This window comes from Domibacillus tundrae (assembly GCF_000970675.1).
GTDB classification, from domain to species: domain Bacteria; phylum Bacillota; class Bacilli; order Bacillales; family Domibacillaceae; genus Domibacillus; species Domibacillus tundrae.
The window spans coordinates 111,391-168,179 of sequence record NZ_LAJA01000014.1 but is presented as its reverse complement, the minus strand read 5'-3'; the positions used below and the strand labels follow the sequence as shown (position 1 = coordinate 168,179).

Sequence of the window (56,789 nt, the reverse complement as noted above, 5' to 3'; positions counted from 1 at the left end):
GGGCGATGAGACGGATGTTGATGCTTCGAATTTGCTCTGCTACACGCAAATCAATTAGTTTCACAGTAGGATCCGTTTCGACATCGACAAGGACATACTGATAAATGCCGCCGCTTTCAAATGCATTTCCAGGCGCTTCTGCCATAAAGCGAGGAGATATTTTGTTGAAGTCAATTAGATACTTCTCATAAAGATCCGGATCGTCTTCTTTTGTTTTAATTGGCAAGATGCCGCCTTCTTCTGTCTGAAACTGATCGACAGCCGACTGAACCGACTGAAGCTGGTCTTCATATGGCTGTTCATTTTGGTTTAAATTTTCGTCTGGATATAGACAGCCGCTCAACATAAAAGAGAGCAGCGTAATGGAGAAAAGAAGCAAGCTTTTTCTCATATTCATTTTTTACTCATTCACCTCTTTGCTAGCGGGTCGGACCGCTTAATACTACATACACGACGATGAGTCCGCCGACAATCATGCATAAATAAGCAAACAGCGCCGTTAATCCCTTTAAAAGGCCGTTGCTAAATTTATAACGGCTTAAATAAATCGAGAAAATGGAGACAATCATCAGCCCCATTCCGGCAAATGAAATCCACATTTTCAGCATGGATGGTGACATGGTCATTCGTCCTTTCTGCTAGTCCTGCTTTGTATCCAAAATATCGATTAAGTCTTCGAGCTCATGTTTTTTCACACGGGCCATTAATTCGTCTACTGCTTTTTTCGGATCCTGCTGCTCAAATAAAACTTGATAAAGCGCATTTGTAATAGGCATTTGCACGTCGTATTTTTTCGAAAGCTGATGACCCGCTTTTGTTGTGCGGACGCCTTCTACAACCATGCCCATACTTTGGAGCACTTCGTCGAGCTTTTTCCCTTGACCCAGCATATTGCCAGCCCGCCAGTTTCTTGAGTGAACGCTTGTACACGTAACAATTAAGTCCCCAATACCGGCAAGACCTGAAAACGTAAGCGGATTGGCGCCCATTTTTGTTCCGAGACGGGCAATTTCTGCCAGGCCGCGCGTAATAAGCGCCGCTTTTGCATTATCACCGTAGCCGAGACCGTCGGAAATTCCGGCGGCCAGCGCAATAATATTTTTAAGCGCCCCGCCAATTTCTACCCCAATCATGTCTGGGTTTGTATACACACGAAAGTGCTGATTCATAAATAAATCCTGCGTTTTTTGTGCGGCTGCTGCTGATTTAGACGATACTGCGACCGTCGTTGGATGACGAAGGCTTACTTCCTCTGCATGAGACGGGCCGGACAGCACGACCACATTCTTTAGGACCCTTTCCGGCATTTCCTGCTCAATCATTTCGGAAATCCGCAGAAGCGAATCTGGCTCGATTCCTTTAGAAACATGAACGACTGTTAGAGGTACTTTAGCCGCTTCCACGACCTGCTGGGCGACTTCTCGGACCGCTTTTGTCGGTACGGCCATTATTACCGTTTCAACGTCCTCCAGCGCTTCAATGAGTGACGTTGTTCCTTTAATATGCTCAGACAAGGAAATATCCGGCAGATACCGGCTGTTTGTATGATAGGTGTTTAGTTCATCAATTCGCTCTTCATTTTTTGCCCATACATAAACGTCATGTCCGTTATCGGCAAGCACGAGCGCAAGGGCTGTTCCCCAGCTTCCCGCTCCAAGCACTGCGATTTTTTCTGTCATGTGAAACACAGCCTTTCCACCTTATTTTCTTGCACGCGCAATAATGTGAATCGGCGTCCCTTCAAACGCGAATGCATCCCGAATGCGGTTTTCAAGAAAGCGAAGATACGAAAAATGCATGAGTTCCGGTTCATTGACAAACACGACAAATGTCGGCGGCTTGACGGCTACTTGCGTCGCATAATAAACACGCAGGCGTCTTCCTTTGTCGGATGGCGCTGGATTCATCGCGACTGCATCTGTAATAACATCGTTTAAAACGCTGGATTGAACGCGCATCGAGTGACTTTCACTCGCCCGGTCAATGTACGGTATTAACGTATGAATACGTTTTTTCGTTAACGCAGATAGGAAAACGATTGGCGCGTAATCCAAAAATTGAAAATGGCTGCGAATGTTTTCTTCAAATTCACCCATCGTTTTTTCATCTTTTTCTACGGCATCCCATTTATTCACGACGATCACAACCGCTCGTCCTGCTTCATGGGCATAGCCGGCAATATGTTTGTCTTGTTCACGAATGCCTTCTTCTGCATCCAGAACGACTAAAACAACGTCAGAGCGTTCAATGGCTCTCATGGCACGAAGCACACTATATTTTTCGGTTGTTTCGTATACTTTTCCACGCTTGCGCATACCGGCTGTATCGATAATAACGTATTTTTGACCGTTATACGTATAAGGAGAATCAACTGCGTCGCGTGTCGTGCCGGCAATATCGCTGACAATAACACGATCTTCGCCAAGCAGCGCATTCGTTAATGATGATTTGCCTACGTTTGGACGGCCGATTAAAGAGAATTTAATCACATCATCCTCATATGGCTTGTCTTCACCTTTCGGGAAATGTGACACAACTTCATCTAACAGATCGCCGAGACCAATCCCATGTGAGCCTGAAATTGGATAAATTTCGCCAAAACCAAGCGAATAAAAGTCATAAATATCCGCCCGCATATCCGGGTTATCAATTTTATTGACGCCAAGGACGATGGGTTTTTTTGACCGGTACAAAATTTTTGCTACTTCTTCATCCGCTGATGTGACGCCCTCACGGCCATTCACGATAAAAATAATCACATCTGCTTCGTCAATCGCAATTTCTGCCTGTTGGCGAATTTGTTCTAAAAAAGGCTCGTCGCTTAAATCAATGCCGCCTGTATCAATTAAGTTGAATTCATGGGTCAGCCACTCACCTGCGCTGTAAATACGGTCCCGCGTTACACCCGGCACATCTTCGACAATTGAAATACGTTCGCCGGCAATCCGGTTAAAAATCGTTGATTTGCCAACATTTGGCCTTCCAACGATTGCAACAGTCCGTTTCATCATTACATCTTTCCCTTCAATGGTTCATCGATTTATACTCATTTGTTTTTATTTTGTTCAAAAGAAAACCCTTCTGCCACGAGAAGGGGTTCAATCAACATCTTATTTTATCACATTTCGATTATGAATCAAATGGCGCCGGTATTCGAACCGCAAATCGTTCTGGTTCAAGTCCTCGTATACGCAGCCACTGTTCCGTCTGGCCGAAAATTATGAGCGGTGCCCTGTGCAGCTGGTCAATCGATTTGGCTCCCAGGGCGCACATCATCATCCGCATTTCTGTCTTCATTTGATTAATATACTCAATAAGCGCCTCTTGTCCGCCGGTTAGCAAAATGTTCAGTAAAAAACCAGACAGCCCGGCTGCTGAAGCACCAAGTGCAAGTGACTTGACAACGTCTTCTGCATGCTGAAGGCCTCCTGATGCAATGACCGGTTTATTCGGTGCCCCGGAGACCGTTTCAACAATCGATACAGCAGTCGGAATGCCCCACTTATTAAAAAAAGACATGGAGCGCGCAGATCGTTCATTTTCAACAGCCGCAAAATTTGTACCGCCAAATCCGGCCGTATCAATGGCCGCTAACGGCAATTCATTTAGCAGCTGCGCCGTTTCACGGCTAATGCCAAAACCGGTTTCTTTTACAATCACCGGTACATCTACTCGATCACAAATCGCCGCAATTCGGTCAATGGCACCGCGAAAGTCACGATCTCCTTCGGGCATGGCCAGCTCTTGAATCACATTTAAATGAATTTGCAAACCATCTGCTTCAATCATGTCACATACTGCTTTCGCTTCATCTACTGTCGCTTCTGAGCCAATATTAGCCAGCAGCACACCACTTGGGTTAGCTTTTCGTGCTGCTTGAAATGTCAGACGTTCTTCCGGGTGGCGAAGTGCCGACATTTGAGAGCCGACCGCCATCGGAATATCACACACGGCCGCCACTTCTGCCAGTTGTGCATTAATATCTGCTGTTGTTTGTCCGCCCCCGCCTGTCATCGCATTCACAAAAATCGGCGAACTCCACTGAAGTCCGCCGATTTTGGTCGATAGCGATATATCTTTGACAGAGGAATCTGGGAGACTGCGATGAACGAATTGAATGTTATCCAACCCGGTTCCCCGGCTTTGTCCCGTCGACAACGCATAATGAATATGGTCGATCTTTCGTTCCACTCTGCTCAAGTTGTCATCACCGTCTTATTTCAAGTCTTTTAGCTGATCGCCTAAAATATCACCAATTTGGAAGCCAGAGCTTTCTTCCGGCATTTCATATGAATCAACCATTTCTTCCGGCTCGTGCTCTTCAAATGATTTCATGCTGAGCGATAAACGGTGTTCTTGTTCATTCGCATCAAGCACTTTTACTTTTACATGCTGTCCCTCTTCAAGCACTTCATGAGGTGTGCCAATATGACGATTGGAAATTTGAGAAATGTGAACCAGCCCTTCTACACCCGGGAACACTTCAACAAATGCACCGTATGAAACAAGGCGCTTCACCGTTCCTTCATGTTCAGATCCAATTGGCGCACGATCCGCAATATTTTCCCACGGTCCAGGCAATGTCTCTTTAATAGATAAAGAAATCCTTTCACTGTCACGGTCAATCGAAAGTACTTTCACTTTTACATCTTGACCCTCTGTCAATACATCCGATGGTTTTTCCACATGGTCATGTGAAAGCTGGGAAATATGAACAAGTCCGTCAACACCGCCGATGTCAACAAATGCACCGAAATCCGTCAGGCGCTGTACTTTTCCATCTATGACGTCTCCTGCTTGAATATCTTCAAGTACTTTTTGTTTATTTTCTGCTTTTTCAATATCTAAAACCGCCCGGTGTGATAAAATCAACCGGTTTTTATCTTGTTCAAGCTCGACAATTTTGAGCTTCATAACGCGACCTTTATAATCTTCAAAATCTTCAACGAAGTGATCTTCCACAAGTGAAGCCGGGATAAATCCGCGAATGCCAAGATCGACAACGAGACCGCCTTTAACAACTTCTTTAATCTCCGCTTCAAAAATGGTGCCTTCCTCAAAACGCTTTTGCATGTCATCCCAAGCGGTTTCTGCATCCGCTTTTCGTTTTGATAAAACGTATAGATCATCTTCTTCTTTTGTTACGAGCAGTTCAAGCTCGTCGCCTTCTTTGACGACGTCCGATGCTTTTTCTACGTGAAGGCTTGACAGTTCACTGATGGGAATAATGCCGTCTTTCTTGCTGTCCGGAATTTCCACCTGGACCTGCTTTTCTTCGACTTTCACGACCGTGGCGCGAACTTTATCACCAACGGTGTAGTTATTCACTTCTGCTTGGTTCATATCCTCTGTCATATGTAATCCTCCTCAATACAAAACTGCGTCAATTTTAAAAATTCTTACTTCTAACTTCTTACAAACGTGCGAATTTGTCAAGCCAGAAGCTCACGCGGAATGCTCTTTTATCAACTTTCCGATTGCCTGCATGATCGCTTCAGTTGCTTCCTCAGCAGATGCTTTCCGTTCACGCAGCGGATTCATGTCAATTGGCGGCCCATATACGACGCGCAGCTTTTTGCCGATTTTATATGGCCCGACGACCGCGCACGGCACAACTGCCGCATCGGTTCGGAGAGCAAAAAAGCCGGCACCCGCTAGTCCTTTTCCCAATTTCCCATCTTTAGACCGTGTTCCTTCTGGGAAAAGGCCGAGCACCTGTCCTTCTTTAAGCATTCTTAATCCATTGCGCAGCGCCTCCCGGTCGCTCATGCCCCGCTTGACGGGAAATGCGTTCAGCCCTCTCATTAATTTCCCCGTCCATTTTGTTTTAAACAGCTCTTCTTTTGCCATGAAACGAACCGGCCGATTCGCTGTGATGCCGACAACCGGCGGATCGAGGTTATTAATGTGATTCGCACAAAGAAGAACACCGCCTTCTTTTGGAAAATGCTCAAGACCCGTGACGTGAATACGGTAAGCGGGAGTTAAAATGGTTTTCACAGCTGTTTTTGCGATTGTATAAAAGGTTACCATTTGTTATTCCCCCGCTTTGGCTGCAGCCATAATCGCTGCAGCTACCTGTTCAATGGACATAAATGTCGTGTCAATTTCAATAGCATCCTCCGCTTTTTTCAGCGGCGATTCAACTCGCTCCGTGTCCATTTTGTCACGTGCAGCAATCTCTCTTTTTAAATTCTCCAAATCTGATGAAAATCCTTTTTTTGAATTTTCAGCATGACGCCGTTTTGCCCGTTCGTCTACACCCGCCAGTAAAAAAATCTTCACATCGGCTTTTGGAAGAACACTTGTGCCAATATCGCGTCCGTCCATGACCACGCCGCCTTTTGCAGCTAATTTCTGCTGGCGGATCGTCATATCACGGCGAACTTCGCTATGCCGGGCTACGGCTGAGACATTGTTCGTCACTTTGTCCGTCCGAATGGCTTCCGTTACGTCTGTTCCATCTACACGAACAATCTGTCCATCTTCTCCCTGCTCCAGGGAAATAACCGTATCCCTCAATAACTGACCAAGAGCTTTCCCGTCTTCTACATCTATGTTATTTTGAAGTGCTTTATACGTTATAGCCCTGTACATCGCGCCTGTATCAATATAAATAAAAGAAAGCCGTGCTGCCACAATTTTTGCAACTGTACTTTTTCCTGCAGCAGCAGGTCCATCAATGGCAATTTGCAATTGTTTACTCATCTCGTCACCTCATCCAAAAAGTCTTATTCATTTTATCATAGATTGTATTGGACACAAAAAAGAACCCAGACTTTGGGCTCTTTGTTATTCCACTCCTTTTTTGCGCAGCTGCAGCTGCTGTTCAAAGCAAAAACGCATGAGCATTTGCTGTTCCGCATAAACAAGATCTTTAAATTGAAAAGACCCAACACGCTGTCCGCTTTTTTTATCTTCATGAATTCGAATCAGCTCAGCCATTGCTTCAATATAACGGGGTTCTGCATGTTGCGACGGAATCACGCCATACACTTTTGCTTCTGTCCCTTCATCAGCATGAGCTGATTCGGGAAGTACAATTGCCATACCGCCCGCGCTTATGTCTTCCGTCACGGAAGAAAATGAAGGCATTCCATCAACCTCAACCGCCACATCGACCGCTTTTTGCACCCGGACAAATTTCCGGCGCTGTACGCGGACGTAATTGGCTAAACCAGGGTCATGCAGCACGAGCATCGGAATTTCCTTTTTGACGCGGCCGATCACTTCTGTATGGAAAAGGAAAATAGCCGATGAAGCAGCAGGGTCGATAAAACTAACTGCCAGCTGCATACCGTCCAGAAGAAAAACCGTCCGGTTCGTCTGTACACTAACCGGATAGTCAATAAATAGTTTTCCCTCTTCAATATCTACTACTTTGCATCGATATTCTTCTTTTTTGTCGTTTCCATCAAACGGCTCCATTGTAATTGTCCTACCGGGTTCAAGCATCCATATCACTCTCTTTTTCCTTAATACGCCTTATGGACTAAAGCGTTCACTGGAAAAAATTATAAAGGATTCACCAGCTGAATGCAATATCCCATTACAAGGCGTACCCGGCTTCAGCTTCTGACAGCTTTTCAATCCGCTCTTCCTTGCCGTTGTCTGCATTAATAAAGACGCGATACGAAGCCGTTCCGTTTTCCGCTAAAAATTCGTAACACAGTACATCTTTCATTTCATTATTCGTTACAATTGCCTTATGTGTTTCCATGACTGTAAGTTTTGGATGCAGTTCTTTTTTCGCTTGTTCCTCTGTTAAAGCAGGTTTAGGAATCGTCCGTTCCTTTTTGTTCTTCCAATAATTTTGTGCTTCAAGACCTGTAACTGCTCCTGTATCCAATGCTGTTTTAACCGTCACAGACTCCGGATAAATCAGTGTGTCATCTATTTTTTTCGTAAAGGTAAACACACCCGTATGGTCATATTGAGCGCTGTTTGTCTCCACCATGCCCTCAAATCCGTGCTTTTTCAAAAAAGCGGCTGCTTTTTCAGAAGCAGCGTGTAAGCTGATCCGGCTTTTTCCCGGTGTTGTGTTAACCGTAAAAGTTAACGGGTAGCCGCCTTTTTTCGTAATGTCCATTGTTGCTTCCTCACCGTTTTGCCCGGTGACAGACACGTTATAAAATGGAACTGCCGCTCCCTTTAAACTGCTTTCAACCGAGGTAACCTCCGCATCGACCTGAAAATAATCTTTTGCTTTTTCGGCTGCTTCTTTTTTCGTAATGGGGGGCCCTGTCAATTTTTTCAAGGCATCATCCGAAACGGATTTTTCTACTTGGGTTGCTCCAAAGGTATTTGTTTCCGAAAATTCAGACGCTTTTTTTTCAAGGTTATTAAACCCGTCAATAACGGTATTGTCTTTCGGCTCATCTCCGTCAGCCGCTGCATGTGCAACATCCGTCCAGCGTAAATTTTGATCGAGAACAGACATCTGCACCGTGCGAAGTTCTTTTTGAATATCAGCCGCCTGCTTATAAAGTGATTCCAGCTGTTCGTATTCTTTATCAGTAAGCGGCTCCGTATCAAGATCACGGACTGCCGTCTTATACGTAAAGTCACCACTGGTGCCTAAAAATTCCTCTGTTTTTGAGAAAGGCATAAACCCGAGCGGCAGACGGCTGATTGCGTTATGGGCTTCTGATGTAAGGCGCCAAACGTCTGTTAATGCCGGTGTTAAATTGGTCTTCGAGTTCATCGCGAGTGCTTCACCGGTCCGGTCATGAATAACATCCACCTGATACACAAGTTCATGAAATGCCTGCTGATAGCCGTTTTCTGCTTCGATCATCATCGCTTGTTTTTGCTGATACTGGCTAAATCCCCATATGGCTGTCACCACAAGCAAAACGGCCAAAGCTGCCGTTAAAAATGTCCGCATTCCCGGTTCCTCCTATTCGCAATAAATATGCTTTCCAATTTTTTTTATTTGTGGCCGCGTCCAGATCCAATCGCTCGTTGCTGTGTCTGGATTAAAGTAATAAAGTGCTTCGCCGGTCGGATCCCAGCCATTAATTGCATCTAACACCGCTTTTTTCGCTTTTTCATTCGGAGTCAGCCAGATTTGCCCGTCTGCTACCGCCGTAAACGCACCTGGTTCAAAGATGACGCCTGATACTGTGTTCGGAAATGCTTGGCTCGCTACCCGGTTTAAAATAACTGCAGCAACCGCTACCTGTCCCTCATAAGGCTCACCCCGCGCTTCTCCATAAACCGCATTAGCCATAAGCTGAATATCATTTTGGGAAAAACCAGTCGGTGTATTCACAGACTGTGCAGACGTCTCAGCACCGCCATAATACGTAAATCCTTTTCCTTTTCGAATTTGGCTTTTCACGTGTGCTTCATTATACTTAGATGCCTGTTCAAGTTTCCGCTTTGTCGCCTCTCCCGCTAAGCCATCTACCGGCAAGCCGAATGATTCTTGAAAGTTTCGCAGCGCCCAGTACGTAGACCAGCCAAACACACCGTCGATCGGATCTCGGTAATATCCGGTATATTGAAGCCTTGATTGCAATTCAATAACATCGTCCCCCTCCGCCCCGCGCTGAATAATTTGTCCCGAAAATGCACCCGCATGCCCGGATGCAAGCAGAAGAACGATCGTCAAAAAAACAGCAATCTGCTTTTTCCATTTTGTCAATTTCGTTCACCATCCTATCGAAATATACGAATAGTTTGTCATCAACTTCTTTTTTTATACGAAAAAAAGAGGCGCTCGAGAGAGCAGCCTCTTTTACATTTTCAGCCTATGATAAACATCTGTCAGTACATGTGCTTTTTTCACTTTTCTCATCGCAAACCACCATAAAAACAGCATGAATGGAACCATATAGTAGATCCATGTACTTTCAATAAATAAAATATAGTCAAATGAACCGTGCAGGAAAAACGGCAAAAACAAGGCAAGCGCGAGCATTTTCTTTTCCAAATGCCGGTCTCCAAACTTTGCCCGGCTGAAATAATAGCCCATAATGGCGCCAAATAGCGCATGGCTCGATACCGGCAAAAGAGCTCTCATAAAAGCATATTCTACTCCATGCGCCGCTAAATAAAGCACATTTTCGGCCGTCGCAAACCCGAGCGATATACTCGTTGCATACACGATGCCGTCATAAGGCTCATCAAAGTGTGTATGTGTGTAAATAAGAAAGTACAAAACGAACCACTTCATAAATTCCTCCGGCATAGCCGTCGATAAAAACGCCTGCATAAACCCGTTGCCGACAATTTGCTCTTCTTCAAGCACATACTGTAAAAACATAACCGGAAACGTGACGACGCCGCCGTATAAAAAGGCTTTGGCCACTGTAGCAACCGGTTCAGTTTCATAGCGGTCACGCAAATAAAAAAAGACCAGAAGCGCAAGACCGGGTGCAATTCCCGCTGAAAGAATCGGGATCATACACGTTTCCTCTTTTCTTTCTGTTTTTTCCATCGTATCATGAGACGTAAAGAATGAAAATAAGGAGTATGAAATATGTCGAAAAAACACATTCTACTGCTGCATACAGGCGGCACGATTTCCATGAAAGAAAATGCCGAGACAGGCAGCGTAGCCCCGGGTAGTGCTAACCCGATCGCTGAAGTGATGGATATCCCCGGTGTCGATGCCCGTTATACGATAAAAGAGCCGTTCCAAATTCCTTCGCCCCATATGACCACAGAGTACATGATGGTGCTGAAAAAAGAAATTGAAGCATCGGATGCAGATGGTGTGGTGATTACACACGGAACAGACACGATGGAAGAAACAGCCTACTTTCTTCACTTGACCTTGGACACACCTATTCCTGTCGTGCTCACAGGCGCAATGCGTTCGAGCAATGAAAGCGGCGCGGATGGTCTTTCTAACTTAATCGCTGCTGTTAAAACAGCGGCCAGCGGCGCAGCTCATGGCAAAGGGGTTCTTGTTGTCATGAATGAAACCATTCACAGTGCTGCGCTTGTGACGAAAACAAATACCGGCAGCCTGGAAGCGTTCCAAAGCCGTAACGGGGGACCGGTTGGCTCGATTTTAAAAACAGGTCCTCACTTTTTCTTTACTCCATTCAAAACCGATAGGTTCGATATACAGCGAGTTGATTATCACATCCCCATTTTAAAAGCATATGCCGGCATGGATGCCTTTTTAATCAACCAACTTATATCCTGTGACGGTGTGGTCATTGAAGCGATGGGGCAGGGCAATGTACCGCCTGATGCGGCCAAGGCCCTCGCTTCCCTTATTCAATTCGGTGTTCCGGTTATCATCGCCTCAAGATGCGGCAGCGGCATCTTGCAGCCGGTCTATGCATATGAAGGAGGCGGGGCGGCATTAAAAAAAGCCGGGGCCCTTTTTGCAGGTGAATTAAACGGCCAGAAAGCGCGCTTAAAGCTACTGGCAGCTCTGTCAGCCGGTCACGGAAAAAACCTTAACCGAATTTTCCCGTGAGAAAAAGCGGAGCATTATGCCCCGCCTTTTTCTCTTTTTTCAATCGCAGCCGCAATTTCACTTCCGTGGAAACGGCCATTTTCAATAAAAATTTCATTCGCGTTATTGCCTGCTGCAATGACACCGGCAATAAAAATATTTTCCACATTTGTTTCTTTCGTTTGTTCAGCGTGGACGGGCCGCCCTGTTTCAGGGTCAATGCCTACACCCATTTTCTTCAAAAACGCATGGTCCGGATGATAACCGGTCATCGCAAACACAAAATCGTTATCGATTGTCTGCTCTTTCCCATCGACTTTATACGTAAACGATCCTTTGTCAATTTTCTCCGCTTCCGCGTTAAAAATCATGTTGACTTCACCATTCCGGACAAGCGCCTCAAATTCAGGCAATATCCATGGCTTCACACTAGGTGAGTACTCGCTTCCTCGATAGATCACCGTCACCCGCGCCCCCGCTTTATGCAGCTCAAGCGCTGCGTCAACAGATGAATTTTTCCCGCCAATGACAACAGTATTGGTATCAAAAAACGGATGCGCTTCTTTAAAATAATGAAAGACATGATCCATTTCTTCACCTGGAATATTCATATAGTTTGGATGATCATAATAACCAGTTGCAATGACGACATACGGCGTTTCATACGAATCTTTCGACGTATGAACATGAAAAAGTCCACTTTCCTGCTTTTGGACCTGTTCAACTTGTTCGAACCGATTGATACGGAGCCCTTTCAGCTTGACAACTTCCCGGTAATACACAAGTGCCTGATTCCGATGAGGCTTTCGTTCTTCAATAATAAACGGGACTTCACCAATCGCCAGCTTTTCGCTTGAGCTGAAAAATGTTTGGTGGGTTGGGTAGCCGTAAATCGCATTAACAACGTTGCCTTTTTCAATTACAAGCGGATTTTTGCCGATTTCTTTTAACGCAATGGCAGCCGCAAGTCCGCACGGCCCGCCGCCGACAATAATACATTCTTCCGTTTTCATTTCATCCGCTCCCGTTCCTTTTCTCTGCACTGTCTATTGTAGAAAAAAAGCCCGGACATTTCAATTCCGCCGCTTACAACCTGCTGCTCATCCACACATTCCATTCATTTTGGCTGCTGCCGACCACATATTGTGCTGCGCGTTCCGGAATCAGTCCGGTCATCGCTGCGCCTCCGATCCCGATGTCAATTTCCGGATGCTTCTCTTTTATCTCATCTGCCAATTGCAAGGCTGGCTCTAAGTTTTGGCGAAGCGTACAGGAAAAAAATAAAAACTTCGGTCTCACCGTTTCTGTGACTGTAAAAATATCGCCTTCTTTTAAACTTGCCCCTAAGTACACCACTTCATAGCCGAGACGTCTGACAAACAGCGTAAAAATGAGCAGGCCAAGCTCATGCCATTCATCTGGTCCACAAACCGCGATTACTTTCGGCAGCACACCATTATGCGGAAATGAATGCATAACCATCCCGATGCGTGAGCGCAAAATAGACGTCGCAAAGTGTTCGTGGGCGGTCGTAATCTCGCCACCTTCCCAAAGCGTTCCGATCCGTACGAGCAGCGCCGCTAAAATATTGATCGTTACATTATCAATTGTATAAAGAGCAAATGCTTTATTAATCAATTCTTGTGCTTTTACTTCATCGAAACGAAGCAGCGCCTGAAGCAGTTCTTCCGCCAGCGCTTCATGCTGGTTTGACTCAGCATTCGGCAAATAATAATCAGGCGCATCATCATGCTGGGCAAGAAGTGACGCTGCCTGGCTGATTGTAAAGCCCTGATGAACTTTTTCTGAAAGCCATTTCAGCTTGCGGATATGTTCATCAGTGTAGAGGCGGTGGCCTGCTTCGTTACGGACGGGTTCCAGTATGTTGTAACGCCGTTCCCAAGCTCGGAGTGTGCCCGGCTGAATACCCGTAAGCGTTGATACCGCTTTAATATTGTATTTCCCTTCAGTCATAAAGCTCTTTCCTTTCACGGATAGGTTGTACAGTTATTATACAAGTCAGCTTGTTCCGCGTAAAATTTAGATCGTCTGCTCCGGCTGGCAAAGTGTAATCAGGTGCGTTTCCGCCCGCGCGCCCAGCCGGAACGGGATGCCTGTTGTTCCATATCCGTTTGACACAAGCGCATGAATCCCGTTCACTGTTTTCCAACACCCTTTTTCATACATTCCAAAGCGCCCAAAACGAATTTGTCCGCCGTGTGTGTGCCCGCTCAACAAAATCGCCACCCGGTCTTCCGGCTGAATGGTCCGGATAAAAGCCGGATTGTGACTGGCAATAATTTTATACACATTGGAAGGGACACTGTGAAAAAGGGAGGATTTATCGCTTTTTCCTTTGCTTAAGTCATCTGTTCCAAGCAAGTACACATTATCCGTCAGCGAAACCGAATTATTTTTCAAAACAGTCACGTTCCATTCCGAAAAAATCACCGCCAACTGCTCAAATTCCACTTCATAATCGTTGTTGCCTGGAACAAAATAGACGGGAGCGATGGATGACAGACGCTTGATGTTTTCTCGAATACGCCGGCTATTCACTCCGCCTTCGCACAAATCACCGCCAATAATGACAGCGTCAGCCCGGCCGGCAGCACTTGTTATAATCGATGGATGAATGAGTCTTCGATGAATATCGGAAATAAAAAAAAGCGCAAGCGGCGCTTTTTCCGGAAATCGATGATCAGCTAAAACCGTTTCTTTTACTTCATTTCGAAATGCTTCTTTCCACATATATAAACCGGCTGCCACCAATGGAGACGCAGCTAAGATCAATTGCTTCCACATAAATTCTTTTTCATCCCTATCCGTCGTTTACTATTCTTGCTGAGCCGCTTCATCCTGCACAGTATCCGGCTGTTCATTCACAATTTGGTTGACCACCGGCTTTTCTTCTTTAAACGCATAAATCGCTAAAAAAGGTGAAGCGATAAAAAAGACAAGCAGTGCAGTGATCAGCGGGTAATGACGTTTTTTTTCTGTTTTTTCTTTAACAGGCCGCTGCAGCGTTTCACCTTCTGCCAAAATAGGTTCTTTTATTTTTTCAAGCGGCTGTTTGTGCTGTTCAGCTATTTCACGATAAGGGTCTTTCATCATCATTCCTCCCATTGTCATCGTAAAAAGAAATTACTTATTATTATACCCCACATGTTCAAATAGGGTAATAGGTCAATATCCCGGCAAAAGACGATTTAGCCGCTCACGCCAATCTGGCTGATCGAATTCTTCCTCAATCTGCCGACTTTCCTTATACAGTATCCGGTCAAGACCGCAGCGATCGCAGCAATTGGGCTGACTAGGCGGCGGCTCGTCGAAAAATTGCATATAAGCCGCACGGCGGCAGCTGTCTGATTCAATCCACCGCTTCATTTGAAATCGTTTTTCCGCTTTTTTGTCTAAAAGCATCGTTCGAACCTGTTTGATAAATGCTGCTCTCGGTTCGTGGTGTTCATCTGCCGCTTTTGCGTAATGGACCAAAAACCGTTCCTGTGTTTCGGAGAGCGGCGGCTGCACATCACGTGGATGAAGGCCATATTCAGTAACCTGGCGAATTTGTTCTTCATCCGGAAATTCGGATTCCGCAATAAACTCATGCAGTTTTTCATCTCCCGGCACGTACAGCAGAATAGAAATAGCCGGCTTGCCATCACGGCCTGCACGACCAATCTCCTGCAAATACGCTTCCATTTGTGACGGCATCTGATAATGAATGACAAATCGAACGTTTTCTTTATTGATTCCCATGCCAAATGCGCTCGTGGCGCAGACGACATCAAGATCGCTGTTTAAAAATTGATGCTGGATTAGCAGTCGGTCCCCCGCATCCATCCCGCCATGATAAAAAGCGGTGCGACTGATTCCGTGCTGTTTCAAATACATCGCTGCTTCTTCTGCCGATTTTCTCCCCGAGAAATAAATGATACCGGGTTTTTGCAAAAAGTGAACAATCTCTTGCAGGCGTTTTTGTTTTTCAAGCGGCTCTTGAACCACTTCAATATCAACCGCGATATTAGGCCGGTTTACAGAAAAGACCCATTCTGAAACGTCATTTAAACAAAGCTTTTCACGGATATCAGAGCGCACTTTTTTATCGGCTGTTGCTGTTAATGCGAGCGTCAATGGATTGCCAAGCTCTTTCCTTACTTTGCCGAGCAGGCCGTAATCCGGGCGAAAGTCATACCCCCATTGAGAAATGCAATGTGCTTCATCGACGACAAACAACGCGATGGAACGTGTGCCCAGTGCCTTTATCACATAGGGCAGCTGCAGCATCTCCGGTGATAAAAAAATAAATTTGTATTGTTCAAGCTGCGACAGCGCCGCATGTTTTTCTTCATATTGCAAAAAAGAATTTAAAGCGATGACTCTTTTTTCACCTTTTATTTTCAGCTGTTCCACCTGGTCCTGCATAAGCGACAGGAGCGGGGACACAATCAAGACGGCACCGTCTAACATAAAACCCGGGAGCTGATAGCAAAGTGATTTTCCCATCCCGGTCGGCAGCATACTGAGTGTATGCTGTCCGCTTAAAAGTGACTCGATCGTTTCACGCTGACCAGGACGAAAAGACGAAAAGCCAAATGTATGATGAAGATGTTCATCGATGGTCATCTCAATCCCTGCTTTCTTTTGCTAAAACAAGCCGAATTTGAAAATAAGAATGATCCGGCAGTTGATCTTTGAGAGGCTTTAACTGGCGCGCCGTGCTTGTTCCCCCGGCTTTTATTACAGCCGCTTCTTTTTGTTCATCAACAAAAGGTCTGATAGAAAAAAGCGGATCATTAAGCGCCAGCTCCACAACATGGTCTTCAATCGTTGCCTGTTTTAAACGCCTTACGCTGGCAATTTGTTCAATTGTCATTCCTTTATGTAAATAATCGGCCGTTTTTCGGGCAGATTCGGTCAGCGGAACAGAAACGGTAATTCCATTTAAAAGCCGGCTTAAAAGCGGAAGCTGTCCGTCATCCTTCTTTGCCATTTGAACGACGGCGTGCAGGCTGTGTAAAAACCGAAACCAATATTCCGTTGTTTCCATATTGAGCATTTCGGCTGTCTGCCATGCGGTCCTGCCTGTTTGGCCGTGACCAGAAAAGCGAAGCAGCAGACAATCGGGCTGTTCTGGCTGCTGCTCAAGCACGTGAGAGAGTTCCCTGTTCAGCTGATCTGCAAGTGCCCTTTTTTCAAACGGGTTTTCTTTTATAAATTGTTTTACCCAATGCTGCACCCGCTCGTCACGGGTGATCGGGTAATAGGTCCGATCTGAATAAGCAAGGTGTGAGACCACTTGAACAATGAGCTGCAGCCGGCTGAAAAAAATCGGTGCAGTGCCAGCCAGCTTCCAGCCTGATAAAAACGGAAAATATCCAGTATGCTGAAACACACCAGCCATTTTATCTATTCCTTTATCCGTCACAAATAAACGCTGTCGTTCTCCTTTTACGCAGCCTGTTTCCAGCAATTGTTGAATGAGTCGATCAAATGTATCCACCTTAAGAAAAGGCGCTGTTTGAAACCATTTGGCCAGCTTATATAAATGGGCATCCTGAATCGTCTGAGCGGATTTTTTTCCTTTCAATAAATGAAAGACAGACGAAGCGGTTCGTTCCCCCTCAACTTCTTTCAACATATTGAGTATCACGGCGTCAAGACATCGCACATGCATCCTACCCTTCTTTTACAGCGATAGTGTATCACAAAACATGCGTTCTTGTCCTTATTTTTTATTTATATCACAATGAAAGCTCTTTCATTCAAGAAGAGGGAAGTTTTTTATTGAAAAGTAAATTAATCGGACTTAGAATGAACAATAGAAGTGTTTTCAACTACGCTTACTGACTGATTTTATAGGAGGTTTAAATCTTGGCGAAATATACGATTGTCGATAAAGACACATGTATCGCTTGTGGCGCCTGTGGCGCTGCAGCCCCTGATATTTATGATTATGATGATGAAGGCATTGCGTTCGTTATTTTAGACGAGAATGAAGGCACAGCTGCTGTTCCGGATGTACTTGAAGAAGACATGCAGGATGCATTTGAAGGCTGCCCGACTGATTCGATCAAAATTGCGGATGAACCGTTTGACGGCGACGCCTTAAAATTCGAATAGAAAAAAAACCGGCCTCCTGATTGGAGGCCGGTTTTTTCTGTTTATGCAGCAGCAAGCTTTTTCGTCCAGCTGTAGAGGCGCACGAAAATCATGTAAAACACAATCCCCACAATGGCGCCTTTGACGAGATTAAACGGCAAAATACCCGCTACAATCATTTGGCGCATTTCCGCACCGCTCATTGCTGGAGAGCCCAGAAATAGCGTGTATGCCGGTAAAATAATAAAGTAGTTTAGTACGCTCATGATAGCCGACATTGAAACAACACCGGCCAAAATTGCAAACGGCATCGCTTTTTTCGATTCAAAGCGTTTATATACGTAATAAACAGGCAGAATAAACGTTACACCAGCCGCAAAATTGGCCAAATGCCCAACAGGAACGCCGGTCGGACTGCCTGTCATAATAAAATTAATCACATTTTTCAAAAATTCTACCGTAATGCCCGCAACCGGTCCGAACACGATGGCCGCAATCAGCGCTGGCACATCACTGAAGTCAATCATTAAAAAGCCTGGAAACGGCGGAATCGGAAAATTGAGCAGCATCAACAAGTAGGAAAGCGTTGATAGCAGCCCGACTGCAGTTAGTACACGTACGTTGTTCTTTTTCATTTGTCATACTCCTTCTTTTTCATCCATCTCTTCAGAAGGAAGGCACCCGCAGTCCAAAAAAGCAAATTCCCCTTAAGCGACAGCTTAAGGGGAGAAAAGTCATGCATAAACAAACGTTCAGACGTTGCTTTTTGAACGCAGGCATACCTTCATCTTCTCCCATCCAGACTATACTGTCGGCTCCGGAATCACACCGGATCCTGCCTTATCGGCTCGCGGGCTCAAGGACCATGTCCATTACCGCCGGTCGGGAATTTCACCACGCCCCGAAGATGAAATGATTTAATTTGACTTTTATTATCTCAAAGGCGAAATAAAATTGTCAAGCCTGCCGCCTTGGCAGCGTAAAGAAAAAGACCGTGCCGTGCCCTAATCGGCTTTGTACTTTAATTGTTCCGCCGTGTGCATGAACAATATTTTTAGCAATGGACAAACCGAGCCCTGTTCCAGCCCTTCCTCGTGTCCTTGCTTTATCCGCTTTATAAAATCGTTCAAAGACAAATGGCAAGTCATCTTCCGGAATGCCCGCTCCTGAATCTTCAACCTGAATTAGATGAAAATCATCTTTCACTTCATGAACAACTGTCACATGCCCATTTTCCGGTGTATGGCGGAGTGCATTATCAATCAAATTCGTCAGCACTTGTTCAATTCGGTCTTCATCGATGGCTGCAACCGTTTCACTATGGTCCATTTCTGCGGAAAGAAAAATGTTTTTTTCTTTGGCAAGCCCTTGAAATTTATTGGTCACACGCTGTAAAAATGGATCAAGGGCCGTATCCGCTTTGTTTAATGTAATATGGCCAGCCTGTATCCGGGCAAGGTCAAGTAATTCATTAACAAGACGGCCCATTCGTAACGACTCTTCATGGATAATCTGTGCGATTTCACGCTTTTCTTCCTCCGTTGCCGCGATGTCGTCCACAATCGCTTCACTGTAGCCCTGCATCATCGAAATAGGTGTCCGCAGTTCATGTGAGACATTGGCGATGAAGTCTTCCCGCAATTTATCAAGCCTCCGCTCTTCCGTCATGTCACGGACAACGGTGACCGCACCCCGGACAGAATCTGCGTTATAAAGCGGGCTGACAATGATGACGTATGAACGCCCCTGCATCGTCAATTCGCCTTCTTGCTCTGTTTCCGTTTTGACCGCTTCTTTAAACAAATCCTGCAAAAGCGTCGGCGTTTCTTTTTTCGCACCGTTCGTCTTTTTTTCGAAATTCCAGTCATGTAAAAATTGCCGCGCCGGCGGATTTGTAATCAAAACATCCCCATCCTGGTCCAGCGTAATGACTCCATCTGCCATTGAGCTTAAAATGCTAGACAGCTGTTCTTTTTCCTGATTCAGTGCATGAATATTCCCTTTTAGCTGGTACGCCATCCGGTTGAATGATGTCGCCAGCGCACCAATCTCATCATGGGTTAAAATCGGCACTTTCGTATCAAAGTTCCCTTGCGATAATTCGGTGGCGGCTTCCCGCATTTTACGGAGCGGTGCTGTTACACGCGTTGAAAGGAAAAACGCAAAAATCGTCGTTAAAATAATGGCAATTCCGGCAGCAATTAAGATCAGTTTCGTTGTCTGCTCCGTTGTTTCTTTCATGACTTCAAGTGACTGATAAATAAAGACAGCGCCATTCTCGCCGTTGTTTAACTGAAACGGAACTCCGACAATAAACGAATTTTCATACCGGCTGTCTGTATCTGTTTCGCTCCCTATATTGATCTCTGCTTCTACTTTCTTTTGATTGTCAAAAACAGCGGACAGCTTCGGATCAGTTGTAATGGTTTCTTGGATAATTTTGGAATCATTTGTTTCCAAAGGAGAAAAATGAAACACCTGCTCATTTTCAGCGATCAAAATGTGCGCCGGGTCGTCCACCAGCTCCCAGGCAACTTCAAGTCCTGTTTGTTCATTTTCATGGTCTTCAATGACCGCAGCAATTTTTTCGGCTGTATTTTCAAGCTGCTGTTCCACTTGTAAAATGTGGTAGTTCTCGAAAAACTCCAATAATAATATCGTTAAAAAGGCCAGCACAAAGGAAACGAGAAGCAGGATTGTAATCCATAGCTTCCCGACAACACTTCTCCATATTTTCATTCATTCCCGACCTCAAACTTGTAGCCGACACCCCAAACCGTTACAATCATTTTCGCTGCTTCCTCAGACACTTTGTTCAGTTTTTCCCGCAGCCGCTTCACATGCGTGTCAACGGTTCTCAAATCACCGAAAAATTCATAATGCCACACTTCTTTCAGCAAATGCTCCCGGTCAAACACTTTGTCCGGCGCTTTCGCAAGAAAATAAAGAAGCTCATATTCTTTCGGTGTCAAATTAACTTCTTCCCCATCTGCCGTTACCCGATGAGCATCATTATCGATCGTCAAATGATTGTACACAATTAAATCTTTTGACTTTGTATCCGTATGTAAATACGTTGTCGGCGAAGATCGCCTTAAAAGCGCTTTAACCCGCAGCACGACTTCTCGCGGACTAAACGGCTTGACGATATAATCATCGGTGCCGACTTCAAAGCCCTGTACCCGGTTTGCTTCTTCGCCTTTTGCCGTCAGCATAATGACCGGTGTCGCTTTCGTTACCCGAAGCTCCCGGCATACTTCAATGCCATCTTTGCCCGGCATCATTAAATCGAGCAAAATACAGTCATATTCATTTTCGAGTGCTTTTTCAAGGGCTTCTTCACCATCCGCGGCCTCGTCAATCACATAATTCTCACGTTCAAGGTACATCCGCAACAACCGGCGAATACGTTCTTCATCATCAACCACTAAAATGCTCAATTCTTTTTCCAAAAACATTCCCTCCCAATACGACAATATGTACTATTATAATACAAAAAAAGCCCCCCCGCCAAAGACGGGGAGTTAATTTCTTATGCGTATGAATGTAAACCTGCAATAACAAGGTTAACCGCAACAAGGTTGAACATAATAATACCGAACCCTATAACAGCCAGCCAGGCAGATCTTTCACCGTGCCATCCTTTTGACAGGCGCAAATGCAAAAAGGCTGCGTAAAACAAAAACGTAATGAGCGCCCATACTTCTTTCGGGTCCCAGCCCCAGAAGCGTGTCCACGCGATCTGCGCCCAAATCATAGCGAAAATAAGCGCTCCAAGCGTAAAGACTGGAAAACCGATTAACACAGAGCGATAGCTGATTTCATCAAGAAGGTCCGAGCTGACATTCTGAACGAGCGGCTGTAACAGCGCTGCGACTCGTTTTCTCGTAACTAATCGAATCAGTCCGTATAAAATCACGCCGCCGGCAAGTGACCACAATACGGTATTCAGCTTTTTCGCATTAATAAATGCAGGCATATCAGCAAGCGGCTCCATTTTACCTTCCGTCAAAAGTGTACCTTCGTTCGGCCCTACAAGTGCCGGTAATGTGAATTCCTGCTGTGCAGCTACATCTTCTTTATTGACGTACTCAAACTCAGCTTTATAGTCCGCCAGCGCAAAACCACTCGTAATCAAAATAAATGCAACAACTGATACAATAAAAAACATAACCGCTTCAAGCCATTTTGTTTTTTTCGTACTGACCGATTGATCAATATTTTTGACTAAATAAATGATGCCGGCAATAAAACTAATCGCTAATATCCCCTGTCCGGCTGCCGCTGTCGTCACATGAATGTGCAGCCAGTCACTTTGAAGAGCCGGAATAAGCGGACTGATTTCACTAGGAAACATGCTCGCATACGCAATAATAATAATCGCGATCGGCAAAGCAAACAAACCGAGCACCACCGTTTTATAAATAAAGAAAATTAAAATAAACGCGCCGACAATCATCATGCCAAAAAAGGTTGTAAATTCAAACAAGTTACTGACCGGTGCATGGCCCGCTGCCGCCCAGCGTGTAAAAAAGTAGCCAAGCTGCGCCGCAAATCCAACAATGGTCACGGTAATGCCGAGCCTGCCCCAGCGGTTCAGCCCTTCCCCATCACGCAGCCCTTTTTGGCGGATGGAACCGCCAAAAAGGAACGTTGCCACTAAATATAAAAGAAAAGCTGCATAGAGCAGCGTACTGCTAACGCCTGCTAAATCTGACATTGAGCATGTGCCCCCTTAATCCTTTTGTCTGTCCTCTGGCTCCGGAATTGCCGTGCCGTTCAGAACAGAGTGAATTTCCCGTTTTAAGCCGTGCCAGTTTTTGTTTGTATGACCGGCCACGTAAATATGCCCTTCTTTTTCCCGAATCCAAAGACGCCGGTGATTCCAGTATGCCCCTTGAATAACGCCAATCATAAAAATAATGCCGCCGAGCGCTAAAATTGGAAGCGTTAAATCTTTCCGGATTGTTAAGGCGGATACATCACGGGTTTCCAAGTTTTTAAACGCCATTTTATATTCGTTTTCACCAAGCGGTTCCATCGTGTTGCGAATTTGGGCGAAGCTCACTTCCCCGTCCGGTGTTTCCGGCGTGATCATATTAAAGAGAAACGCCGGGTTGTTTGGCAGTGGTGATTTTGATGTCGGTTCGCCTGATTCGCTAAACCCGTCAAAATCCGGATAATAGCCACGAAGCTCTACTTTGTAGCCGCTGCCAAGATCATAGGACTCCTGTTGGTCAAATAAATCGACCACAATTCCACCAAACTCTTCACCTGTTTCTTTATTTGTCAGCGCAAAATGCATCGCTTTCATTTCATCCTGGCGGAAGCTTGTCTGGTAAACCGCAAAGCTGTCAAATTTCATCGGCTGGTTTACCTGAATCGACTCCGTCTGTACTTCTGTCAGTTCCGGATCAGCACCAGGAAGTTCATTGTTTGCATCCCGATACAATACCGCATCGGTCTGGTAGTTTTTAGCCACCGTTCCCACCCGGTCAATCGCTTCGTCAAATACTTCTGGATCTTCGCCTTCTTCATAATTCTCTAAAGTGAACCCATTGTTTTTCACGTAATATGCGCCGTCTGTACCCGGCACTTGAAGCGTTTCTCCTTCGCGAATCCAAAGCAGCTCATCTATGTACATGCCTGGAACAGAACGAAGCAGCGCCCCAAACAAAAAGATAATTAATCCGACGTGATTTACATACGGGCCCCATCTTGAAAAACGGTTTTTTTCCGCCAAAAGCGAGCCATTTTCTTCACGGATTTTATATCTTTTTTTCATTAGTTCTGTCCGTACTTTTTCCATTTCTCCCCGCTGCAATACACCTTCCTGCTCCGCAAAAAGCCGCTGCTTCTTCATAAACGTTTCATGCCGGTCGACACGCTGGTTTTTCAGCGCGCGGTACAATGGAATAACCCGGTCTAGGCTTGCGATCACGAGCGACACACCAAGTGCCGCAATCAGCGCGCTGAACCAGATCGAGTTATACAAGTCATGAAAGCCGATCATGTAATAGATTTTACCGAATACGCCGTATACATCTTCGTAATACGTTTCAGCCGGCATATTGGATGGAATGTAAAATTCTTGCGGCAAAATCGTACCGAATGATGCGGCAACGAGCAAAAGAACAATAATCCAAATGCCTACTTTCACCGATGAAAAGAAATTCCATACTTTATCAATGATCGTTTTGTTGTACGTTTGCGAGCGGCGCGCACTTCCTTCATAGCGCATATCGACGAGCTTCTCTTGTTTTGCTTTTTCCGTCAGCGCCCGCCCGCACGATTCACATAAAATCGTGCCGTTCGGATTTACATGGCCGCATTCGCACTTCACTTTCCCCATACGAAAACTCCCTTTACGATGATGGTTTTACCCGTTCGAACAACGCTCGGACCTGCTCTTCTTGAATTAAGCCGCCGATCACAATTTGATCAATGGTCCCATCCGGCTTAATCATAAAGGTTGTCGGAAGCGGATCAACCCCGTACGTATCCATCACTTCTTTTCCCGAATCAATGGCAATCGGGAACGTCAGGCCGTACTGTTTTGCAAAATTATTCACTTGAAAATTTGACTCACCTACATTAACGGCCAAAATTTCCACCTGGCCTTCATACTCTTTTGCCAGCTTTTCCATATGCGGCATTTCTTCTTTGCACGGTTCACACCATGTGCCCCAGAAATTTAAAAAGACACCTTTTCCTTCGTAGTCGGAAAGCTGATGTGTTTCACCATTTAAATCAGTCAGCACGAAATCAGGGGCTTTTTCCCCCGCCGCTAAATTGCCGCGGGATTCTTTTGTTACATTCGTATACAGGGCATAAACAACAAGTCCGGCCAGCACTGCCAAAATAGCTGTCCGCATATAAAGCCGTTTTTTCTTTTTGTCCATCTGTCAGCCTCCAAGCCCGCACAAATCACACAGGCATGTGTAAAAACTACGTACATTATATCATTACTTCTCACTTTTAAAGAAAACCGCCCCCGTCTTTAATGTGACAGTTTTATGACTTAGCGGAGAGCACCTGTTTCCGCGAACGTACGCAGCTGCTTAATTTCATGCGCTGTCAATTCACGATAATCGCCTGCGTTTAAGCCGTGCAGCGTTAAATGGGCAAACCGGTCGCGGCGCAGCTTTTGCACCGGATGTCCGATTGCTTCAAACATACGGCGCACTTGCCTGTTGCGTCCTTCGTGAATCGTAATTTCAAGCAGCGAACGATTTTTACTTCGATCAATCGACAGTTCTTTTACTTTAGCCGGAGCAGTCATGCCGTCCTCAAGCTTCAATCCGGACATAAGCCGTTTTAGCAAATGACGCTGCACGATGCCTTCTGTTTTGGCAATATACGTTTTCTCCATTCCATAGCGCGGGTGCGTCATTAAGTTGGCAAATTCACCGTCATTTGTTAACAGAAGAAGACCTGATGTATCATAATCAAGCCGTCCGACCGGAAAAATACGCTCTTGCACTTCCGGGAAAAAGTCAACGACTGTTTTTCTTCCTTTATCATCGGTTACAGCTGAAATGACCCCACGCGGCTTGTAAAACAAATAATACACTTTCCGTTCCCGTTCAAGCGGCACCCCTTCTACCCGAACATCATCATTTAACCCTACTTTCGTTCCTAGTTCCGTAATTCTCTTGCCATTAACAGTGACTTTTCCTTCCTCAATAAGCTGTTCTGCTTTTCTGCGCGACGCGATTCCCGCCTGCGCGATCACTTTTTGCAATCGTTCCATCTATTTCACCTCTATAGTTGTCTTTTCGTCCATTAAGCATTATGGCACAAATATCGAAAAAGGAAAAGAAAACTTAATAAGCGTCCCACAGCCGCCTGAAGCTGGACAAGCATAAAAAAACCTGGCTATAAAAGCCAGGATGCTGCGATGATGGAAAAGAGAAATGCCGCTGCATCAGCCATCAAGCCGATCTTCAGTGCATCTCCGGTTTTTTTAATGCCGGCTGCGCCAAAGTAAACAGCGAGAACATAAAGCGTCGTATCTGTACTGCCCTGCATAATAGCGGCAAGTTTCGCAATATACGAATCTGCGCCGTGCTCTTGCATTAATTGATCCAGCATCGCCAGCGTCGCTGATCCGGAAATCGGCCGGATTAACGCAAGCGGCACCACCTCCGCTGGAATACCAAACAGTGACAGGAATGGTGCCATCCATGATGCAAGCTCTCCAGCAGCCCCTGATGCACGAAAGACAGCGACCGCTGCCATCATGATGACAAGGTGCGGCACGATTGCGATCCACGTGTACATACCTTCTTTCGCTCCATCTGTCAGCGTTTCATAGATGTTCACTTTTTTGTAAAGCCCAATTCCGATAACAGCAGCAATGATAACCGGCATAAGCCAGACTGCCATTACCGTCTCCTTTTATGCGCGTAATAGCGGTCAAGAAGAATGGCAAAACAGAAAGACATAACTGTCGCAAATAGCGCCGGCAAAATAATATCTGTCGGGTTTGATGCCCCATGCTTTAAACTAATCGCAATGACGGTTGTCGGAATCAGTGTGACCGCTGCTGTATTCAGCGCGAGAAAGGTCACCATCGAGCGGCTCGCTGTATCTTGATCCCCGTTTAGCTTTTTCAGCTCCCGCATCGTTTTCAGGCCGATTGGCGTGGCCGCATTGCCAAGTCCGAAAAAATTAGCCGCCATGTTTGATGCAATATAGCCAAATACCGGGTGTCCATCCGGTATTTCTGGAAAAAGCCGTCCAAGCAGCGGCTGAACAGTATTTGCCAGTGTTTTGACCATTCCTGCCTTTTCCGCTGTATTCATTACACCGGTCCAAAACAGGAGAATGCCCGCGAGTGAAAGCGCCAATTCAATGGACTGCCCCATTGACTGAAAAAGAGCCTCGTTGACGTCCGCCATCGTTCCGTTTACAGCCGCAAAAAGAAAACCGCTCAGCATTAAAAAAGCAAACGCCGCGCTTACCATACGATCAGCTCCTTTTTGATTTTTGTCCAAAAAGATGGCGGGCTGCTTTTCGTTCGATAAACGGGGGTGGACGCTTTTTTTTCTGTTCCGATCCACAATTCAGCCGTTCCTTTTTTATTAGAACTGAGTACAATCCGAAGATAAGCCGATTTTTTTTCCTCAGAGGTCATCGGATAACGGACCTGTTTTTTTGCATAAAAGGATTCGGCTTCCCCCGGTACTGAAAACGGCGTTTTTCCGACGATGACTGTTTGTTTATAAGAAGAAAAGGCATAGTCAAAAAGAGAAGTATGATCCAGCCAGTCATTTGGTGCATTCAACGTCACTGCGACTACTCCCATACTGTTTTCTTTAGCCGTTGTCACAAGCGTACGGCCCGATATTTTTGTGAAACCAGTTTTTCCGCCCGTGATGATGCCTCCGTTCCGGACGAGCCGATGCTTATTTTCCCATACACGAACCGGCTTGCTTTTTGTTTTATATACGCTGGTCGAAACAATTTTTCTATATGTTTCATTTTTCATCGCCGCTGCTGTTAAAAGGGCCATATCGTAGGCAGTTGAATAATGGGCAGGGTCATCGAGGCCATGCGGATTCATAAATGACGTGTTGCGCATGCCGAGTTTTTTTGCTTTTTCATTCATCAAAACGACGAACTCCTCGGTTGACCCCCCAACATATTCGCTAATTGCCGTAGCCGCATCGTTTCCTGAGCGAAGCATTAATCCATAAACAAGCTCTTCAAGCGTCAGCTTGTCCCCTTTTTCCATATAAATACTAGAGCCTTCTACTTGACGGGCACGATCACTAATTGAAACTGTTTCTTTGAGCTGGCCGGATTCAACGGCAAGCAGCGCCGTCATGATTTTTGTAATGCTGGCGATCGGACGACGTACATGTGCATCTTTTTGGACCAAAACCCGCCCGCTTTCCATATCCATTAATACCGCATTTTGAGCTGAAAGAGACAGTTCCGCTCTTATGACCGATGGCATCATGACCAGCCCCAGGAGCAGCATGAAAGCGAACAGCTTTCGTTTCTTCATGGGCCCGCTCCTCTCCTTTTTCACTACTATATGAAAAAAGAAAGACGAGCATGACTATTCGTCGAGCGCTTCTTCAAATCGGCCGAAAAACAGATCCGCTTCTTGCGGCATAGGAATGTCGCCTTCTTCCAACGGCGGCAAATCGGTAATGCTTTTCAACTGAAAGGCATCCAGAAATTCAGTCGTTGTGGCATATAAAATCGGCCGGCCTGGGGCATCTGCACGGCCCGCTTCTTCAATGAGTCCGCGCGCGCACAGTGTCGCAATCGGCCTGTCAGTCTTGACTCCGCGGATATCTTCTACTTCAATACGTGTAACCGGCTGGTTGTACGCAATGATTGCCAGTGTTTCTAAAGCGGCTTGGGACAGTGTTTTTGGTGATGGCTTTTCAGCGAGCTGCTGAATATATGCTGCATTTTCTTTTTTCGTCATCATCCGGTATTCATCTCCAAATGATGTAATCATGATGCCTCTTACTTCATCCTGTATAAGTGAGTCCGCCATCGACTGGAGAATCTTTGTTAGTTCGTCTATTTGAATATTAAGAACAGCCGCCATTTGGCCAGCAGTCAGTCCTTCGTCTCCCGCTGCAAAAAGCAGGCTTTCAATAATGCTTTCATTTTTCATGTTTCGTTTCCTCCAGCCGTCACATATAGATCGGCAAAATTCCCTTTTTGCGAGACCACAATCTCGTTTTGCTTCATTAATTCTAAAATAGCCAGAAAACTGACAACGAGTTCATTCCGTTCATTTGAATCAAACAAGTCATCAAACCGGATTGGCTCTTTAGAAGCCCATAATTTTTCTTTGAGTATCTTCATTCTTTTTTCCACCGACAGTTCTTCCCGCCGGACGGTCGCTTTTGGCGGCACCGCCAATTTTTTACGACGTGTCATTTTTTGAAATGCACCAAGCATATCGAAAATCGACACATTCAGCGGTCCTTCTGCGTTTGATGAAAAAAGCTGGTCTGCAGGCGGCCTTGAAAAAAGCTTTGTCCGTTCTTCTTCTAACTCATGCAGCCTGCCAGCTGCTTCTTTATATTTTTTATATTCTATTAATCGGCGGGCCAATTCATCTCTCGGATCTTCTTCGTCCATATAGTCCTCTTCTTCTGACGAGTGATCCGGCAAAAGCGAACGGCTTTTCATCGCAATTAATGTTGCAGCCATGACGAGGTATTCGCTCGCTACATCAAGCTCAAGCTGCTGCATCGTGTTCACATATGATAAGTATTGATTCGTAATTTCCGCTGCAGGAATATCGTATATGTCTATTTCAAGCTGCTGAATTAAATGAAGCAGCAAATCAAGCGGTCCTTCAAACGAATCAATTTTCACTTTATATTCCATCATTCGCTCTCCTGTACTTATTACATTTTTAGCATCCCATCAAGTATAGTCTATTTCACGTGTTCTTTCAGCGTTTATAGTTGAGAATATGGCCAAAACATGATACTCTTAAAACTAATCCGACCACTTGACTGGGGGAAAATGAATGTATTCGTATCCAGTGCCTTATCTTGCCTTTTTGGCACACTTTCATATTGACTGTGATTATTTTGAATGTCACGAGCTGTTAGAAGAACATTGGAAGGAAACAGACGGCGCCCGTGATTCCATTTGGGTCGGCTTCATTCAGTCCGCTGTTTTTTTATATCATTACCGGCGTGGAAATACGGCCGGAGCGCTTCGCATGGCGCAAAAAACATTGCGCTGCTTTAGCCGTAATGAGCAGGCACTGATCCAGCTTGGCATTGATCCGGAACAATTTTTGTTCTCCATCCGGCAAGCGGCTGATAAGATGAAAAACGGTGCTCCATTCAAGCCGATTGCTATTCCCATCACAGATGAACGGCTTGAAAAAGAGTTCAGGCATTTTGCCAAGACCTTTCATCCGGAGTTGAATGAACGATTTTTAACAGATAAACATTTGCTGCGTGACCGCACTGACGTGTTAGAAGCCCGTGCAGCGGCGATCGCATTAAAAAAAGCCGGTAAGATGACGATGTAATCGTCCTTTACCGGCTTTCTTTCATACATTTTTCGAAAAATCGGTTCGTTGCCTCATTTGGGGCAACGGTCCGGTCCGAAAATAATTTTGTCACAGCCACAATCATTTCCGTTCCAATTCCTTCATCGCGGAAAGACGGATTGACCGCAATATGCAAAATTTCAGCTTTCGTTTCGCTGACGGCGACACCAATAACTCCGACAAGATCCTCGTCCACTTTCCAAAGAAACAACTGTCTGTTATCACCTGATTCGTAACACTCAATTGTTTCTTTCAGTGTGCGCAGCTCTTTCTCGCGAGGCATATAGGAAAGTAAGCCCATCGCAATTTTCTTAAACGCCTTTTTATATCGAATCAGCATATAAAATCCCTCTTCAATTAGCAGGATTTACCTGCTTAATATCGCCACGTTTCTTATCTTACTAAATCCGAAGCACAATCGCAAGAACATTCCTTTAATTTACAATAAAAATCCAGTAATATAGTCCCCATCCAAATGCCATCACTGTTAATATAACAAGTAAAATAATATTGTTTTTCATTTTACATGTCCTCGGTCAGTTTGTTTGCGGCAGCCCAAGCGGCAAGTCTAATTTTATTAAATCATCAAATGTTTCGCGGCGAATAACCAGCTTCACTTCGCCTTTTTCAGCAAATACAACCGGCGGACGTGGAATTCGGTTATAATTATTAGCCATTGAATAGCCGTATGCTCCAGTACAAAACATAGCAAGCAGATCACCGGTTTCCGCTTTTGGAAGCGGCAAATCCCAAATAAGCATGTCTCCAGATTCACAGCATTTTCCAGCTATCGAAACAGTTTCTTCAATCGGATCGTTCATCCGATTCGCCAGTACTGCTTCGTATTTCGCTTCATATAAAGCCGGACGGATGTTATCACTCATGCCGCCATCAACAGCCAAATATTTGCGCACATTCGGCACATCCTTTACCGATCCCGTTTCATAAATGGTAATACCGGCATCGCCAACAAGAGATCGACCAGGCTCAATCCAGATTTCCGGCATCGTGAGCCCGCATTTTTTCGTTTCATTTTGTACTTTGCGAATAATTTCTTCAACGTATGCAGCGGGTTCAAGCGGATCATCTTCAGCTGTGTAACGAATGCCAAAACCGCCGCCCAAATTCAGCACTTCTGATTCGAACGACAGTCGATTGTGCCAATCTGCCAATTTGCCGATAATTTTCTCGGCAGCAAGGACAAAACCGGTCGTTTCAAAAATTTGCGACCCGATATGGCAGTGAAGACCCAGCACATGAATAAACGGCTTTTTAAGCGCAATGGTTAACGCTTCTTCCGCTTGGCCATTATTTAAATCAAAGCCGAATTTTGAATCTTCCTGGCCGGTTAAAATATAATCATGTGTGTGTGCTTCAATCCCTGGTGTAATACGCAGCAAAATGTTCATCACCTGATTGCGCGCTTCACTGATCTCCCCGATCATGTTCAGTTCATGAAAATTGTCGACCACAATGCAGCCTATGCCCGCATCAAACGCCATTTCAAGCTCTTCACGACTTTTATTATTTCCATGAAAATGAATACGCTCTGCCGGAAAGCCCGCTTTTTGGGCCGTGTACAATTCACCTCCTGAAACAACATCAAGAGAAAGCTCTTCCTGCTCCGCCAGCTGCATCATGGCGACCGATGCAAATGCTTTGCTTGCATACGCCACTTGCGCGGTTACACCCAATTTGTCAAACGTCCGTTTAAATCCTCTCGCACGCTCGCGAATAAGTGCAACGTCATATAAATAAAGCGGCGTGCCAAACTGAGCGGCTGCTTCCACCACATCAACACCGCCAATTTCCAAATGTCCGCGGTCATTTACAGCCGCTGTTCCATATCTATGCATATGTATAATCGCCCCGTTCTATTATCGTTATGCCGTTTGCCCGGCATGAGAATAAAAGTACTATATCATACATTCACCCCCTGCTCAATATATGAAAAATCACCGGTCAGTGAGAATCCATCCGGTTAATTTCCGGGATTCCCGTCTGTTCCGGTGCCTGTCGTCTGATCAAAATCGCCCAAAGAGAAGCAGCGTCAAAAGGAATAAGCGGCCATAAATACGGGGCTCCGAACGGCTTTAGGCGAACAAGGTATAAAAAAACGAGCATCATGGAAACGACAAATCCAACCGGACCGAAGAAAGCGACAGCCACGAGCATAAAAAGACGCGTCATTTTATTCGCCAGCCCCAGCTCATAGCTCGGCGTTGAAAACGTGCCAATAGATGCAATGGCTGTGTACAGGACGACTTCCGGTACGAAAAGCCCTGTATCAATGGCAATCTGTCCAATCAAAATGGCAGCAACGAGGCCCATTGCAGTTGAAAGCGGCTGAGGGGTATGAATTGAGGCAACGCGGAGCCATTCAATCCCTATATCTGCAATAAAAAGTTGAGCGGCAAGCGGAATCTTCGTTTCTTCATTCGGACCGATAAAAGAAAGCGCCTGTGGAAGCATGTCAGGATGTTCTGAAAACAGGAGCCAAAGCGGCAATAAAAATAGTGACATCCACAAACCTGTAAAACGAAGCAGCCGAATGAATGTCCCCGCAGCAGGCAGCTGCCGATACTCTTCTGCATGCTGCATATGCTGCAAATAAGTAGCTGGCATAATCATGACGGCAGGAGAAGTATCCGTATATAAAAGTACGTGCCCCTCCATCAAATGGGCCGCGGCAATATCCGCGCGTTCTGTATACCGGACAAGCGGATATGGGTTGTAGTGCTGTTTAATTAAGAATTCTTCTATTGTTTTGTCTGCCATTGGCGTACCAACTGTTCCAATGGACTCCACTTCTTTTTTTAATTTATTAACCAGATCCTTTGATGCAACACCGTCCATGTAACCGACAGCAACATCCATTTTCGAAATTTTCCCTGCTTTCATCATTTCAAACCGGAGCCGGCCGTCCCGGATTCTTCTTCTCGTAAGAGCCGTATTCACAATAATGTTTTCAACAAATCCATCACGAGAGCCCCGGACCACTTTTTCCGTGTCCGGTTCTGCCGGCTGCCGGCCCGGGTAACTTCTTACATCTATTATAAATAAGGCGTCCGGCACCGCAATAACAATCAGTCCAGACATAAGTGCCACCGGCAATTTAGAAAAGTCATCAACTTCTTCGACCGCCTGATGAACGAGATGCTCCTTGACCAAAACGGCGGACGATTCATTTTGCTTTTTTTCAAGTGACAAGAGCGATTCGATAATCTCGATGATAAATCGAGTATCACAAAGCCCATTAATAAAATAAAGATGAAGCGGCTCCCCGGCCACTGTAAGCCGCCTTACGCCTGTATCAAAGCTTTTGCCAAGCCCTGCTTCTTTTGCTAAATACGCATCAATTTTTTCAGGCCTGATCATTGTAATGCCTCCTTTTACATCGGTGAAAATACAATCCATTGAATGAGTGAGCCGGTCATTTTGCCAAGTGCCACAGCCATCATCAAAACGTTAATCTCGGCATAAACACCCGCTCTCCTAGCTAGTATCGGAAAGACATTTAATACCTCTGTTAATGCTGCTGCTGCCATACCGATAAATAATCCGCTAAATAAACCGATAAACGCGGTGGTAAAAGCCGGCCAATGTAGATGCACATTAAAAATGTGCAAAAGTGTCCCTGCTACTACACCGAGGACCAGTGACCGCTCATACAATTGAATGGATGATTTTGTTTTTGTCGCCGACATCAGCCTTGGAATAACCCCAAGAACTGTAATAAACGCAACGTATCCCGCACCTGTGGCCAACCCACCGGATAAACCTAAAAAAAGGATGATGGCAATGGTCATTTTACGGCTGATCCTTTTCATTGGCGGCAAGATAACCGTTAATATCTTCTTCATATTTGAACATTTCCAAGTCAAGCGGACCCGGCTCTTCATTCAACCGCTTTTGCCAAAGCCGGTTGAAAAATAAAATCATCCCAAGACCGAGACCGATCGAATAGGGGATTTGCAGCAAGAGCGGCTGTTCGTTTTTTACACCCGTTATTTTTTCATATATTAGCACATGTACTTTTTGCATCGATACGTCTTCATGAAAATTCATAATTGTCAGTGCAGCACCCGTAAATAACACAATCCAAACAAGCGCTATTTTCCAAAAAGAAGCCGGCGTATTTGCCGGCTGAAGGCTGACAATAGATTCAGTTTCGCCTGCAATGACGACTTGTGTATCCGGGAACTCTGTTTTTAACGCATGAATCACATCAAGAACTGTTACGATGACTACGTTGCCGGCTGATGGCTGAACCGTTTTAATAACGAGCTTTTCTAAAATCGGCTGCGCTTCTTCACCCACCTCTGCTTCGGCCACATCAAAAAAAGAAATGCGCCGTTCGTCAAGGCGAACATGGCGCTTTAAACTGATGTATACGATTTGCTCCATAGCAGCACCTCCGCTTTTTACGAAGTTTCCCCGTGGCTGCTATTTTTTATTCATATCCTCCCTCAGACTTTTGATAATCTGCTTTTCAAGCCTTGATACCTGCACTTGAGAAATGCCCAGCCTGTTTGCGGTTTCCGCCTGGGTACAGTCTTTAAAAAACCGGAGAAATACAATAAGCCGGTCACGTTCAGGCAGCTTTTCAACCGCTTCTTTAACGACCAGTGAGTCAAACCACTCTGCTTCTGGCGCTGCAAGTTGGTCAAGCAGCGTGATCGGTTCACCTTCATTTTCATAGACTGTTTCATGAATCGAAGCCGGACGCCTTGAAGATTCCTGCGCCATCAGTGCTTCTTCCATCGAAATATCGAGTTCCGCGGCTAGTTCCTGAACCGTGGGCGGACGCCCAGTCTCTGCCATAAACGCTTCTCGTTCACGCCTCATTTTTCCAGCCGTTTCTTTTAAGCGTCTGCTTACCTTTACTTCACCGTCATCACGCAAAAAGCGCTGAATCTCGCCAATAATCATCGGAACTGCGTATGTTGAGAACTTCACGTTGTAGGAGAGATCAAACTTATCAATGCACTTGATTAAGCCGATGCAGCCAATTTGAAACAAATCTTCTGATTCATGGCCGCGGTTTAAGAATCGATGCACAACCGACCAGACGAGACGCGTATTCCATTCTACCAGCTTATTGCGCGCTTCGACGTCGCCGGCCTGACTTTTTTCAATCAGCCCTTTCACTTCACCATCGGACAGCTGCACAGCCTGTTTCATCGGATTACTTCCTGTCCTTTAAACACAGTTAACACGCTTTCCAGCCAGTCGTTTTTTGAACCGGACGACTGTTCCGGAGGAGGTACTTGATTCGATTTCCAGCCGGTCTGTAAAGTGTTCCATAATCGTAAAGCCCATACCAGCTCTTTCCATTTCAGGCCTTGTCGTAAAGAGGGGTTCTTTCGCTTGCTCGATATTGCCGATTCCCTGCCCTTCATCACGCACAACTACATCGATTTCCCCGTCTTCAATCGTTGCACTAATATAAACAATTCCAGCCGGGTTGCTGTCGTACCCATGAATAATTGCATTGGTCACAGCTTCTGAAACAGCTGTTTTTAATTCAGCTAAATCATCCACTGTCGGATTGAGTTTTGCCGCAAAAGACGCAACCGCTACACGCGAAAACGCTTCATTTTCGCCAAGTGCATTAAACGATACGTTCATAGCGTTTTGCATGACGATTCCCCCAATCGATCCAGTGCTTCTTGTTCAGTTTGATCCACATACATAATTTTAAACAATCCTGAAAGCTGAAACAGCCGTTTCACTTGCGTATTTAACCCGCAGACTGTCACACTTCCGCCCATTTCATTTACTTGCCGGTAGCGGCCTAAAATAACACCGAGACCCGAACTATCCATGAAAGGAAGGCCCGACAAGTTCCAAATCAGGTGCTGCGATTGATTCGCGTCTATTTGTTGTTCTGTAAATTCCTTTACCTGCTCGGAATAATAATGATCAAGCTCCCCTGTCAGTCGGATGATAAGAACTTTCCCTTGTGCTTCTGCTTTCATGGTTACCATCGTAATTCCTCCTTTATGTGCTGATACGTTCATTTCTTTTTCTAAGAGCCTTTTTCCTTCTTGTTGCCAAAACTAGAAAAAAGCTCTTATTTTTCGACAAAAAAAGGACTGACAATTGTCAGTCCCGAATTACTTTATGAATGAGTGTTGGCCGGTCTACTTTTTCTGGTGAAAACCGGTACGCCTGTTTTACTTTTTCCATGGAGTTTTCTGCTGATTCTGAATCTGCATGAAGAGTCACAAGCACGTCCCCTTTTTGAACGGTATCCCCGATTTTTTTCTTTAGTGTAATACCGACGGCGTGATTAATCTCATCCTCTTTCGTTGCGCGCCCTGCTCCTAAGTACATGGCAGCTGTCCCGATGGATTCCGCATCAATTTCCGCTACAAACCCTTCTTCATCGGCTGTAACATCTACATGGAATTTTGCCTGCGGAAGCTTCGTTGTGTCATCAATCATGCTGATATCACCGCCTTGCGCGATGATAAACTGGCGGAACGCTTCGAACGCCTGTCCGTTTTCAAGGTTGGCTTCAAGTGTGGTCCGCGCTTCGTCATAATCGCTAAATGCACCGGCAAGAACCGTCATGTGCGAAGCAATTTCAAGTGACAAAGCCCGCAAGTCGTCTACTTTCGCTCCTTGCAAAATATCAACGGCCTCTTTAATTTCATTGGCGTTGCCTACTTCAAATCCGAGCGGCTGGTTCATGTCACTAATGATCGCCACCGTTTTACGCCCTAGATTATTGCCAATCGCAACCATCTCTTTTGCCAATGCTTCTGAATCTTCGAGCGTTTTCATAAACGCCCCTGAACCGGTTTTTACATCAAGTACAATGCTGTCCGCACCGGAGGCAAGCTTTTTACTCATAATTGAGCCCGCAATAAGCGGAATGGCCTCAACTGTTGCTGTCACATCCCGAAGTGCGTACAATTTCTTATCGGCTGGCGCCAAATTGCCGGTTTGTCCTGCAACCGCTAGCTTGTATTTATTGACATTGTCAATAAACTTCTCTTTCGACATTTCGATTTGCAGCCCATCGATCGCTTCCAGCTTATCGAGCGTCCCGCCGGTATGACCGAGGCCGCGGCCGGACATTTTTGCGACCGGCACGCCGGCTGAAGCGACAAGCGGGCCGACAATAAATGTTACCTTATCACCCACTCCCCCTGTTGAGTGCTTGTCTACTTTATGCCCTTGAATGCCGGACAGATCAATTGTTTCACCAGAATCCACCATCGCTTTTGTGAGAACGGCCGTTTCCCGCGGATTCATTCCTTGAAAATAGATCGCCATCATAAAAGCGGACGCCTGATAATCCGGGATATCGCCTTTTGTATAGCCTTCAACAAAAAATTGAATTTCTTCATCTGTTAACGCTTGGCCATTACGCTTGTTGTGTATAACATCGACCATTCTCATCTCATGATCACACCTTTACAAAGATTGGACAATCTCTTTTACGTAAGCAAGGAAATCCGCGCGTACTTTTTCTGTCGTTTCAATCACTTCCTCGTGCGCAAGCGGCTGATCTAAGATTCCTGCAGCCATATTGGAAATGCATGAAATGCCCAGCACGTTCATGCTGCTGTGACGCGCGACGATGACTTCCGGCACCGTTGACATTCCAACCGCGTCCGCTCCAAGTACACGCGCCATACGAACTTCAGCCGGCGTTTCATATACTGGTCCAGTGTTCCCTGCATAGACCCCTTCTTTCACCATAATACCCACTCGCGCTGCTGCTTCTTTCGCCAGCTTCCGCAGTTCACGGCTATACGCTGTGGACATATCCGGAAAACGAACGCCCAGACGGTTATCGTTTTTCCCGATAAGCGGGTTGCCGCCCATTAAATTTAAATGGTCTGAAATAAGCATTAAGTCGCCCGGCTCAAATGATTCATTCACGCCGCCTGCTGCATTTGTGACAATCACGGTTTCGATGCCAAGTGCTTTCATCACACGTACCGGAAATGTTACTTGCTCAAACGTATAGCCTTCGTAATAATGAAAGCGTCCCTTCATCGCTGTGACGATTTTGCCGGACAACGTGCCGATGACCAGCTCTCCCGCATGGCCTTCTACAGTAGAAACCGGGAAGTGGGGGATTGTTTCATATGGAATCGTAACGGCATTTTCCACTTCATCGGCCAGCACACCAAGACCCGAACCTAAAATGAGCCCAATTTCCGGTGTTTGATTAAGCTTCTCATTTAAAAACTGCGCTGCTTCGTTAATGTGTTCGAAGTTCATCGTAATTCCTCCATAAAACTTTTTCCGTACTCAGGCATTGTGACGTTAAAGTTGTCGGCAATCGAAGCACCGATGTCCGCAAATGTTTGACGCAAGGCAAGTTCTTCGCCCTGTGCAAATGCTTTTGAAAATACAAGAAGCGGCACGTATTCACGTGTATGGTCCGTTCCATGATGAATCGGATCATTACCATGATCAGCTGTTAAAATAAGCAGATCATTTTCATTCAATTTATCCAGCAGTTCCGGCAGACGCGCATCAAACTCTTCCAGCGCTTTTCCGTATCCTTCCGGGTCACGGCGATGTCCAAATAAAGCATCAAAATCAACAAGATTCAAAAACGACAAACCTGTAAAATCTTTTTCCGCCACTCCAATAAATTTGTCCATTCCATCCATGTTTGACGTTGTACGAATCGCTTCTGTTACTCCTTCTCCGTCATAAATGTCCGCAATTTTCCCAACGGCAATAACATCGAATGATGCGTCTTTCAGTTCATTCATCACAGTGCGGCCAAACGGCTTAAGTGCATAATCGTGGCGGTTTGAAGTACGCTTGAAATCCCCCGGTTCGCCGAGAAATGGGCGGGCAATCACACGTCCGACCATATAATCGCCTGTTTTTGTCATCGCACGTGCTGTTTCACAAATACTATATAATTCATCAAGCGGGACAATTTCTTCATGTGCGGCAATTTGCAGGACGGAATCTGCTGATGTATAAACAATCAATGCCCCTGTTTTCATATGTTCTTCGCCAAGCTCATCTAAAATTTCCGTTCCACTGGCCGGCTTATTGCCAATCACTTTACGGCCGGACTTTTCTTCCAGCTCCCGGATCAATGAGGACGGAAATCCATCTGGAAATACTTGAAAAGGGGTTTGAATATTAAGGCCCATGATTTCCCAATGACCCGTCATCGTATCTTTTCCGTTTGATGCTTCCTGCATTTTCGTCCAAAAAGCAGCCGGTTTTTCCATCTTTTTAATTCCTTGAATTTCTTTAATGCTGGATAAACCAAGTGCCTCCATATTTGGCATATTCAATCCGTTCATTCTTTCAGCAATATGACCGAGTGTGTCAGCGCCTTCATCCCCGAACATAGAGGCATCCGGTGCTTCTCCAATTCCAACTGAGTCGAGAACGATTAAGTGAATCCGTTTAAACGAATGATCCATTTTTCCGTTTCTCCCTTCTGATCCATTGTATTCTTATTTTTACCCTGACTGCCTGACAGATAACCTGTAAAACGTTAATTGTCAGAAGTCTGACTTCTCTTTTTTAGTATAATCCATTTGTACATAAAATACAAAATGCGCCCGAAAAATTTTTCAGGCGCGGGGGTGAAACTGACTATATACATCTTTTAACCTCGTTTTTGTCACATGCGTATAAATTTGAGTAGTTGAAATGTCCGCATGGCCAAGCATTTCCTGCACCGCCCGCAAATCTGCACCGTTTTCCAGTAAATGTGTAGCAAACGAATGGCGGATCGTATGCGGTGTTAACTCTTTCTCAATCGTCGCTTTTTTGGCCATTGCTTTAATGACTTTCCAAAACCCTTGGCGCGTCAGCCGCTGCCCATAATGATTTAAAAATAGTGCTTCATCACGTCGTTTAGTGGAAACAAGTTTCGGACGGCCGCTTTGCAAGTATCGCTCAATGGCTTCCAGTGCATGGCTTCCAACGGGAATAATCCGCTCTTTGCCGCCTTTTCCAGTGCAGCGGACAAACCCCATTGTGATATGAACATCTTCTTTATTTAAAGACGTTAATTCACTAACGCGCAAACCAGATGCGTACATCAGCTCAATCATCGCTTTATCCCGCATGCCCAGCGGCGTCGTCGTGTCAGGTGCGGCAAGCAATGCTTCCGTTTCTTCCATGTTTAATACTTTCGGAAGCGTACGGCCGGATTTAGGCGTTTCAATATGATGTGTCGGATCATGCGCGCTGATCCGGTCTTGAATTAAAAAGTGATGAAAGGAGCGAATCGTTGAAATATGGCGGGCAATTGTTTTAGCTGATTTCCCCTGGTCTTTCAGCTGTTCCAAAAAATGCAAAATATGCAGCCGCTGAATATCTGGCATCTTGATCTGCTCTACTTTTTCCATATACTCTGTATAATGGCGGAGATCACGCCGATAAGCCGAAATCGTGTTATCTGAAAGCCCTTTTTCAACAAGCGAAAAATGCAAAAAATCATTTACATGGTCATTCATACATACACCTCCTTCATTATAAAAAAACCTTCCGATTGGAATCGAAAGGTTTATTCTGCGTGCTGCTTTTCCAAATCTTCCTGCTCATCTTCTTGCTCTTTCGAATGGCATCTGCTGCAAATGCCATGAAACGTCAGGCGGTGATCTTTAATTTTAAAATTCCATCTGCTTTCAACAATCGCTTCTACATCATCCAGCAAATCTTCTTGAATCTCATCCACCGCCCCGCATTCAATACAGACGAGATGATGGTGAAAGTGCGCTGCGCCTTCCTGGCGAAGATCGTAGCGGGAGACACCGTCTCCAAAATTTATTTTATCAACCACTTTGAGTTCATTTAATAATTCGAGCGTTCTGTAGACTGTAGCCAACCCAATTTCCGGTGCTTTTTCTTTAACGAGGAGGTACACGTCTTCAGCGCTTAAATGGTCCTCTTCATGTTCAAGAAGAACACGCACAGTAGCTTCGCGCTGCGGTGTTAATTTATAGCTTGCTGAGTGCAGCTGTTTTTTTATTCGGTCAATCCGGCTTTCCATTTTTGTCCCCTCCCTCGCCGATGTACTCTTTATTATAACAAAAGGCGCCAATGAATCAAAAGAATTTATTTACAAGAATATTCATAAACTGGCTCGAGATAAATGCCTCCGTTAACGAAGCAAGCAAAATGGCTGCTGCTCCCCCGCCAGCATAGCCTACATAAACGAGAAAACTTTTCGCTATCGGGATGGGCATCGTCTGGCGTGTTGTAATTTTTTGAACGAGACGGATCGAACAAGACGCGGACATCACTGCGGTAAATAAAAAAACAGGGACAAGAATTACATTTTGTGGCAAAATCGCTAAAAGCGATAGGAAAAGCCCGTCCCATTTCATTTGTTGAATAAGAAATCCGACTGAAAAGCCCGTCACTGCTCCTTTTAAAAAAAGAAGAATAAAAATGAGCGGCAATCCAATAATCGATATGCCCGCCACCCACATTGCACCGGTAAACTTTAAATTGTGAATCAAGCTTTCAACAAAAAGATCGGCCGGATTCGCCACAGTGCCGGCTGAAGATTGACCGAAAAACTCTTTTACATAGGAATACAATTCGGATTTTTGCACCGGCTCCATGCTGTTGACCATCATCGCGCCAAAAGCCGTACCAGTCATAAACAACACTGCTGAAAATAAATACAGTGCCGCTCTTTTTTGAATATGATCGATGATGGCAGTCCACATAAATGGAGGCCCCCTCTCTTCTCGCACTATATGAAAGGGAGCCTGTTATTATGCCAGCCCGTTTAAACGGATATATTGAAGTGCCCAGAGCGTTTTCGCATCAAAAATCCGCTCTTCTTTTGCAAGCTGTTCCGCTTCTGAGAGCGTCACTTCCATTAACTCAACAAACTCGTCTTCATCCGCAGCAAGTCCTCCTTCGACCTTCTCCAGCCCTTCCGCCAAAAACACGTGAACGAGTTCATCCGCAAACCCTGGTGATGTGTAAAAAGACTGAACGTGTGTGATACTGCCTGGACGGTAGCCTGTTTCTTCTTCAAGCTCTCGTTCTGCGCAATAAGATGGTTCTTCTCCGGACTCCAATTTACCGGCCGGTACTTCAACAAGTGGACGCTCCAATGCTTTTCGGTATTGTTCTACTAAAATGATTTTCTTTTCATCGGTAATCGCGATCACGCAGACAGCACCAGGGTGTTTAATTAACTCTCGTTTTGCTTTGTTTCCATCGGGCAAAACAACATCATCGACCTGCAAGCTGATCACTTTTCCTTTAAAAACCGATTCCGTTTTCGTCGTTTTTTCTTCGAATTTATGCATCAGAGTTCCTCTTTTCTATTTTTTCCTTCCTTTATGATACACTGTATGAAAAAGGAAGGTGATTCAAGTTGAATACACGTGAAATTGGCCAGTCCGGGATTTTCGCCAGTGAACTTGGTCTCGGCTGCATGTCGATCGGGACTGAAGAAAAGCAAGCGGAAGCCATCTTAAAAACGGCACTCGACGAAGGCATTACTTATTTCGATACAGCTGATTTGTATGACTTCGGTCTCAACGAACAGCTCGTCGGCAAAACCCTTCATTCTGTCCGCGATCAAGTAGTTATTGCCACAAAAGCAGGCAACCGCTGGACAGAGTCAAAAGACAGCTGGACGTGGGATGCTTCTAAGACGTACATAAAAGAAGCGGCAAAACAAAGTTTAAAACGCCTCGGCATTGACTATATTGATTTATATCAGCTGCATGGCGGTACACTTGATGATCCGATCGATGAAACAATTGAAGCGTTTGAGGACCTAAAAGCAGAAGGATTTATCCGCGCATATGGCATTTCCTCCATCCGCCCGACCGTCATCGACCAGTATGTAAAACGATCCAACCTTTCAAATGTCATGATGCAGTACAGCATATTGGACCGCCGTCCTGAAGTACAGGCGCTTCCTATTTTAGCAGAGAATGGCGTCACTGTCGCCGCCCGTGGTCCTGTTGCGTTTGGCTTGTTAAGCAATCAATGGCGCGATAAACTGCCGAAAGCGTCAAAAAAAGGACTCAATTGGTACAATGAAGCCGAACTGGAAACCGTATTATCAACGCTTGAAAAGAATCTGCCAGAAGGACGCACATTAAACGGCCTTGCTTTTCGCTACGTGCTTCAGCATCCCGCTGCAGCTACTGTTGTTGCCGGTGCAAGCTCCGTGGAACAGTTAAAAGAAAATGCCCGTGCGGTCCAGGAAGCCGCGCTGACGGAGGAAGAATATAAATGGATACAAGATATATCAAAAACAGCCGACTACGACGCTCATCGGCTATAAAGAAAGGGCTTGCTGCCGGTCTTTCCGCAGCTTTTTTAACGGCTGGAACGGGTTTTTATTTGTCAAGCCGGATTTTGTATATTGCCAAAAAAGCGGAAGAAGCGATTACAGAACGAGAAACAAAAGCCGGCCGATACGATAAAAACGTGTATAACCAGCTTCCGAAAGAAGAAGTGTGGGTCTCATCTCTTGATGGCACCCGTCTGAAAAGCGTCTTTATTATACCAAATCCCGGCCAGCCGTACGTAATCTTTTGCCACGGTGTAACCGAACATAAAGTCAATTCGGTTAAATATATGAATGTGTTTTTAAAACGCGGTTTTAATGCTGTTCTCTTTGATCATCGCCGCCACGGGGAATCGGAAGGATCATTTACAAGCTATGGACATTTTGAAAAACACGACTTAAAAGCAGTTGTTGATGAACTCGTCCGCCGTGAAGGTGCGGACGTTCGTTTCGGCATTCACGGCGAGTCAATGGGTGCGGTCACTCTTTTATTATACGCTGGCACCTTAGAAGACAAAGCGTCTTTTTACGTGGCGGACTGTCCGTTTTCAGACTTCCGCAAACAAGTGCAGCATCAAATAAAGCGTGAACTTGGCTTTTCACCGCCGTTTTTCATGACGATCGCCGAATGGGCCGTCTGGCTGCGCGGCCGCTATAAAATGGCAGAACTGTCGCCGCTTGAAGCCGTTGGAGACATTAAAAATCCAGTTTTATTCATTCATAGCAAAGAGGATGATTTTATTTTACCGGATATGACGGAAGCGCTGTTTAATGCAAAAAAAGGACCAAAGCAGCTTTTTATGGCAGAAAATGGTATACACGCCCAATCTTATAACGAAAACCCGGAAGAGTACGAAAAAGCCATTGATCGCTTTTTATCAGAATTCCATTTGAACCCATAATAAAAGGAGCCTATAAGAGGCTCCTTTTATTTTTTGAAAAAAGCGGTACGACCAATTCGCTCAACGATTTTCGGAAACAGTGAATGAATTTGGCTGCCGGCTGCCATCCAGCGGGGCATATTTACTTCCCGCACCGGACGGCCAATAACGTCCACTATTTTCCGGGCGACGTCTTCTGGATCAAGCATAAACTTGCCTGCATTCTTCACATACGTTCCGTCCGGATCGGCCTGGTCGAAAAATGGTGTTGCGATTGGTCCCGGGTTAATGGCGGTGACAAAGATACCAAACTGGCCCATTTCCATCCTCAGGCTGTTTGTATAGCCAAGGACAGCATGTTTTGTCGCTGCATAAACCGCTGATTTTGGTGTCGCCATTTTGCCTGCCTGTGAGGCAATATTAATGATATGTCCGCTTTTTCGCGCCATCATTTGTGGCATCACCTGTTCACAGCATGTTATGAGTCCGGTTACATTCACGTCGATCATTTGCTTCGTCTCATCCGATTTTGATTCATGCGCCCATGTAAAATAACCAACGCCTGCATTATTAATGAGTACGTCCACAGTGCCAACCTGGCTAAACACACGTTCAATTGCCTGCCGGTCCGTTACATCAGCCTGGAAAATTCGGACGGAACCTGTTTGCTGACTGAGTTCGTTCTGCAGCTGTTTTAAACGGTCCAGTCGTCTGGCAATGAGCACAATGTGAAAACCTTCTAATGACGCTATTTTTGCCAGCTCCAAACCGAGTCCGGACGTGGCACCAGTGATAACGATCACTTCCTGCCTGTTACGACCCATAGTAATAAATCGCCCCATTTTCAATCCGGTCCACGTGAATGCTTCCCTGCTCAAACAAATAATCAAATTGACCGACAGTTTCAGACAGCGTTAAGCCGGTTTCTTTTTTATACACTTCCGGAAACAGCCCAACGCATACTTCAAAAACGGTCATAGGCTGATTACGCAGCATGGACAAAACGAGCGCCGCCCGTTCGCGCTGCCGCTCAAAACGGCGCTCGAGCAATGGATGAAGGGATGTAATCTCATTTCCATGGCCGGTCATCGCACAATGAAGATCAAGCTCCATCATTTTCTTCAATGAGTGTTTGTATTGAAGCAATGACTTTGCCCGCTTTCCTCCCGGCTCCATTGGCGGTTCAATTAACGGATTGGACGAAACGGTTTTTAAAATATGATCGCCGGCTAACAGCAGCCCATCTTTTTCACGATAAAAAACGAGATGGCTCTGCGCATGACCTGGTGTTTCAAATACACGAAAATCGGACAGGCCCGGCAATGCATCTCCTTCTTTTAAAAAACCATGCAGCTCACTGCTTTGTGAGCCGAAACGCAGTGTCTTTTCCAAATTGTTCGCAATCTTGCGCATTTCCGCCGGAACACCGAACTCATCAAACAATTCGAGAAAAAATTCTTTTCGCCAATTCATAAATGGCTCATTGTACGACAGCCAATTTTTTCCGTATTCATGCCCGTAAATGTCCACTTGAAATTGATCCAAGAGGCCGATATGATCAGGATGATGATGTGTCAGGATCACTTGCTCGATATCCGACAATTTGTAACCTGCTTCTTTTAAGCCGGTTTCAAAAATCGCTTTTGCTTCCGGGGTATTTATGCCCGCATCCACAAGTGTCAGACGATCGCCTTTCACAATATATGTATTAACATCGCCGATTGGAAAAGGTGTCGGCACTGTGATTTTTATAATATCTCCATATGATTGAATTCCCATGTTGTCCACCTCACACATTTTTAAAATGCTACCTTAATTATACAGTGTATCGCTTCACTAGTGAATTGTCATTCATTTCTCTTTCTTCTCTTGACAGATACGTGATTATTCCGCATAATCACTTGAAAAGTCAAAATGTTTAGGCAACAGGGAGGAATTAGATTGAAAGCAGTTTTTGTCGGCGCAGGCTCTATGGCTGAGGCCATTATCGCCGGAGCATTAAAAAGCGGAGCGCTGCAAGCGGATCATACATATGTCACAAACAAAACAAACGACGCCCGTCTCCGGCATCTCGCTGAAGAATTTGGTGTTCAAGCCGGATACGAAGCGGGAGTTGCTTTGCAGGATACAGACATCATTGTCCTGGCGATGAAGCCAAAAGATGCAGAAGCCGGGCTTCAAAGCATTCGATCTTTTATTCATGAAAGATCAGTCATCATCAGCTTGCTTGCAGGTGTCAGCATCGATTTTATGGAAGAAACGATTGGAAAGCCGTGTGCGATTATCCGCTCTATGCCGAACACGTCAGCAGCCGTTGGGAAATCCGCCACAGCAATCGCATTAAACCGTTTTGTGACAGATAAACAGCATAAATCCGCGCTTGATCTATTTTCAGCAATTGGCACGGCCATTACAGTCGATGAATCACAAATGGATGCTGTAACCGCTGTTTCCGGAAGCGGACCTGCTTATTTCTATTATGTAGCAGAAGCGATCCAGCAAGCCGGAGAAGAATTGGGTCTTGAGCATGAAACAGCAAAGGAATTGCTTATTCAAACGCTTCTTGGCGCAGCCAGCATGCTGTCAAAAAATGATGGTCAGGCAGCTGCGCTCAGAAAAGCGATCACGAGCCCCGGCGGTACGACGGAAGCGGCAGTGCGGACATTTGATGAATTCCGGGTCAAGCAGGCGATCGCGGCTGGTGTAAAAGAAGCAGCGGTTCAGTCCAAACGACTCGGAAACGCCTATATTCGTTAATCGATTGGCACTTCTAAAAAGTCGTACGCCATGATAACCGGTTTAAAAATTGCTGCTGCTTCATCAACAAGCTGCAGCTCCATCTCTTTCGTATAGCGAGAGCTAATATGCGTTAAGCACAGTTTTTTTACGCCTGCTCTTGCAGCTGTTTGGGCTGCTTGTGCCGTTGTTGAATGAAAATAATCCCGGGCCATCTTTTCACTTTCTGCATTAAACGTAGATTCATGCACAAGCATATCTGCCCCTTTTGCAAGCTGTTCAGCCTCATTGCACTGTCTTGTATCACCAAGGACAGTGATTATTTTTCCAGGCTGCGGGTCACTTGTATAAGGTACTGGGTCAATCGTTCGCCCATCTGTAAGTGTAACCGTTTGGCCATTTTTTATTTGTTGATAAACTGGACCAGGCGGAATCTGATCTGCACGCAGTTTTTCAACAAGCAGTTCACCTGCTTTTTCTTTTTCCGCAAATCGGTAGCCGTACGAATCAATGCCGTGATCAAGTTTTCCGGCCGTAACAATCATCTGGTTGTCCTCAAAAATGAGTCCTGGTTCAATCTCTTCTATCCACAATGGATATTGAAGGTGTGTACCGCTTATTCGAAGCGCCGTTTCAACGAAAGCACGAATACCAGCCGGTCCATAGATGGTTAGTGGTTCAGTGCCGCCTTGAAACGAACGGCTGCCCAACAGCCCAGGCAAGCCAAAAATATGATCACCATGCAAGTGCGTAATAAAAATCTTTTCGATACGGCGGGGCTTTAATGTCGTATGTAAAATTTGATGCTGGGTTGCTTCACCGCAGTCGATCAGCCAGACGGCGCCACGCTCATTCAGCATTTTTAACGCAATCGATGTCACATTGCGCCGTTTAGCCGGAACGCCGGCACCTGTCCCAAGAAATAAAAGTTCGATAAAAAACACTCCTTTTGTTCGTCTTCTTTTGACATATATGTATCATAAACAAAAATACTTGTCACTTTCATTGTTTTGTGAAAAAATGCAATAGTATAAAAATGAATCTCAAAAGCGGGGTTAGTAACGTGAAACAATTTGAAACGCCATCAGCGCTGACGATTCTGTTCGGTGCAACAGGAGATTTGGCCAAACGAAAATTATATCCATCTCTTTACCGTCTTTATCGGAAAGGGCATTTATCTTCCGGCTTCGCTGTCATTGGAACAGCACGTCGTCCGTGGGATAACGACGTCTTTCGGGAACACGTCAAGAAATCAGTCATGGAATCCACTCCTATTCATGACAAAATAGATGAATTTATTTCACACTTTTATTATTTGCCGCACGACGTATCCGATTCCGATTCGTACGCGGCATTGCGAACACTTTCTAATGAACTTGATCAAACATATTCGCTTGGCGGCAACCGCCTCTTTTATCTCGCTATGGCGCCGGAATTTTTCGGTACAATTGCCGATCACTTGAAGTTGGATGGCTTAACCGATACAAAAGGTTTTGGGCGCCTCGTCATTGAAAAGCCGTTTGGCCATGACCTGCCTTCTGCGCAACAACTAAATGCACAAATCCGCCGGTCTTTTAATGAAAAAGACATTTACCGTATTGATCATTATCTCGGCAAAGAAATGGTTCAGAATATTGAAGCAATCCGTTTTGCCAATGCGCTATTTGAACCACTTTGGAACAACCGCTATATTTCAAACATTCAAATTACATCCAGTGAAACGCTAGGAGTAGAGGAACGAGGCGGCTATTACGAAACGAGTGGTGCGCTGAAAGATATGGTGCAGAATCATATGCTGCAAATGGTTTCACTCCTGGCAATGGAACCGCCGATCAGTTTGCAGGATGATGAAATTCGCCATGAAAAAGTACGAGCTTTCCGTTCGATGCGGCCCTTGACGACGGAAACGGTTAATGACTATTTTGTCCGCGGGCAATACGGACCCAATGAAGACGAACAGCTTCCAGGTTATCGTGAAGAGCTAAATGTAAACCCAGAATCAAATACCGAAACGTATGTAGCCGGTAAAATTATGTTCGATAATTTCCGTTGGGCCGGTGTGCCATTTTACATCCGTACCGGCAAACGGATGCCGTTGAAATCAACAAAAATCGTTGTTCAGTTTAAAGACATTCCAATGAATCTTTATTATCGCCCGGATGATAAAGAAATGGAACCAAATTTGCTTGTCATTCACATTCAGCCCGAAGAAGGCATTACTCTCCACTTAAATGCAAAACGGGCTGGCCATCAACTACAGACAACACCGGTTAAGCTAAGCTACGCGAATAACGGTGTGGATATTATGAATACCCCGGAAGCGTATGAAAAATTGATTCATGACGCGATGCGCGGTGATTCAACGAACTTTACACATTGGGATGAAGTGTCACTTTCATGGAGCTTCATAGATGTTATTTCAGAAGCATGGCGTAACGAGAAAGCCGCCTTCCCGAACTACCCAGCCAATACAAAAGGACCAAAAGCATCCGATGAACTGCTTGAACAAGATGGCTTCTTTTGGTGGCCAATGAATATGCTTGACGTAGATGTTTGTGACTAATAATAACGGAGCAGGTGCTGTAAGCACCTGCTTTTTTCCTTTACGGACACTTATCAACTCATTAGCTTTACTTTAAACCGCCGCCTCTTTTATGTTTCTTTATTTCTCCTTAGAATAAAATAAAATTATTTAAAATATTCTAAAAATTTAGTATTTACAAACTTATATATATATCTTATAATAGGAACCAGCAACACATCTTATCTAAAAGAAGGCGATTCCAGTGACACAGTGAAAGGCGAAAGCATATTTTCATAGATATGCCGGGTAAAAAGGAGAAAAAATAAAATCAAGGAAAGGAATTATTAACTGAATGAGTGAAGAAATAATGTAAGCGGCCTTGTTTATCCTAATTAGGAAAAACAAGGCCGCTTATTTGTTTTCATCTTTTCGTTTTCTTGATTTATATAAATTAAGAAAAACAAAAGCAGACTTATTTATAAAATAAGTCTGCCGAAAGAGCTTTTTCAGCTTAGAGAACAAATGTTTTTATTTTTCCATCCACTCTGTATGGAACGTGCCTTCTTTATCTAAACGGCGGTATGTGTGTGCACCGAAGTAGTCACGCTGTGCTTGAATCAAGTTTGCGGGCAGCACGGCACTGCGATAGCTGTCATAGTAGGCCATTGCAGATGATAATGTCGGTACCGGCACACCGTTTAAAACAGCATTTGAAACCGTTTCACGAAGGGCGGAATGATAGTCATTCGTAATTCCGCTGAAGTATGGATCAAGAAGCAGGTTATCAAGCGTCGCGTCACGATCGTATGCTTCTTTAATTTTTTGCAGGAACTGCGCACGAATGATGCAGCCTCCGCGGAAAATCATGGCAATTTCGCCGTATTTCAAATCCCAGCCGTATTCTTCAGATGCAGATTTCATTTGAGCGAAACCTTGCGCATACGAGCAAATTTTGCCCATATAAAGCGCCCGGCGGACTGATTCAATAAACGCATCGCGATCGCCTTCAAACGTGCTCTCAGGACCGTTTAAGACGTCTGCTGCTTTCACACGCTCATCTTTCAACGCAGAAATAAAGCGAGCAAATACGGACTCCGTAATAAGTGGAAGCGGGACACCAAGGTCAAGCGCGCTCTGACTCGTCCATTTACCTGTTCCTTTTTGAGCGGCTTCATCCAAAATAAGATCAACAAGCGGCTTGCCTGTCTCGATGTCTTTTTTCGTGAAAATATCCGCTGTAATTTCGATCAGGTAACTGTCAAGTTCGCCTTTGTTCCAGTCAGAGAACACTTGATGAAGCTCTTCTGCTGACAATCCAAGAACATTTTTAAGCAGCGAGTACGCTTCAGCAATCAATTGCATGTCACCGTATTCGATTCCGTTATGCACCATTTTCACATAATGGCCGGCTCCGTCGCCGCCAATATATGTGCAGCATGCTTCGCCCTCCACTTTTGCTGAAATGTCTTTTAAAATCGGTGCAACAAGCTCATACGCTTCTTTTTGGCCGCCCGGCATGATCGAAGGACCTGTAAGGGCTCCTTCTTCTCCGCCTGAAACGCCTGTGCCGATAAAGTGGAAGCCAAGCTCAGCAAGCTCTGTATTACGGCGCTGTGTATCTTTAAAGAACGTGTTGCCGCCATCGATAATAATGTCGCCTTTTTCTAGATAAGGCTTCAAAGAATCGATTGTTTTATCCGTTGCTTCACCCGCTTTGACCATAAGCAGCACCTTGCGCGGCACTTCAAGTGATGCGACAAATTCCTCTACCGAATACGTCGGCACGATGTGTTTGCCCGCGCTTTCTTTTACCATTTCATCTGTTTTTTCAGAAGAACGGTTGAAAACCGAAACCGTATAACCACGGCTTTCAATGTTCCACGCTAAATTTTTGCCCATTACGGCAAGTCCCACTACACCAATTTGCTGCTTTGTCATAAATATAAATCCTTCTTTCTCTGCTAGTTTTTTTACTCTGCGACAATTTCCACAATCGCTGTTGCCATTTCAGCCAATTTCACAAGTTCTTTGACCGGCATTTTTTCGTTGACCGTGTGAATGTCTTCGTACCCGACTGCGAGATTCACTGTCGGAATGCCAAAACCGGCAATGACATTGGCATCACTTCCGCCTCCGCTCGTTAACAGCTCAGATGGACGACCGATTTTTGCTGCCGCTTTTTGGGCTACTTTTACGACGTGATCATCTGCACCAAATTTAAAGCCCGGATACATGACATCGATTTCGACATCCGCACGTCCACCCATTTGGGCAGCAACTTCTTCAAAAGCTGCTTTCATTTTATCCGTCTGCTCATCCATTTTGGCAGGATCAAGCGAACGGGCTTCTGCTATAATTTGCACGTAGTCACAGACGATATTCGTCGCTTTTCCGCCTTCAAAACGGCCAATGTTCGCCGTTGTTTCCTCGTCGATCCGGCCGAGCGGCATGCGGGAAATTGATTTGGCGGCCATCGTAATCGCGGAAACGCCCTTTTCCGGCGCAACGCCGGCATGTGCTGTTTTTCCGTACACATGTGCCGTCACTTTTGCCTGTGTCGGTGCGGCGATGATAATGTTGCCGACATCACCGTCACTGTCGAGCGCAAAGCCATATTTCGCTTTAATGAGTGATGGATCAAGCGCCTTCGCACCAACGAGTCCAGATTCTTCACCGACTGTAATAATAAATTGAATATCTCCGTGCTGAATATTTCGCTCTCTCAGCTGGCGGATCATTTCAAACATCGCGGCCAGTCCCGCTTTGTCATCAGCGCCCAGGATCGTCGTTCCGTCTGTTTTAACAATGCCGTCTTCTACGACAGGTTTTACGCCGTTGGCCGGTACGACCGTATCCATATGAGACGTAAAGTAAATAGGATCGACACCCAATTTATTGCCCGGTAATGTACAAATTAAATTACCGGCTCCATGGCCTGTTTTGACTGCCGCATCGTCTTCATACACGCTGGCGCCAAGCGCAGTAAATTTCTCTGTTAATGACCTGGCAATCGTTTGTTCATGTTTCGTTTCGGAATCGATTTGAACAAGTTCCAGAAATTCATTCAATAAACGCTCTTCATTAACCACGCTGCACCTCCAAATTTTCTGCCTTTTCAATTATAAACGTTTTAGCTCAAAAAATCAGCCGGAAGAGATTATTCTTCCGGCCGCCGCTTCTTATAATGGAATATTTCCATGTTTTTTCTTTGGCCGTTCTTCTTTTTTCGTCCGCATCATCTCAAGCGCTTGAATGATTTTAATGCGTGTTTCACGCGGGTCAATTACATCATCAACCATGCCGCGCGCTGCTGCGACATATGGATTGGCGAATTTCTCACGGTACTCGTCAATCTTCACTGCACGAGTCGCTTCCGGATTGTCACTTGATGCAATATCACGCGCAAAAATAATGTTGGCCGCGCCTTGAGGCCCCATTACGGCAATCTCAGCATTCGGCCATGAAAAAACGAGATCGGCGCCAATTGATTTGGAATTTAGTGCCACGTACGCGCCTCCGTACGCTTTTCTCAAAATAACGGTTATTTTCGGCACGGTCGCTTCAGAGTATGCATATAAAATTTTGGCTCCGTGACGGATGATGCCGCCAAGCTCCTGCTTCACTCCCGGAAAAAAACCAGAAACATCCTCAAACGTAATCAGTGGAATGTTAAATGAATCGCAAAACCGGATAAACCGGGCCGCTTTGTCTGATGAATCAATATCAAGTCCGCCCGCCATAAATTTCGGCTGGTTGCACACAAGGCCAACCGTTTCCCCTTTTACACGTGCAAAACCGACGACAATATTTTTGGCAAATTCTTTTTGCACTTCCATAAATGAATTTTCATCTACGACATGCGCAAGCACTTTGCGGACATCGTATGGGCGCAGCCCATCAAATGGCACAACGTCTGTGATGTCTTCTCGGTAATCGCTTTCATCCTCCGCTTCGACTACTGGCGTTTTTTGTTCATTGTTCTGCGGCAAATAAGACAAAAATGCGCGTACCATTTCGATGACTTCTTCTTCTGTGCTTCCACGAAAATGCGCATTGCCGCTGACTGTATTATGTACTTTCGAGCCGCCTAAGTCTTCAGCAGAAATTTTTTCACCCGTAACGGTTTCAATCACTTTCGGACCGGTAATGAACATTTGGCTTGTTTTATCCACCATGAATACGAAATCGGTAATCGCCGGCGAATAAACGGCCCCGCCTGCACATGGACCTAGTATGACCGAGATTTGCGGAATCACACCTGAATAAATCGCATTCCGGTAAAAAATCTGGCCATACCCGTCAAGGGACAAAACCCCTTCTTGAATGCGGGCTCCGCCAGAATCATTTAAGCCGATAAAAGGCGCGCCGTTTTTCGCAGCCAAGTCCATGACATTGGCAATTTTTTGAGCATGCATTTCACCGAGCGCGCCGCCAAAAACAGTAAAATCTTGCGAAAACAAATAAATCGGGCGACCATTTACTTTTCCGTAGCCTGTGACGACACCGTCGCCGGGCCCTTTTACGCCGTCAAGTCCAAAATCTGTATTGCGGTGCTCCATAAATGGGTTTAATTCAACAAATGTCCCTTCATCCAAAAGCAATTCAATCCGCTCACGCGCGGTTAATTTCCCTTTTTCATGCTGCTTCTCAATTCGCTCGTCACCGCCGCCGAGTTCTACTTCCCGCCGTCTATCCTGCAATTCGTGAATGCTGTCAAAAATATCCGTCACGACAATTCCTCCTTTTTTTCACACAGTTCCATTAACACGCCGCCTGTTGATTTCGGATGCATGAATGCGACACTTGCCCCGGCTGCACCCGGTTTTGGGACGTCATTAATCATTTGAATGCCTTTGTCTTTTATTTCAGCAATCCGCTCTTCAATATTTTCTACTTTATACGCAATATGATGGATTCCCTGGCCGCGATGCTCAATAAATTTAGCCACCGGGCTGTCCGGACCAGTCGGTTCTAACAATTCCAATTTAATATTGCCCGCGTCAAGGAATGCCACTGTCACCCCTTGAGACGCTACCGTTTCTGTTTTCATATGCATCATGCCAAGCTGTTCCGTATATAAAACGAGCGATTCTTGCATAGATAAAACGGCAATGCCGATATGATCTACTTTTTTCATTTCCCCATCCCCTTTCAAGAAAATATGTATGCTGTTCTTTCTTTGACACAAATGACTTTCGATCTGCCATGAGTCAGTTGATAATCTGCTCAAATGCCGTTACAATAGTTTATAACAACCACTAAAGGAGAGTTTCATGCGCAATAAAACATTTCAAAAGATCGTTGTGTATTTAATGCTGTTCACGATGCTAATTTCAACATTAATGTTTGGCTTGACAATGTTTATGTAACAGAAGAGCGGTGCTTCTCGGCTGCTCTTTTTTTCATGCCTCGAAACCGTGCTTTGATGAGCAAATACCGCTCCATTTCGCGGACAAACTGCAGCAAGGCCGCACGCGCTTCAAACTCTTCACGTGTTTTTGGCAGCGGCATCTCTTCAAATTCCCTCTTCAAGTCGTTTAAATGGCTTAAATGCAGCTTGGCTGTATTGCCAGGATGAATATTCTCTTTTACTTCTTCCATAAATGCCGCAATCATTTCGGCCTGCTCAGGACGGTGTGAAATCGAAATGACGACGGAAATGAGCCGCTCAATAATTTCAAACTGCTTTTCGCGCATCGTAAAATACTGATAAAACAAGCTGTTATGGCGGGTAAAATGGTTTTGAACATCTTTATAGGCAAGCGATTTTGCTTTTTTAAGCAAGTCTGCTGTTTCGGTTAATTCTTTTCCATCCCAGCTATGGTCGTTTGTCCGTAAATACGCCGTAATTTCCTCCAAAATACGTTCAAACAGCTTTTCCATTTGCTGTTGCATTTTCACAAGGTCGTTTTCCACACTCGGCATGTAGGAATTTAACACGAGTGCAACACCGACTCCGATAACGACCAGACCCATTTCATTTAGAATGAGCGCCGTCGACAATTCTTTTGCGGCATACATATGTAAAATGAGGACAGTGCTCGATACGATGCCTTCCTGCGTTTTAGTCGCTACTGTCGTCGGAATAAACACAAGTAAGATGAGGCCAATTACAACGGCATGGTAGGACAGCAATTCAAAAAACAAAGCAGAGTAAAAAAGCGCGACCATCCCTGCCACAAGCCGTGTCCATGACGCTTTCAGCGACTGCTGTTTTGTGTTTTGGATACAAAGAATAGCAATGATGCCGGCTGAAGCAGCATTATGAAGACCGATCCATTCCGCGAGTAAAATGGAAATCGCTATGCCAATCGCCGTTTTAGCCGTTCGATACCCGATTTTTATCATTCTTTTTCACCTCGAATTAGGTTCAAAGGCTAAGAACGCAGCGTCCTGCTGCAACGCCTTTATGACCCGCATCCTGCGGGCCCAAGCGGAAGGTGCCCGCTTATCGGCGACAAGCATAAGACGAACCCTTCTGGAGGCGCTTTTTGCCTCCAGAAGGGCTTGGCTTATGACCTCGAGCCGATGGCGCCTAGAGCTGGACAACATCCAAAAACATATACTTTCCCTCTTCTGAATTAAAGAAAGCCCCGCCGCGTGCGGCAGGGCGTCAGGTCATCTTTACACTTCTTTACAATGCTGATCGAAAAGTGTTTGCAGATGTTCTACGACAGACATCGGGTGGTGTCCTTCAATTTCATGGCGTTCCACCATTGCCTGAACCTGTCCGTCTTTAATTAACGCAAAAGACGGTGAGGACGGCGGATAGCCTGTGAAAAAGCCGCGTGCCTGTGCTGTCGCTTCTTTATCCTGCCCTGCGAACACAGTCACTAAACGATCTGGGCGCTTATCATAATGAATCGCATGCGCCGCTGCCGGGCGTGCAATGCCCCCGGCACAGCCACAGACGGAATTCACCATCACAAGCGTTGTCCCTTTTTCATTTAATACTGTATCGACTTCTTCGGGTGTCGTAAGTTCTGTATACCCGGCCGTTTTAATCTCATCGCGTGCCTGGCGAACGACGTCATTCATAAAAAAATTAAAATCCATTCCCATGTTATTCTCTCCTTTAATGATTAGTAGCTTAATCATAAGGGAAAAAACCGTTTATTTCAATAAAGGGAACTGGCTATTTTCTCACAAAAGGCTAAAAAGAATGTTTATTTTAAAAAAACACGGGTACATTAGTAAAGCAACTGGATCCATACCCCTAAACTCCCTGTATTGACCAGCCGGATTTAATTCGGCTGGTCCTTTTTTCTTTTCTCTCTTAAATTGGCTTCTGAAACACTTCCTGAAATAGCTTCTCAGCCGCCTGCGCCGGTGTGACAAGTCCATCCATCGATTGCTTTTCCCAATCAGCCAGATGCTCTTTTACGTACGGATGTCTGTAAAAATAATTGTTCAGCTGTTCCCCGATTAATGTATGCATCCACTCTTTCGTTTGACTGCGGCGACGCTCTGCCATCGTACCTGCCATTTCTATTTTCTCTTTAAATGTCTGAATAACGGTCCAGATCGCGTCGATTCCTTCATTTTTCAATGCGGAACATGTATATGCTTTTGACTCCCATCCTTTTGTAGATGGCTTTAACACGTGTAAGATTTGGTCGTATTCACGTTTTGTTTTTTCAGCAAGCATTTTGTTATCTCCGTCCGCCTTGTTTACCACAACCGCATCGGCAAGTTCCATAATTCCTTTTTTCATGCCCTGCAGTTCATCCCCTGCACCCGTTAAAGTAAGCAGCATAAAAAAGTCGACCATGCCCCGGACGATAAATTCACTTTGC

Annotated in this window: 63 protein-coding genes and 1 riboswitch (2 of these 64 only partly in view); of the genes, 8 read left to right on the top strand and 55 right to left on the bottom strand. The window is 45.3% G+C overall.

The window, feature by feature from the left end:
• From VQ00_RS12660 to prsW, 12 genes are all read right to left on the bottom strand, one after another.
• Nucleotides 1-391, bottom strand: partial view of a hypothetical protein gene (locus VQ00_RS12660; protein WP_046180607.1) — the 5' portion only. It extends 329 nt beyond the left edge of the window; the window shows 391 of its 720 coding nt (coding positions 1-391); it begins with the start codon at nt 389-391; its stop codon lies off the left edge, out of view.
• 28 nt (nt 392-419) lie between these two features.
• On the bottom strand, nt 420-626 hold the full coding sequence (locus VQ00_RS12655; protein ID WP_375143377.1) for a DUF2768 domain-containing protein: 207 nt from the start codon (nt 624-626) through the stop codon (nt 420-422).
• Between the two features lie 12 nt (nt 627-638).
• Complete coding sequence (locus tag VQ00_RS12650; RefSeq protein WP_046180606.1) at nt 639-1,679, bottom strand: NAD(P)H-dependent glycerol-3-phosphate dehydrogenase; 1,041 nt, start codon at nt 1,677-1,679, stop codon at nt 639-641.
• 21 nt (nt 1,680-1,700) lie between these two features.
• Nucleotides 1,701-3,011 (bottom strand): ribosome biogenesis GTPase Der, encoded by a 1,311-nt coding sequence (gene der / locus VQ00_RS12645; protein WP_046180494.1) that lies wholly within the window; start codon nt 3,009-3,011, stop codon nt 1,701-1,703.
• 118 nt (nt 3,012-3,129) lie between these two features.
• Nucleotides 3,130-4,200, bottom strand: coding sequence for a type 2 isopentenyl-diphosphate Delta-isomerase (fni, locus tag VQ00_RS12640; RefSeq protein WP_046180493.1), 1,071 nt, complete (start codon nt 4,198-4,200; stop codon nt 3,130-3,132).
• A 15-nt stretch (nt 4,201-4,215) separates the two neighbouring features.
• Complete coding sequence (gene rpsA / locus VQ00_RS12635) at nt 4,216-5,355, bottom strand: 30S ribosomal protein S1 (protein ID WP_046180492.1); 1,140 nt, start codon at nt 5,353-5,355, stop codon at nt 4,216-4,218.
• Nucleotides 5,356-5,445: 90 nt separating this feature from the next.
• The gene (locus tag VQ00_RS12630) at nt 5,446-6,033 is read right to left on the bottom strand and encodes a lysophospholipid acyltransferase family protein (RefSeq protein ID WP_046180491.1); all 588 of its coding nucleotides are present in this window, start codon (nt 6,031-6,033) and stop codon (nt 5,446-5,448) included.
• Nucleotides 6,034-6,036: 3 nt separating this feature from the next.
• Nucleotides 6,037-6,708 (bottom strand): (d)CMP kinase, encoded by a 672-nt coding sequence (gene cmk, locus VQ00_RS12625; protein ID WP_046180490.1) that lies wholly within the window; start codon nt 6,706-6,708, stop codon nt 6,037-6,039.
• Between the two features lie 84 nt (nt 6,709-6,792).
• The gene (locus tag VQ00_RS12620; RefSeq protein WP_046180489.1) at nt 6,793-7,455 is read right to left on the bottom strand and encodes a flagellar brake protein; all 663 of its coding nucleotides are present in this window, start codon (nt 7,453-7,455) and stop codon (nt 6,793-6,795) included.
• 94 nt (nt 7,456-7,549) lie between these two features.
• Entirely contained in the window at nt 7,550-8,887 is a 1,338-nt protein-coding gene (gene ypeB / locus VQ00_RS12615; RefSeq protein WP_046180488.1) for a germination protein YpeB, read from the bottom strand.
• A gap of 12 nt (nt 8,888-8,899) precedes the next feature.
• Entirely contained in the window at nt 8,900-9,649 is a 750-nt protein-coding gene (sleB, locus tag VQ00_RS12610; RefSeq protein WP_046180487.1) for a spore cortex-lytic enzyme, read from the bottom strand.
• A gap of 93 nt (nt 9,650-9,742) precedes the next feature.
• A complete protein-coding gene (gene prsW, locus VQ00_RS12605; RefSeq protein WP_046180486.1) occupies nt 9,743-10,411 on the bottom strand; it encodes a glutamic-type intramembrane protease PrsW in 669 nt (222 codons plus the stop codon).
• 75 nt (nt 10,412-10,486) lie between these two features.
• On the opposite strand from prsW, the gene VQ00_RS12600 reads away from it, so the two are divergent.
• Entirely contained in the window at nt 10,487-11,440 is a 954-nt protein-coding gene (locus tag VQ00_RS12600) for an asparaginase (protein ID WP_046180485.1), read from the top strand.
• A gap of 14 nt (nt 11,441-11,454) precedes the next feature.
• On the opposite strand, the gene VQ00_RS12595 is transcribed toward VQ00_RS12600, so the two are convergent.
• The 6 genes from VQ00_RS12595 to VQ00_RS12570 form a co-directional block, all read right to left on the bottom strand.
• Nucleotides 11,455-12,432 carry a YpdA family putative bacillithiol disulfide reductase gene (locus tag VQ00_RS12595; RefSeq protein ID WP_046180484.1) on the bottom strand — a complete coding sequence of 326 codons (978 nt, stop codon included), beginning with the start codon at nt 12,430-12,432 and terminating at the stop codon, nt 11,455-11,457.
• A 73-nt stretch (nt 12,433-12,505) separates the two neighbouring features.
• A complete protein-coding gene (locus VQ00_RS12590) occupies nt 12,506-13,393 on the bottom strand; it encodes a MerR family transcriptional regulator (protein ID WP_046180483.1) in 888 nt (295 codons plus the stop codon).
• A 66-nt stretch (nt 13,394-13,459) separates the two neighbouring features.
• Complete coding sequence (locus VQ00_RS12585; RefSeq protein WP_046180482.1) at nt 13,460-14,224, bottom strand: metallophosphoesterase; 765 nt, start codon at nt 14,222-14,224, stop codon at nt 13,460-13,462.
• A gap of 30 nt (nt 14,225-14,254) precedes the next feature.
• The gene (locus VQ00_RS12580) at nt 14,255-14,530 is read right to left on the bottom strand and encodes a hypothetical protein (protein WP_046180481.1); all 276 of its coding nucleotides are present in this window, start codon (nt 14,528-14,530) and stop codon (nt 14,255-14,257) included.
• Between the two features lie 75 nt (nt 14,531-14,605).
• Nucleotides 14,606-16,048 carry a RecQ family ATP-dependent DNA helicase gene (locus VQ00_RS12575; RefSeq protein ID WP_046180480.1) on the bottom strand — a complete coding sequence of 481 codons (1,443 nt, stop codon included), beginning with the start codon at nt 16,046-16,048 and terminating at the stop codon, nt 14,606-14,608.
• A 1-nt stretch (nt 16,049) separates the two neighbouring features.
• Nucleotides 16,050-17,099 carry a YpbB family protein gene (locus tag VQ00_RS12570; protein ID WP_046180479.1) on the bottom strand — a complete coding sequence of 350 codons (1,050 nt, stop codon included), beginning with the start codon at nt 17,097-17,099 and terminating at the stop codon, nt 16,050-16,052.
• Between the two features lie 197 nt (nt 17,100-17,296).
• Between VQ00_RS12570 and VQ00_RS12565 the strand changes: the two genes are divergently transcribed.
• On the top strand, nt 17,297-17,545 hold the full coding sequence (locus VQ00_RS12565) for a ferredoxin (protein ID WP_046180478.1): 249 nt from the start codon (nt 17,297-17,299) through the stop codon (nt 17,543-17,545).
• A gap of 41 nt (nt 17,546-17,586) precedes the next feature.
• Here the strand turns inward: VQ00_RS12565 and VQ00_RS12560 are convergent, their stop codons facing one another.
• The 12 genes from VQ00_RS12560 to VQ00_RS12505 all read right to left on the bottom strand — a co-directional run bounded on the left by VQ00_RS12560 (nt 17,587) and on the right by VQ00_RS12505 (nt 28,894).
• Nucleotides 17,587-18,159 carry an ECF transporter S component gene (locus VQ00_RS12560; protein WP_046180477.1) on the bottom strand — a complete coding sequence of 191 codons (573 nt, stop codon included), beginning with the start codon at nt 18,157-18,159 and terminating at the stop codon, nt 17,587-17,589.
• A 147-nt stretch (nt 18,160-18,306) separates the two neighbouring features.
• Nucleotides 18,307-18,437: riboswitch (FMN riboswitch) on the bottom strand.
• A 44-nt stretch (nt 18,438-18,481) separates the two neighbouring features.
• Entirely contained in the window at nt 18,482-20,263 is a 1,782-nt protein-coding gene (locus tag VQ00_RS12555) for an ATP-binding protein (RefSeq protein WP_046180476.1), read from the bottom strand.
• Nucleotides 20,260-20,976 carry a response regulator transcription factor gene (locus VQ00_RS12550; protein WP_046180475.1) on the bottom strand — a complete coding sequence of 239 codons (717 nt, stop codon included), beginning with the start codon at nt 20,974-20,976 and terminating at the stop codon, nt 20,260-20,262. The genes VQ00_RS12555 and VQ00_RS12550 overlap by 4 nt, the downstream gene beginning before the upstream one ends.
• An 80-nt stretch (nt 20,977-21,056) precedes the next feature.
• Entirely contained in the window at nt 21,057-22,244 is a 1,188-nt protein-coding gene (gene ccsB / locus VQ00_RS12545) for a c-type cytochrome biogenesis protein CcsB (protein WP_046180474.1), read from the bottom strand.
• Between the two features lie 15 nt (nt 22,245-22,259).
• A complete protein-coding gene (gene resB / locus VQ00_RS12540; protein ID WP_046180473.1) occupies nt 22,260-23,876 on the bottom strand; it encodes a cytochrome c biogenesis protein ResB in 1,617 nt (538 codons plus the stop codon).
• A 13-nt stretch (nt 23,877-23,889) separates the two neighbouring features.
• Nucleotides 23,890-24,426 (bottom strand): thiol-disulfide oxidoreductase ResA, encoded by a 537-nt coding sequence (gene resA, locus VQ00_RS12535; RefSeq protein WP_046180472.1) that lies wholly within the window; start codon nt 24,424-24,426, stop codon nt 23,890-23,892.
• Between the two features lie 119 nt (nt 24,427-24,545).
• Nucleotides 24,546-25,277, bottom strand: a complete 732-nt coding sequence (locus VQ00_RS12530; protein WP_046180471.1) for a pseudouridine synthase — start codon at nt 25,275-25,277, stop codon at nt 24,546-24,548.
• 125 nt (nt 25,278-25,402) lie between these two features.
• Nucleotides 25,403-25,912, bottom strand: coding sequence for a spore maturation protein (locus tag VQ00_RS12525; RefSeq protein WP_046180470.1), 510 nt, complete (start codon nt 25,910-25,912; stop codon nt 25,403-25,405).
• Complete coding sequence (locus VQ00_RS12520; RefSeq protein WP_046180469.1) at nt 25,912-26,493, bottom strand: nucleoside recognition domain-containing protein; 582 nt, start codon at nt 26,491-26,493, stop codon at nt 25,912-25,914. The genes VQ00_RS12525 and VQ00_RS12520 overlap by 1 nt, the downstream gene beginning before the upstream one ends.
• Nucleotides 26,487-27,539 carry a D-alanyl-D-alanine carboxypeptidase family protein gene (locus VQ00_RS12515; RefSeq protein WP_046180468.1) on the bottom strand — a complete coding sequence of 351 codons (1,053 nt, stop codon included), beginning with the start codon at nt 27,537-27,539 and terminating at the stop codon, nt 26,487-26,489. The genes VQ00_RS12520 and VQ00_RS12515 overlap by 7 nt, the downstream gene beginning before the upstream one ends.
• 54 nt (nt 27,540-27,593) lie before the next feature.
• Complete coding sequence (gene scpB, locus VQ00_RS12510; RefSeq protein ID WP_046180467.1) at nt 27,594-28,166, bottom strand: SMC-Scp complex subunit ScpB; 573 nt, start codon at nt 28,164-28,166, stop codon at nt 27,594-27,596.
• Nucleotides 28,163-28,894 (bottom strand): segregation/condensation protein A, encoded by a 732-nt coding sequence (locus VQ00_RS12505; protein WP_046180466.1) that lies wholly within the window; start codon nt 28,892-28,894, stop codon nt 28,163-28,165. Before VQ00_RS12505 ends, scpB begins: the two co-directional genes overlap by 4 nt.
• Nucleotides 28,895-29,036: 142 nt before the next feature.
• On the opposite strand from VQ00_RS12505, the gene VQ00_RS12500 reads away from it, so the two are divergent.
• A complete protein-coding gene (locus VQ00_RS12500) occupies nt 29,037-29,552 on the top strand; it encodes a DUF309 domain-containing protein (RefSeq protein WP_046180465.1) in 516 nt (171 codons plus the stop codon).
• Between the two features lie 7 nt (nt 29,553-29,559).
• Here VQ00_RS12500 and VQ00_RS12495 read toward each other — a convergent pair whose 3' ends face one another.
• From VQ00_RS12495 to VQ00_RS12425, 15 genes are all read right to left on the bottom strand, one after another.
• Nucleotides 29,560-29,913, bottom strand: coding sequence for a GNAT family N-acetyltransferase (locus tag VQ00_RS12495; RefSeq protein ID WP_046180464.1), 354 nt, complete (start codon nt 29,911-29,913; stop codon nt 29,560-29,562).
• A 196-nt stretch (nt 29,914-30,109) separates the two neighbouring features.
• Complete coding sequence (gene lysA, locus VQ00_RS12490; RefSeq protein WP_046180463.1) at nt 30,110-31,429, bottom strand: diaminopimelate decarboxylase; 1,320 nt, start codon at nt 31,427-31,429, stop codon at nt 30,110-30,112.
• Between the two features lie 106 nt (nt 31,430-31,535).
• Complete coding sequence (locus tag VQ00_RS12485) at nt 31,536-32,951, bottom strand: spore germination protein (protein WP_052728527.1); 1,416 nt, start codon at nt 32,949-32,951, stop codon at nt 31,536-31,538.
• Nucleotides 32,952-32,965: 14 nt separating this feature from the next.
• The gene (locus VQ00_RS12480; protein ID WP_046180461.1) at nt 32,966-33,382 is read right to left on the bottom strand and encodes a stage V sporulation protein AB; all 417 of its coding nucleotides are present in this window, start codon (nt 33,380-33,382) and stop codon (nt 32,966-32,968) included.
• A gap of 1 nt (nt 33,383) precedes the next feature.
• Nucleotides 33,384-33,980: a stage V sporulation protein AA gene (locus VQ00_RS19390; protein ID WP_046180460.1), complete on the bottom strand. Its 597-nt coding sequence runs from the start codon at nt 33,978-33,980 to the stop codon at nt 33,384-33,386.
• Between the two features lie 39 nt (nt 33,981-34,019).
• Nucleotides 34,020-34,757, bottom strand: a complete 738-nt coding sequence (sigF, locus tag VQ00_RS12470; protein ID WP_046180459.1) for an RNA polymerase sporulation sigma factor SigF — start codon at nt 34,755-34,757, stop codon at nt 34,020-34,022.
• Nucleotides 34,758-34,775: 18 nt separating this feature from the next.
• A complete protein-coding gene (spoIIAB, locus tag VQ00_RS12465) occupies nt 34,776-35,216 on the bottom strand; it encodes an anti-sigma F factor (protein ID WP_046180458.1) in 441 nt (146 codons plus the stop codon).
• Nucleotides 35,201-35,563, bottom strand: a complete 363-nt coding sequence (gene spoIIAA / locus VQ00_RS12460) for an anti-sigma F factor antagonist (protein ID WP_046180457.1) — start codon at nt 35,561-35,563, stop codon at nt 35,201-35,203. Before spoIIAA ends, spoIIAB begins: the two co-directional genes overlap by 16 nt.
• A 118-nt stretch (nt 35,564-35,681) precedes the next feature.
• On the bottom strand, nt 35,682-36,986 hold the full coding sequence (locus VQ00_RS12455) for a pyrimidine-nucleoside phosphorylase (RefSeq protein ID WP_046180456.1): 1,305 nt from the start codon (nt 36,984-36,986) through the stop codon (nt 35,682-35,684).
• Nucleotides 36,987-37,001: 15 nt separating this feature from the next.
• Complete coding sequence (locus VQ00_RS12450) at nt 37,002-37,817, bottom strand: purine-nucleoside phosphorylase (protein WP_046180455.1); 816 nt, start codon at nt 37,815-37,817, stop codon at nt 37,002-37,004.
• A complete protein-coding gene (gene deoB / locus VQ00_RS12445; RefSeq protein WP_046180454.1) occupies nt 37,814-38,995 on the bottom strand; it encodes a phosphopentomutase in 1,182 nt (393 codons plus the stop codon). The genes VQ00_RS12450 and deoB overlap by 4 nt, the downstream gene beginning before the upstream one ends.
• A 153-nt stretch (nt 38,996-39,148) precedes the next feature.
• Nucleotides 39,149-40,039, bottom strand: coding sequence for a site-specific tyrosine recombinase XerD (xerD, locus tag VQ00_RS12440; RefSeq protein ID WP_046180453.1), 891 nt, complete (start codon nt 40,037-40,039; stop codon nt 39,149-39,151).
• 50 nt (nt 40,040-40,089) lie between these two features.
• Entirely contained in the window at nt 40,090-40,575 is a 486-nt protein-coding gene (gene fur / locus VQ00_RS12435) for a ferric iron uptake transcriptional regulator (protein WP_046180452.1), read from the bottom strand.
• 55 nt (nt 40,576-40,630) lie between these two features.
• Entirely contained in the window at nt 40,631-41,260 is a 630-nt protein-coding gene (spoIIM, locus tag VQ00_RS12430; RefSeq protein ID WP_046180451.1) for a stage II sporulation protein M, read from the bottom strand.
• A 48-nt stretch (nt 41,261-41,308) separates the two neighbouring features.
• Entirely contained in the window at nt 41,309-41,854 is a 546-nt protein-coding gene (locus tag VQ00_RS12425; RefSeq protein WP_046180450.1) for an NUDIX hydrolase, read from the bottom strand.
• Nucleotides 41,855-41,922: 68 nt separating this feature from the next.
• On the opposite strand from VQ00_RS12425, the gene VQ00_RS12420 reads away from it, so the two are divergent.
• Together VQ00_RS12420 and VQ00_RS12415 are read left to right on the top strand one after the other, a co-directional pair.
• On the top strand, nt 41,923-42,846 hold the full coding sequence (locus VQ00_RS12420; protein WP_082091557.1) for an aldo/keto reductase: 924 nt from the start codon (nt 41,923-41,925) through the stop codon (nt 42,844-42,846).
• A complete protein-coding gene (locus VQ00_RS12415) occupies nt 42,795-43,754 on the top strand; it encodes an alpha/beta hydrolase (protein ID WP_156154063.1) in 960 nt (319 codons plus the stop codon). The genes VQ00_RS12420 and VQ00_RS12415 overlap by 52 nt, the downstream gene beginning before the upstream one ends.
• 26 nt (nt 43,755-43,780) lie before the next feature.
• Here the strand turns inward: VQ00_RS12415 and VQ00_RS12410 are convergent, their stop codons facing one another.
• Both VQ00_RS12410 and VQ00_RS12405 read right to left on the bottom strand, forming a co-directional pair.
• A complete protein-coding gene (locus VQ00_RS12410; RefSeq protein WP_046180449.1) occupies nt 43,781-44,557 on the bottom strand; it encodes an SDR family NAD(P)-dependent oxidoreductase in 777 nt (258 codons plus the stop codon).
• Entirely contained in the window at nt 44,547-45,512 is a 966-nt protein-coding gene (locus tag VQ00_RS12405) for an MBL fold metallo-hydrolase (protein ID WP_046180448.1), read from the bottom strand. The genes VQ00_RS12410 and VQ00_RS12405 overlap by 11 nt, the downstream gene beginning before the upstream one ends.
• A gap of 162 nt (nt 45,513-45,674) precedes the next feature.
• Here VQ00_RS12405 and proC point away from each other — a divergent pair, with 162 nt between their 5' ends.
• On the top strand, nt 45,675-46,490 hold the full coding sequence (gene proC, locus VQ00_RS12400) for a pyrroline-5-carboxylate reductase (RefSeq protein WP_052728525.1): 816 nt from the start codon (nt 45,675-45,677) through the stop codon (nt 46,488-46,490).
• Here the strand turns inward: proC and rnz are convergent.
• Nucleotides 46,487-47,404, bottom strand: a complete 918-nt coding sequence (gene rnz, locus VQ00_RS12395) for a ribonuclease Z (protein ID WP_046180603.1) — start codon at nt 47,402-47,404, stop codon at nt 46,487-46,489. The genes proC and rnz overlap by 4 nt on opposite strands.
• A 128-nt stretch (nt 47,405-47,532) precedes the next feature.
• Here rnz and zwf point away from each other — a divergent pair, with 128 nt between their 5' ends.
• Nucleotides 47,533-49,032: a glucose-6-phosphate dehydrogenase gene (gene zwf, locus VQ00_RS12390; RefSeq protein ID WP_046180446.1), complete on the top strand. Its 1,500-nt coding sequence runs from the start codon at nt 47,533-47,535 to the stop codon at nt 49,030-49,032.
• A gap of 489 nt (nt 49,033-49,521) precedes the next feature.
• On the opposite strand, the gene gndA is transcribed toward zwf, so the two are convergent.
• The 4 genes from gndA to mce all read right to left on the bottom strand — a co-directional run bounded on the left by gndA (nt 49,522) and on the right by mce (nt 54,130).
• Nucleotides 49,522-50,931 (bottom strand): NADP-dependent phosphogluconate dehydrogenase, encoded by a 1,410-nt coding sequence (gene gndA / locus VQ00_RS12385; protein ID WP_046180445.1) that lies wholly within the window; start codon nt 50,929-50,931, stop codon nt 49,522-49,524.
• Nucleotides 50,932-50,963: 32 nt separating this feature from the next.
• Nucleotides 50,964-52,082, bottom strand: coding sequence for a M20/M25/M40 family metallo-hydrolase (locus tag VQ00_RS12380; protein WP_046180444.1), 1,119 nt, complete (start codon nt 52,080-52,082; stop codon nt 50,964-50,966).
• 90 nt (nt 52,083-52,172) lie between these two features.
• The gene (locus VQ00_RS12375) at nt 52,173-53,723 is read right to left on the bottom strand and encodes an acyl-CoA carboxylase subunit beta (protein ID WP_046180443.1); all 1,551 of its coding nucleotides are present in this window, start codon (nt 53,721-53,723) and stop codon (nt 52,173-52,175) included.
• A complete protein-coding gene (gene mce / locus VQ00_RS12370) occupies nt 53,720-54,130 on the bottom strand; it encodes a methylmalonyl-CoA epimerase (RefSeq protein WP_046180442.1) in 411 nt (136 codons plus the stop codon). Before mce ends, VQ00_RS12375 begins: the two co-directional genes overlap by 4 nt.
• 136 nt (nt 54,131-54,266) lie before the next feature.
• Between mce and prli42 the strand changes: the two genes are divergently transcribed.
• A complete protein-coding gene (gene prli42 / locus VQ00_RS18655) occupies nt 54,267-54,362 on the top strand; it encodes a stressosome-associated protein Prli42 (protein ID WP_156154062.1) in 96 nt (31 codons plus the stop codon).
• Here the strand turns inward: prli42 and VQ00_RS12365 are convergent.
• The 3 genes from VQ00_RS12365 to meaB form a co-directional block, all read right to left on the bottom strand.
• On the bottom strand, nt 54,355-55,341 hold the full coding sequence (locus VQ00_RS12365; protein ID WP_046180441.1) for an aromatic acid exporter family protein: 987 nt from the start codon (nt 55,339-55,341) through the stop codon (nt 54,355-54,357). The genes prli42 and VQ00_RS12365 overlap by 8 nt on opposite strands.
• A 276-nt stretch (nt 55,342-55,617) precedes the next feature.
• On the bottom strand, nt 55,618-56,055 hold the full coding sequence (locus VQ00_RS12360) for a BrxA/BrxB family bacilliredoxin (RefSeq protein WP_046180440.1): 438 nt from the start codon (nt 56,053-56,055) through the stop codon (nt 55,618-55,620).
• Between the two features lie 214 nt (nt 56,056-56,269).
• Nucleotides 56,270-56,789, bottom strand: partial view of a methylmalonyl Co-A mutase-associated GTPase MeaB gene (meaB, locus tag VQ00_RS12355; protein WP_046180439.1) — the final stretch only. The gene runs 563 nt beyond the window's last position; the window shows 520 of its 1,083 coding nt (coding positions 564-1,083); its start codon lies off the right edge, out of view; it ends in the stop codon at nt 56,270-56,272.

Coding starts and splice junctions, on each gene's coding strand:
- VQ00_RS12655 (WP_375143377.1), bottom strand. CDS start 626: ATGACCATGTCACCATCCATGCTGAAAATGTGGATTTCATTTGCCGGA.
- VQ00_RS12650 (WP_046180606.1), bottom strand. CDS start 1,679: ATGACAGAAAAAATCGCAGTGCTTGGAGCGGGAAGCTGGGGAACAGCC.
- der (WP_046180494.1), bottom strand. CDS start 3,011: ATGATGAAACGGACTGTTGCAATCGTTGGAAGGCCAAATGTTGGCAAA.
- rpsA (WP_046180492.1), bottom strand. CDS start 5,355: ATGACAGAGGATATGAACCAAGCAGAAGTGAATAACTACACCGTTGGT.
- VQ00_RS12630 (WP_046180491.1), bottom strand. CDS start 6,033: ATGGTAACCTTTTATACAATCGCAAAAACAGCTGTGAAAACCATTTTA.
- cmk (WP_046180490.1), bottom strand. CDS start 6,708: ATGAGTAAACAATTGCAAATTGCCATTGATGGACCTGCTGCTGCAGGA.
- VQ00_RS12620 (WP_046180489.1), bottom strand. CDS start 7,455: ATGCTTGAACCCGGTAGGACAATTACAATGGAGCCGTTTGATGGAAAC.
- ypeB (WP_046180488.1), bottom strand. CDS start 8,887: ATGCGGACATTTTTAACGGCAGCTTTGGCCGTTTTGCTTGTGGTGACA.
- prsW (WP_046180486.1), bottom strand. CDS start 10,411: ATGATCCCGATTCTTTCAGCGGGAATTGCACCCGGTCTTGCGCTTCTG.
- VQ00_RS12600 (WP_046180485.1), top strand. CDS start 10,487: ATGTCGAAAAAACACATTCTACTGCTGCATACAGGCGGCACGATTTCC.
- VQ00_RS12595 (WP_046180484.1), bottom strand. CDS start 12,432: ATGAAAACGGAAGAATGTATTATTGTCGGCGGCGGGCCGTGCGGACTT.
- VQ00_RS12590 (WP_046180483.1), bottom strand. CDS start 13,393: ATGACTGAAGGGAAATACAATATTAAAGCGGTATCAACGCTTACGGGT.
- VQ00_RS12585 (WP_046180482.1), bottom strand. CDS start 14,224: ATGTGGAAGCAATTGATCTTAGCTGCGTCTCCATTGGTGGCAGCCGGT.
- VQ00_RS12580 (WP_046180481.1), bottom strand. CDS start 14,530: ATGAAAGACCCTTATCGTGAAATAGCTGAACAGCACAAACAGCCGCTT.
- VQ00_RS12575 (WP_046180480.1), bottom strand. CDS start 16,048: ATGACCATCGATGAACATCTTCATCATACATTTGGCTTTTCGTCTTTT.
- VQ00_RS12570 (WP_046180479.1), bottom strand. CDS start 17,099: ATGCATGTGCGATGTCTTGACGCCGTGATACTCAATATGTTGAAAGAA.
- VQ00_RS12560 (WP_046180477.1), bottom strand. CDS start 18,159: ATGAAAAAGAACAACGTACGTGTACTAACTGCAGTCGGGCTGCTATCA.
- VQ00_RS12555 (WP_046180476.1), bottom strand. CDS start 20,263: ATGAAAATATGGAGAAGTGTTGTCGGGAAGCTATGGATTACAATCCTG.
- ccsB (WP_046180474.1), bottom strand. CDS start 22,244: ATGTCAGATTTAGCAGGCGTTAGCAGTACGCTGCTCTATGCAGCTTTT.
- resB (WP_046180473.1), bottom strand. CDS start 23,876: ATGGGGAAAGTGAAGTGCGAATGCGGCCATGTAAATCCGAACGGCACG.
- resA (WP_046180472.1), bottom strand. CDS start 24,426: ATGGACAAAAAGAAAAAACGGCTTTATATGCGGACAGCTATTTTGGCA.
- VQ00_RS12530 (WP_046180471.1), bottom strand. CDS start 25,277: ATGGAACGATTGCAAAAAGTGATCGCGCAGGCGGGAATCGCGTCGCGC.
- VQ00_RS12525 (WP_046180470.1), bottom strand. CDS start 25,912: ATGGCAGTCTGGCTTATGCCGGTTATCATTGCTGCTGTTATCGGAATT.
- VQ00_RS12520 (WP_046180469.1), bottom strand. CDS start 26,493: ATGGTAAGCGCGGCGTTTGCTTTTTTAATGCTGAGCGGTTTTCTTTTT.
- VQ00_RS12515 (WP_046180468.1), bottom strand. CDS start 27,539: ATGAAGAAACGAAAGCTGTTCGCTTTCATGCTGCTCCTGGGGCTGGTC.
- scpB (WP_046180467.1), bottom strand. CDS start 28,166: ATGAAAAATGAAAGCATTATTGAAAGCCTGCTTTTTGCAGCGGGAGAC.
- VQ00_RS12505 (WP_046180466.1), bottom strand. CDS start 28,894: ATGATGGAATATAAAGTGAAAATTGATTCGTTTGAAGGACCGCTTGAT.
- VQ00_RS12500 (WP_046180465.1), top strand. CDS start 29,037: ATGTATTCGTATCCAGTGCCTTATCTTGCCTTTTTGGCACACTTTCAT.
- VQ00_RS12495 (WP_046180464.1), bottom strand. CDS start 29,913: ATGCTGATTCGATATAAAAAGGCGTTTAAGAAAATTGCGATGGGCTTA.
- lysA (WP_046180463.1), bottom strand. CDS start 31,429: ATGCATAGATATGGAACAGCGGCTGTAAATGACCGCGGACATTTGGAA.
- VQ00_RS12485 (WP_052728527.1), bottom strand. CDS start 32,951: ATGATCAGGCCTGAAAAAATTGATGCGTATTTAGCAAAAGAAGCAGGG.
- VQ00_RS12480 (WP_046180461.1), bottom strand. CDS start 33,382: ATGACCATTGCCATCATCCTTTTTTTAGGTTTATCCGGTGGGTTGGCC.
- VQ00_RS19390 (WP_046180460.1), bottom strand. CDS start 33,980: ATGGAGCAAATCGTATACATCAGTTTAAAGCGCCATGTTCGCCTTGAC.
- sigF (WP_046180459.1), bottom strand. CDS start 34,757: ATGAAACAGGCTGTGCAGCTGTCCGATGGTGAAGTGAAAGGGCTGATT.
- spoIIAB (WP_046180458.1), bottom strand. CDS start 35,216: ATGCAAAACGCTATGAACGTATCGTTTAATGCACTTGGCGAAAATGAA.
- spoIIAA (WP_046180457.1), bottom strand. CDS start 35,563: ATGGTAACCATGAAAGCAGAAGCACAAGGGAAAGTTCTTATCATCCGA.
- VQ00_RS12455 (WP_046180456.1), bottom strand. CDS start 36,986: ATGAGAATGGTCGATGTTATACACAACAAGCGTAATGGCCAAGCGTTA.
- VQ00_RS12450 (WP_046180455.1), bottom strand. CDS start 37,817: ATGAACTTCGAACACATTAACGAAGCAGCGCAGTTTTTAAATGAGAAG.
- deoB (WP_046180454.1), bottom strand. CDS start 38,995: ATGGATCATTCGTTTAAACGGATTCACTTAATCGTTCTCGACTCAGTT.
- xerD (WP_046180453.1), bottom strand. CDS start 40,039: ATGAATGACCATGTAAATGATTTTTTGCATTTTTCGCTTGTTGAAAAA.
- fur (WP_046180452.1), bottom strand. CDS start 40,575: ATGGAAAGCCGGATTGACCGAATAAAAAAACAGCTGCACTCAGCAAGC.
- spoIIM (WP_046180451.1), bottom strand. CDS start 41,260: ATGTGGACTGCCATCATCGATCATATTCAAAAAAGAGCGGCACTGTAT.
- VQ00_RS12425 (WP_046180450.1), bottom strand. CDS start 41,854: ATGCATAAATTCGAAGAAAAAACGACGAAAACGGAATCGGTTTTTAAA.
- VQ00_RS12415 (WP_156154063.1), top strand. CDS start 42,795: ATGGATACAAGATATATCAAAAACAGCCGACTACGACGCTCATCGGCT.
- VQ00_RS12410 (WP_046180449.1), bottom strand. CDS start 44,557: ATGGGTCGTAACAGGCAGGAAGTGATCGTTATCACTGGTGCCACGTCC.
- VQ00_RS12405 (WP_046180448.1), bottom strand. CDS start 45,512: ATGGGAATTCAATCATATGGAGATATTATAAAAATCACAGTGCCGACA.
- gndA (WP_046180445.1), bottom strand. CDS start 50,931: ATGACAAAGCAGCAAATTGGTGTAGTGGGACTTGCCGTAATGGGCAAA.
- mce (WP_046180442.1), bottom strand. CDS start 54,130: ATGAAAAAAGTAGATCATATCGGCATTGCCGTTTTATCTATGCAAGAA.
- prli42 (WP_156154062.1), top strand. CDS start 54,267: ATGCGCAATAAAACATTTCAAAAGATCGTTGTGTATTTAATGCTGTTC.
- VQ00_RS12365 (WP_046180441.1), bottom strand. CDS start 55,341: ATGATAAAAATCGGGTATCGAACGGCTAAAACGGCGATTGGCATAGCG.
- VQ00_RS12360 (WP_046180440.1), bottom strand. CDS start 56,055: ATGGGAATGGATTTTAATTTTTTTATGAATGACGTCGTTCGCCAGGCA.